General features: G+C 46.0%; 53 protein-coding genes (1 of these 53 running past the window's edge). 35 read left to right on the forward strand and 18 right to left on the reverse strand.

Annotated features, from left to right (window positions below; genetic code table 11):
- Nucleotides 1-236 precede the first annotated feature (236 nt).
- Complete coding sequence (locus FHS17_RS09185; protein WP_167278075.1) at nucleotides 237-980, forward strand: aspartate/glutamate racemase family protein; 744 nt, start codon at nucleotides 237-239, stop codon at nucleotides 978-980.
- Between the two features lie 52 nt (nucleotides 981-1,032).
- A complete protein-coding gene (locus FHS17_RS09190) occupies nucleotides 1,033-1,734 on the forward strand; it encodes a response regulator transcription factor (protein WP_167278076.1) in 702 nt (233 codons plus the stop codon).
- Nucleotides 1,735-1,897: 163 nt separating this feature from the next.
- Here the strand turns inward: FHS17_RS09190 and cuyB are convergent, their stop codons facing one another.
- Nucleotides 1,898-2,659, reverse strand: a complete 762-nt coding sequence (gene cuyB, locus FHS17_RS09195) for a cysteate racemase (RefSeq protein WP_243865249.1) — start codon at nucleotides 2,657-2,659, stop codon at nucleotides 1,898-1,900.
- A gap of 220 nt (nucleotides 2,660-2,879) precedes the next feature.
- On the opposite strand from cuyB, the gene FHS17_RS09200 reads away from it, so the two are divergent.
- Genes FHS17_RS09200 through FHS17_RS09225 form a run of 6 tightly spaced genes read left to right on the forward strand, consistent with a single transcriptional unit; the run spans nucleotide 2,880 to nucleotide 8,871 of the window.
- Nucleotides 2,880-3,806 (forward strand): transglutaminase domain-containing protein, encoded by a 927-nt coding sequence (locus tag FHS17_RS09200; protein WP_167278078.1) that lies wholly within the window; start codon nucleotides 2,880-2,882, stop codon nucleotides 3,804-3,806.
- A gap of 18 nt (nucleotides 3,807-3,824) precedes the next feature.
- Nucleotides 3,825-5,342, forward strand: a complete 1,518-nt coding sequence (locus FHS17_RS09205; protein WP_208420313.1) for an amino acid adenylation domain-containing protein — start codon at nucleotides 3,825-3,827, stop codon at nucleotides 5,340-5,342.
- Between the two features lie 4 nt (nucleotides 5,343-5,346).
- A complete protein-coding gene (locus tag FHS17_RS09210) occupies nucleotides 5,347-5,577 on the forward strand; it encodes a phosphopantetheine-binding protein (RefSeq protein ID WP_167278080.1) in 231 nt (76 codons plus the stop codon).
- A 9-nt stretch (nucleotides 5,578-5,586) separates the two neighbouring features.
- Complete coding sequence (locus tag FHS17_RS09215) at nucleotides 5,587-7,179, forward strand: MBOAT family O-acyltransferase (RefSeq protein ID WP_167278081.1); 1,593 nt, start codon at nucleotides 5,587-5,589, stop codon at nucleotides 7,177-7,179.
- Nucleotides 7,180-7,203: 24 nt separating this feature from the next.
- Nucleotides 7,204-8,274, forward strand: coding sequence for an SGNH/GDSL hydrolase family protein (locus tag FHS17_RS09220; RefSeq protein ID WP_167278082.1), 1,071 nt, complete (start codon nucleotides 7,204-7,206; stop codon nucleotides 8,272-8,274).
- A gap of 18 nt (nucleotides 8,275-8,292) precedes the next feature.
- Entirely contained in the window at nucleotides 8,293-8,871 is a 579-nt protein-coding gene (locus tag FHS17_RS09225) for a hypothetical protein (RefSeq protein ID WP_167278083.1), read from the forward strand.
- 156 nt (nucleotides 8,872-9,027) lie between these two features.
- Here the strand turns inward: FHS17_RS09225 and FHS17_RS09230 are convergent, their stop codons facing one another.
- From FHS17_RS09230 to FHS17_RS09245, 4 genes are read right to left on the reverse strand one after another with little or no spacing between them, the layout of a single operon-like run.
- Nucleotides 9,028-9,411, reverse strand: coding sequence for a hypothetical protein (locus FHS17_RS09230; RefSeq protein ID WP_167278084.1), 384 nt, complete (start codon nucleotides 9,409-9,411; stop codon nucleotides 9,028-9,030).
- On the reverse strand, nucleotides 9,411-10,835 hold the full coding sequence (locus FHS17_RS09235) for a hypothetical protein (protein WP_167278085.1): 1,425 nt from the start codon (nucleotides 10,833-10,835) through the stop codon (nucleotides 9,411-9,413). The genes FHS17_RS09230 and FHS17_RS09235 overlap by 1 nt, the downstream gene beginning before the upstream one ends.
- A gap of 4 nt (nucleotides 10,836-10,839) precedes the next feature.
- A complete protein-coding gene (locus FHS17_RS09240; protein WP_167278086.1) occupies nucleotides 10,840-11,232 on the reverse strand; it encodes a hypothetical protein in 393 nt (130 codons plus the stop codon).
- A gap of 36 nt (nucleotides 11,233-11,268) precedes the next feature.
- On the reverse strand, nucleotides 11,269-11,832 hold the full coding sequence (locus FHS17_RS09245; RefSeq protein ID WP_167278087.1) for a hypothetical protein: 564 nt from the start codon (nucleotides 11,830-11,832) through the stop codon (nucleotides 11,269-11,271).
- 389 nt (nucleotides 11,833-12,221) lie between these two features.
- Here FHS17_RS09245 and FHS17_RS09250 point away from each other — a divergent pair, with 389 nt between their 5' ends.
- The 6 genes from FHS17_RS09250 (at nucleotide 12,222) to FHS17_RS09275 (ending at nucleotide 19,442) form a co-directional block, all read left to right on the forward strand.
- Nucleotides 12,222-15,299 (forward strand): S-layer homology domain-containing protein, encoded by a 3,078-nt coding sequence (locus FHS17_RS09250; RefSeq protein ID WP_243865279.1) that lies wholly within the window; start codon nucleotides 12,222-12,224, stop codon nucleotides 15,297-15,299.
- 257 nt (nucleotides 15,300-15,556) lie between these two features.
- Nucleotides 15,557-16,708, forward strand: coding sequence for a HupE/UreJ family protein (locus FHS17_RS09255; protein WP_167278089.1), 1,152 nt, complete (start codon nucleotides 15,557-15,559; stop codon nucleotides 16,706-16,708).
- 20 nt (nucleotides 16,709-16,728) lie between these two features.
- Complete coding sequence (locus FHS17_RS09260; protein WP_167278090.1) at nucleotides 16,729-17,031, forward strand: hypothetical protein; 303 nt, start codon at nucleotides 16,729-16,731, stop codon at nucleotides 17,029-17,031.
- 122 nt (nucleotides 17,032-17,153) lie between these two features.
- The gene (locus tag FHS17_RS09265) at nucleotides 17,154-18,023 is read left to right on the forward strand and encodes a tetratricopeptide repeat protein (RefSeq protein ID WP_167278091.1); all 870 of its coding nucleotides are present in this window, start codon (nucleotides 17,154-17,156) and stop codon (nucleotides 18,021-18,023) included.
- Nucleotide 18,024: 1 nt separating this feature from the next.
- Nucleotides 18,025-18,570 carry a HupE/UreJ family protein gene (locus FHS17_RS09270; protein ID WP_341805807.1) on the forward strand — a complete coding sequence of 182 codons (546 nt, stop codon included), beginning with the start codon at nucleotides 18,025-18,027 and terminating at the stop codon, nucleotides 18,568-18,570.
- A 155-nt stretch (nucleotides 18,571-18,725) separates the two neighbouring features.
- Entirely contained in the window at nucleotides 18,726-19,442 is a 717-nt protein-coding gene (locus tag FHS17_RS09275) for a 3-ketoacyl-ACP reductase (RefSeq protein ID WP_167278092.1), read from the forward strand.
- Between the two features lie 224 nt (nucleotides 19,443-19,666).
- On the opposite strand, the gene FHS17_RS09280 is transcribed toward FHS17_RS09275, so the two are convergent.
- The gene (locus tag FHS17_RS09280) at nucleotides 19,667-20,551 is read right to left on the reverse strand and encodes a helix-turn-helix domain-containing protein (protein ID WP_341805808.1); all 885 of its coding nucleotides are present in this window, start codon (nucleotides 20,549-20,551) and stop codon (nucleotides 19,667-19,669) included.
- Nucleotides 20,552-20,731: 180 nt separating this feature from the next.
- On the opposite strand from FHS17_RS09280, the gene FHS17_RS09285 reads away from it, so the two are divergent.
- Nucleotides 20,732-22,558: a beta-L-arabinofuranosidase domain-containing protein gene (locus tag FHS17_RS09285; protein ID WP_167278094.1), complete on the forward strand. Its 1,827-nt coding sequence runs from the start codon at nucleotides 20,732-20,734 to the stop codon at nucleotides 22,556-22,558.
- A 54-nt stretch (nucleotides 22,559-22,612) separates the two neighbouring features.
- Here FHS17_RS09285 and FHS17_RS09290 read toward each other — a convergent pair whose 3' ends face one another.
- Nucleotides 22,613-23,656: a LacI family DNA-binding transcriptional regulator gene (locus FHS17_RS09290; protein WP_167278095.1), complete on the reverse strand. Its 1,044-nt coding sequence runs from the start codon at nucleotides 23,654-23,656 to the stop codon at nucleotides 22,613-22,615.
- 121 nt (nucleotides 23,657-23,777) lie between these two features.
- Here FHS17_RS09290 and FHS17_RS09295 point away from each other — a divergent pair, with 121 nt between their 5' ends.
- Nucleotides 23,778-25,148, forward strand: coding sequence for an FAD-dependent oxidoreductase (locus FHS17_RS09295; protein WP_167278096.1), 1,371 nt, complete (start codon nucleotides 23,778-23,780; stop codon nucleotides 25,146-25,148).
- 287 nt (nucleotides 25,149-25,435) lie between these two features.
- Nucleotides 25,436-28,261: a GxGYxYP domain-containing protein gene (locus FHS17_RS09300; protein ID WP_167278097.1), complete on the forward strand. Its 2,826-nt coding sequence runs from the start codon at nucleotides 25,436-25,438 to the stop codon at nucleotides 28,259-28,261.
- 120 nt (nucleotides 28,262-28,381) lie between these two features.
- Here FHS17_RS09300 and FHS17_RS09305 read toward each other — a convergent pair whose 3' ends face one another.
- Nucleotides 28,382-29,740: a vWA domain-containing protein gene (locus tag FHS17_RS09305; protein WP_167278098.1), complete on the reverse strand. Its 1,359-nt coding sequence runs from the start codon at nucleotides 29,738-29,740 to the stop codon at nucleotides 28,382-28,384.
- A gap of 447 nt (nucleotides 29,741-30,187) precedes the next feature.
- Between FHS17_RS09305 and FHS17_RS09310 the strand changes: the two genes are divergently transcribed.
- From FHS17_RS09310 to FHS17_RS09320, 3 genes are read left to right on the forward strand one after another with little or no spacing between them, the layout of a single operon-like run.
- The gene (locus FHS17_RS09310; RefSeq protein ID WP_167278099.1) at nucleotides 30,188-31,015 is read left to right on the forward strand and encodes a GDSL-type esterase/lipase family protein; all 828 of its coding nucleotides are present in this window, start codon (nucleotides 30,188-30,190) and stop codon (nucleotides 31,013-31,015) included.
- A gap of 12 nt (nucleotides 31,016-31,027) precedes the next feature.
- Entirely contained in the window at nucleotides 31,028-32,017 is a 990-nt protein-coding gene (locus FHS17_RS09315) for an ABC transporter ATP-binding protein (RefSeq protein WP_167278100.1), read from the forward strand.
- A complete protein-coding gene (locus tag FHS17_RS09320; protein ID WP_167278216.1) occupies nucleotides 32,010-32,996 on the forward strand; it encodes an ABC transporter permease in 987 nt (328 codons plus the stop codon). The genes FHS17_RS09315 and FHS17_RS09320 overlap by 8 nt, the downstream gene beginning before the upstream one ends.
- A gap of 78 nt (nucleotides 32,997-33,074) precedes the next feature.
- Here FHS17_RS09320 and FHS17_RS09325 read toward each other — a convergent pair whose 3' ends face one another.
- Entirely contained in the window at nucleotides 33,075-34,058 is a 984-nt protein-coding gene (locus tag FHS17_RS09325; protein WP_167278101.1) for a glycerophosphodiester phosphodiesterase family protein, read from the reverse strand.
- 151 nt (nucleotides 34,059-34,209) lie between these two features.
- On the reverse strand, nucleotides 34,210-35,442 hold the full coding sequence (locus FHS17_RS09330) for an MFS transporter (RefSeq protein WP_208420272.1): 1,233 nt from the start codon (nucleotides 35,440-35,442) through the stop codon (nucleotides 34,210-34,212).
- A gap of 268 nt (nucleotides 35,443-35,710) precedes the next feature.
- Between FHS17_RS09330 and FHS17_RS09335 the strand changes: the two genes are divergently transcribed.
- From FHS17_RS09335 to FHS17_RS09350, 4 genes are all read left to right on the forward strand, one after another.
- Nucleotides 35,711-36,193 (forward strand): NTTRR-F1 domain, encoded by a 483-nt coding sequence (locus FHS17_RS09335; protein ID WP_167278102.1) that lies wholly within the window; start codon nucleotides 35,711-35,713, stop codon nucleotides 36,191-36,193.
- Nucleotides 36,194-36,352: 159 nt separating this feature from the next.
- A complete protein-coding gene (locus FHS17_RS09340; protein ID WP_167278218.1) occupies nucleotides 36,353-37,291 on the forward strand; it encodes a magnesium transporter CorA family protein in 939 nt (312 codons plus the stop codon).
- A 1-nt stretch (nucleotide 37,292) separates the two neighbouring features.
- On the forward strand, nucleotides 37,293-37,526 hold the full coding sequence (locus FHS17_RS09345) for an NIPSNAP family protein (protein ID WP_167278103.1): 234 nt from the start codon (nucleotides 37,293-37,295) through the stop codon (nucleotides 37,524-37,526).
- 233 nt (nucleotides 37,527-37,759) lie between these two features.
- Nucleotides 37,760-38,740 carry an aldo/keto reductase gene (locus FHS17_RS09350; protein ID WP_167278104.1) on the forward strand — a complete coding sequence of 327 codons (981 nt, stop codon included), beginning with the start codon at nucleotides 37,760-37,762 and terminating at the stop codon, nucleotides 38,738-38,740.
- A gap of 82 nt (nucleotides 38,741-38,822) precedes the next feature.
- On the opposite strand, the gene FHS17_RS09355 is transcribed toward FHS17_RS09350, so the two are convergent.
- From FHS17_RS09355 to FHS17_RS09370, 4 genes are all read right to left on the reverse strand, one after another.
- The gene (locus tag FHS17_RS09355; RefSeq protein WP_243865250.1) at nucleotides 38,823-39,845 is read right to left on the reverse strand and encodes a Ger(x)C family spore germination protein; all 1,023 of its coding nucleotides are present in this window, start codon (nucleotides 39,843-39,845) and stop codon (nucleotides 38,823-38,825) included.
- A gap of 29 nt (nucleotides 39,846-39,874) precedes the next feature.
- A complete protein-coding gene (locus FHS17_RS09360; RefSeq protein ID WP_167278106.1) occupies nucleotides 39,875-40,966 on the reverse strand; it encodes a GerAB/ArcD/ProY family transporter in 1,092 nt (363 codons plus the stop codon).
- Between the two features lies 1 nt (nucleotide 40,967).
- On the reverse strand, nucleotides 40,968-42,287 hold the full coding sequence (locus FHS17_RS09365) for a spore germination protein (RefSeq protein ID WP_167278107.1): 1,320 nt from the start codon (nucleotides 42,285-42,287) through the stop codon (nucleotides 40,968-40,970).
- Between the two features lie 65 nt (nucleotides 42,288-42,352).
- The gene (locus tag FHS17_RS09370) at nucleotides 42,353-42,907 is read right to left on the reverse strand and encodes a C39 family peptidase (RefSeq protein ID WP_167278108.1); all 555 of its coding nucleotides are present in this window, start codon (nucleotides 42,905-42,907) and stop codon (nucleotides 42,353-42,355) included.
- Between the two features lie 360 nt (nucleotides 42,908-43,267).
- Here FHS17_RS09370 and FHS17_RS09375 point away from each other — a divergent pair, with 360 nt between their 5' ends.
- On the forward strand, nucleotides 43,268-44,293 hold the full coding sequence (locus tag FHS17_RS09375; protein ID WP_167278109.1) for a phosphodiester glycosidase family protein: 1,026 nt from the start codon (nucleotides 43,268-43,270) through the stop codon (nucleotides 44,291-44,293).
- A 62-nt stretch (nucleotides 44,294-44,355) separates the two neighbouring features.
- Here FHS17_RS09375 and FHS17_RS09380 read toward each other — a convergent pair whose 3' ends face one another.
- A complete protein-coding gene (locus FHS17_RS09380) occupies nucleotides 44,356-45,597 on the reverse strand; it encodes a mechanosensitive ion channel family protein (protein ID WP_167278110.1) in 1,242 nt (413 codons plus the stop codon).
- Nucleotides 45,598-45,997: 400 nt separating this feature from the next.
- Between FHS17_RS09380 and FHS17_RS09385 the strand changes: the two genes are divergently transcribed.
- From FHS17_RS09385 to FHS17_RS09395, 3 genes are all read left to right on the forward strand, one after another.
- Nucleotides 45,998-46,222 carry an alpha/beta-type small acid-soluble spore protein gene (locus tag FHS17_RS09385; RefSeq protein WP_167278111.1) on the forward strand — a complete coding sequence of 75 codons (225 nt, stop codon included), beginning with the start codon at nucleotides 45,998-46,000 and terminating at the stop codon, nucleotides 46,220-46,222.
- A gap of 89 nt (nucleotides 46,223-46,311) precedes the next feature.
- Nucleotides 46,312-47,202, forward strand: a complete 891-nt coding sequence (locus tag FHS17_RS09390) for an ATP-dependent DNA ligase (RefSeq protein ID WP_167278112.1) — start codon at nucleotides 46,312-46,314, stop codon at nucleotides 47,200-47,202.
- A gap of 104 nt (nucleotides 47,203-47,306) precedes the next feature.
- Nucleotides 47,307-48,059 carry a carboxymuconolactone decarboxylase family protein gene (locus FHS17_RS09395; protein ID WP_167278113.1) on the forward strand — a complete coding sequence of 251 codons (753 nt, stop codon included), beginning with the start codon at nucleotides 47,307-47,309 and terminating at the stop codon, nucleotides 48,057-48,059.
- Nucleotides 48,060-48,220: 161 nt separating this feature from the next.
- Here the strand turns inward: FHS17_RS09395 and FHS17_RS09400 are convergent, their stop codons facing one another.
- Entirely contained in the window at nucleotides 48,221-48,862 is a 642-nt protein-coding gene (locus FHS17_RS09400; RefSeq protein WP_167278114.1) for a GntR family transcriptional regulator, read from the reverse strand.
- A 12-nt stretch (nucleotides 48,863-48,874) separates the two neighbouring features.
- Complete coding sequence (locus tag FHS17_RS09405) at nucleotides 48,875-49,681, reverse strand: sugar phosphate isomerase/epimerase family protein (protein ID WP_167278115.1); 807 nt, start codon at nucleotides 49,679-49,681, stop codon at nucleotides 48,875-48,877.
- Between the two features lie 253 nt (nucleotides 49,682-49,934).
- Between FHS17_RS09405 and FHS17_RS09410 the strand changes: the two genes are divergently transcribed.
- The 7 genes from FHS17_RS09410 (at nucleotide 49,935) to FHS17_RS09440 (ending at nucleotide 56,759) form a co-directional block, all read left to right on the forward strand.
- Entirely contained in the window at nucleotides 49,935-50,795 is an 861-nt protein-coding gene (locus tag FHS17_RS09410; RefSeq protein ID WP_167278116.1) for a phosphogluconate dehydrogenase C-terminal domain-containing protein, read from the forward strand.
- Between the two features lies 1 nt (nucleotide 50,796).
- On the forward strand, nucleotides 50,797-51,861 hold the full coding sequence (locus FHS17_RS09415; RefSeq protein WP_167278117.1) for a Gfo/Idh/MocA family protein: 1,065 nt from the start codon (nucleotides 50,797-50,799) through the stop codon (nucleotides 51,859-51,861).
- Nucleotides 51,851-52,591 carry an amidohydrolase family protein gene (locus FHS17_RS09420; RefSeq protein ID WP_167278118.1) on the forward strand — a complete coding sequence of 247 codons (741 nt, stop codon included), beginning with the start codon at nucleotides 51,851-51,853 and terminating at the stop codon, nucleotides 52,589-52,591. The genes FHS17_RS09415 and FHS17_RS09420 overlap by 11 nt, the downstream gene beginning before the upstream one ends.
- A gap of 28 nt (nucleotides 52,592-52,619) precedes the next feature.
- Entirely contained in the window at nucleotides 52,620-53,924 is a 1,305-nt protein-coding gene (locus FHS17_RS09425) for an apiosidase-like domain-containing protein (protein ID WP_167278119.1), read from the forward strand.
- Between the two features lie 154 nt (nucleotides 53,925-54,078).
- A complete protein-coding gene (locus FHS17_RS09430; RefSeq protein ID WP_167278120.1) occupies nucleotides 54,079-55,101 on the forward strand; it encodes an AI-2E family transporter in 1,023 nt (340 codons plus the stop codon).
- A gap of 160 nt (nucleotides 55,102-55,261) precedes the next feature.
- Nucleotides 55,262-55,441 carry a hypothetical protein gene (locus FHS17_RS09435; RefSeq protein WP_167278121.1) on the forward strand — a complete coding sequence of 60 codons (180 nt, stop codon included), beginning with the start codon at nucleotides 55,262-55,264 and terminating at the stop codon, nucleotides 55,439-55,441.
- A gap of 100 nt (nucleotides 55,442-55,541) precedes the next feature.
- Nucleotides 55,542-56,759 (forward strand): multidrug effflux MFS transporter, encoded by a 1,218-nt coding sequence (locus FHS17_RS09440; RefSeq protein WP_167278122.1) that lies wholly within the window; start codon nucleotides 55,542-55,544, stop codon nucleotides 56,757-56,759.
- Nucleotides 56,760-56,813: 54 nt separating this feature from the next.
- On the opposite strand, the gene FHS17_RS09445 is transcribed toward FHS17_RS09440, so the two are convergent.
- A protein-coding gene (locus FHS17_RS09445; RefSeq protein ID WP_167278123.1) for an acyltransferase family protein crosses the window boundary here: on the reverse strand, nucleotides 56,814-57,671 show its 3' portion. Its footprint extends 195 nt past the window's final position; 858 of the gene's 1,053 nt are visible here — the last part of the coding sequence; its start codon lies beyond the right edge, outside the window; it ends in the stop codon at nucleotides 56,814-56,816.

Here is a 57,671-nt window from a genome sequence, read left to right on the forward strand (position 1 = left end):
AATTGGAATGGCGTAAATGAAGTGATTTTAATCAAAGAGCTATTACTACTAGAAGGAGTACAGACATGTTATTAAATGTATAGAAGCAGTTAGAAAAATTGAGGATCGACTGGATAATCGTTGATTTCGCTCATACTGATGTTGTACTGGTGATGTCATTCTAATTGCCGACATATCAAGGCCACTGCCGAAAATTTTACTTATTACTGCATATGTGACTAAGTAGGTGAACGAAGATGGAACATGGAAGCTTAGGTGTTATTGGGGGAATGGGTCCCAAAGCTACCTCGGTATTTTTTGAAAAAATAATAAACAAAACGAGTGCGGATATTGACCAGGATCACATTAATATCATTATTCTTAATCATACAAGTCTTCCTGACCGGACCGATGTTCTTCGAAAGAAGGAAGGGGATCTATTCTTAGACAAAATATCTAAAGATATGGCTCTCCTTCATAATGCCGGTGTATCCAATATTGCAATACCATGTAACACAGCACATTGCTTTTATAATGAGATGCAAGAAATGACCACAATTCCGATTATAAATATGGTTAACGAGACACTTAAGCTTGTCGTGGATAAGTTTGGATCAGGCAGTAGAATGGGGATTTTGGCGACTGATGGAACCTTGCATAACGGGATATATAGCAAAGAATGTGAAAATTTGGAACTTAAACTATATAAGCCGAATGAAGAAATACAGAAACGTATCATGAGTATCATTTATAAGAAACTGAAGAAAAATCAACATGTTGAGCCAGCAGAAATCGAGGAGATAATAGAGATGCTGCTGAGCGACTTCGGTTGTGACTGTGTCGTAATTGCTTGCACGGAATTATCAGGTATACCATTGCGGCAGAATATTAAAAGGCATTGCATTGATGCTATGGATGTACTCGTAGAGAAATCAATTCTTCGTTCAGGTAAAAGAGTTATAGCTTCTGATTTTCATAATACATGCATTACGGAAAGATAGAACTTCTTCAGTGATTTAATGGAGTCAAGAGTTTGTTCCAAAGGGGTTTATTATGATAAAAGTACTTATTGTAGAAGACGACTTCAGCATTTCTAGTGCCATAACATATGCGCTTGAGCGAGAAGGCTACACGATCAGAACCGCTGCTGACGGGGAGGAAGCTCTTGAGAAAGCAGAGGTATTTAAACCCGACGTAATTATTCTTGATATTATGATGCCTAAAATGAACGGATATGAGGTTTTCCGTAAGCTTAATCAGAAAGAACGGCCAGGAGTGCTTTTGCTGACCGTGAAAAACGATATCGTAGACAAGGTACTTGGGCTGGAATTAGGTGCGGACGATTATATGACCAAACCCTTTGATATCCGGGAAGTGGTGGCCAGAGTAAAGGCACTGTACCGGAGGGGGAATTTTGCATATTTCAATAATAGTGAACTTGAGAAAGTAAATATTGAGATGGGTGGTTTGTCGATTGAACTATATAGTCGGACGGTTAGGATGGATGGTCAAGAACTAGACTTGACGCTAAAAGAGTTTGATCTTCTTGTTGAGCTTGCATGTAATCCTGATCGGGTGTATTCCAGAAAGGTGCTGCTGAAGAAGGTATGGGATATTAATTATGCCGGGGGAACCAGAACGGTTGATATTCATATCCAAAGGCTCCGCAAGAAGCTGGGAAGATGGCAAGGGCTCATTCAAACGATTAACGGAATTGGTTATAAAATTATTCCTAAAACACTAGATAATGAATGATGGGTGCTAAGAATTTAGTTTCCGCAGGGACGCGGCGCCGCTTCCCGACCGCAAAGTCTCGTGGGCGGAAATCGCGGCGCTTCTGTACAGCGTCGGGGGCATTGGCATGGAAGCGTTGGAAAATAAAAAGGCAGCTATTTTCTCGACAGATGCGTCTTTATCTTTAGGTGTGTGATCGGTATACATGATTCTCTTTGAACAGCCGTTCGGCGCGCGCAGGCTTGACCGTACCGCCGGACACCGTAATGGACCGATGCACGAGCACGTCCAAAGCGTCGATAAAGTAAGGCCGCACGGATTCGCCTAATTCTATGCACGATAATTCCGTGCACGCGAGAACGACGCCGTCACATTTCTCCCGCTGGAGCATTTCCGTCATAATACCTTCGAGCACACGAGCATCCGAATGTCCGGTTTTTTTGATATCTTCATAGATGATGTTCATAATGCTTTGTTGCATGCTCGGGTTCGGGATGAACGGCTCAAGGCCGTATTCCCGCAGGACATCCGAATAGATGTCGGTTTGAAGGGTGGCGTCTGTCGCGAGAATGCCGATTTTACGATTCGCTTTATGTTTCGCGAGCAGTTCTTCGACCGTTTCTCTTACCATGTTGACGATCGGAATAGCCGTCATGGCTTGAATGTCGTCGAAGAAACGGTGCGCCGTATTGCAAGGCATCACGATGTTCGACACTTCCGCATGCTCGAGCAGCGCGATGTCCGCTTGGATCAGCTGCAGGAATTGCTGATCTTTCCGCTCAAGAATTGAGCTCGTTCGGTCCGGCAATGACGCATGATTCAAAATAATCATGTCGACATGGTCTTGATCCGCTTCCACTTCGGTGAATTCAATAACTCTATCGAAAAAAACGGATGTCGCCTTCGGCCCCATCCCGCCGATCACGCCTAATTGGGATCTTTTCATTATATTTACCTTATTTTGTAATGTCATCTTTTTCCTTATACTATGAGAATTCGGGTTGTGTAGCAAGATGGTTTGGAAATTACGTTAAATTTCGACTAAAATCCAACCGAAATTATTCAATTAAATGAAAATTTTTGAATCCCGAAATCCGGTTTTGGCTATAGTATAGTGAAATGAATTGAAATTATTCGTAAAGTTTATACAGGAATGGAGTTGCCGCATGCGCACTAGACGAATTAGACGCATTAGACTTAGAAGGGTTATCTTAGGAGTTGCCTTCGTTTTTATTGCCGCGTTGGTTATTTGGACTTCGATTGACAGCATATTGGCGGCGGATAACAAGCCCGCAGCCAGGCCGGCTGCCACACCGACTGCCACGTCTGCTGCCACGTCGGACACCAATGCTGATACGGAGACACCCAAAATCACGGGAGTCAAAAATGTAACTGTCTTTATCGGAGACCGCGTTTCCTACAAGACCGGAGTAACCGTTAAGGATAATCACGATACGAACATCGCTTTGGTCGTAGACACGAGCGGCGTCAACCTAAAGAAAGTCGGCGTTTACAACATTGCGTATATGGCCAAGGACGCCGCAGGCAACGTTGCCCATGCGGAGGCTACGGTAACGGTCAAGGTAAAGCCTGCGAGCCCCCTCAACGAAGACGAACTGAATCAATTGGCGGATACCGTACTCGCAAAGATCGTGACGGAAGACATGACGGAAGTCGACAAATTATGGGCAATCTTCAAATGGACGAAGTACAACATTGGCTATATCGACAGTTCCAGTCATACCGATTGGCGAAAAGGCGCGCTTCAAGGGTTTAAACAAGGTACGGGAGACTGCTTTGTCTTCTATGCCACCGCAAGGATGCTGATGGAGAGAAGCGGCTTCGAAACGCAAACCGTGATCCGGGATAAAGGCAGAAAAACGAAACATTTTTGGAGCTTAGTCAAAGTCGAAGACGTCTGGTATCACTTCGATACAACTCCCACGATCAAAAAGAATACGACTTTCCTGCTTACGGACGCAGAGCTGGCGTTATTCAATAAGCAATTTAAGAACTATTACCTTTTCGATAAGACTAAACATCCGGCAACGCCGACCAAACCGCTCAAAGAAAGAAGCAAGTATCTTAAATAAGAAGGGCTAGGTTTGCCAATGCAGTTCAACGTCATGGAGTATTTAGAGCATACGGTACGAAGAGTACCAGACAAAATAGCTTACGCGAACGACCAAATCGGCCTTTCGTTCCAAGAAGTGTACGGGCAGTCCAGAGCGATCGGCACGTTTCTGAACAGGCACAATTTGCAAAAGCAACCGATCGTCGTATTTATGAACAGGAGTCCGAAAGCGATCGCGGCTTATTACGGCGTCATCTACAGCGGCAATTTCTATGTACCGCTCGACGAAGAGATGCCCCGCACCCGCATCGAGACGATCGTTCGGAAGATAAATCCCAGCGCGATCATCTGCGACGAGTCGACGAAGGAAACCGCCGATGCCATCAACTTTCAAGGGAACGTTCATCTGTTCGACGACCTGATTCAATGTCCTGTCGACGACGAGGCATTAACCCGAATACGCCTTTCCGCCTTGGACACGGATCCTTTGTACGTCGTCTTCACGTCCGGTTCAACGGGCGTTCCGAAGGGCGTCATCGCCAACCATAGATCGGTTATCGATTATATCGAAAACTTATCCGACGTGCTCTCGCTGAGCGAAGACACGATATTCGGGAACCAGACGCCGCTGTATCTCGATGCTTGCTTTAAAGAACTATTCCCGTCCTTGAAGTTCGGAGCGACGACCTATATCATCCCGAAGAGCCTGTTTATGTTCCCGCTCAAATTGGTGGAGTTCCTGAACGAGTATCGCATAAACACCATATGCTGGGTCGTATCGGCGTTAACGATGATCTCTTCCTTCAAAGTGCTGGACAAGCTGGTTCCGCAATTTCTGCATACCGTCGCGTTCGGCAGCGAAGTATTCCCGGTGAAACAATTCAATCTGTGGAGAAGCGCGTTGCCTAATGCGAGGTTCGTTAACTTATACGGACCTACCGAAGCGACCGGCATGTCGTGTTACTACAAGGTGGAACGGGCGTTCGAGGAACACGAGATTTTACCAATCGGCAGGCCGTTTCGGAATACCGAAATCCTCTTGCTCGGTTCGGACGATCGCGAAGCCGCTCCCGGGGAAGCCGGAGAAATTTGCATTCGGGGCACTTGCCTGACACTAGGTTATTACGGGGATTTCGACAAGACGAACGAAGTCTTCGTACAAAATCCGTTGAACGCTCTGTATCCCGAACTGATCTACCGGACAGGGGATTTGGGCAGATACAACGAGCACGGCGAGCTGATGTTCGTCTCGCGCAAAGATTACCAGATCAAGCATATGGGGTATCGCATCGAGCTCGGAGAAATCGAGGCGAACGTCAGTCGGCTGGAAGGCATCAAGAGCGCTTGCTGCGTTTACGACAAAACCACGGAGAAGATCGTCTTATTTTTCGTAGGCGAAACGGACGCCAGATCGATCGTCAAGGAACTGAAGCTGCTACTGCCGAAGTATATGATTCCCAATCGGATTGAGCCGTTAGACGCAATGCCGCTCACGACGAACGGAAAAATCGATCGCGTTTACCTCAAAGAAGCTTGCGTCAAGAAGGGGAGTTAAGCACATGGATGAGTTATTGAAAATATTAGAAGAAATGCATCCTGACGTCGATTTTCGTCAATGCGATACGTTAATCAAGGATAAAGTGTTGGATTCTTTCGACATCGTCACGCTGCTTGCGGAGATCGACGGCGAATTTGGCGTGACGATTCCCGTGGAGGAAATCACGCCGGATAACTTCAATTCCGCCCAAGCGTTGTACGCATTAATCATCAGACTATCCGACGATTTATAGGGGGAGACCATGCTTTTTACCTCATACGGTTTCATTCTCTTTCTCGTTGCCTTGTTCGTCGTTTATTACATCATTCCGAGAAAATACCAGTGGGCATTGCTTCTAGGCGCCAGCTATTTGTTCTATGCGCTATCCGGGCTTCAATTTCTTGCTTATATCGTGGCGACGACGGTTTGCGTGTATTATGCCGGACGCCGAATCGGCGACTTGGTGCAGACCGAATCCGCGTATTTGCGGGAAAATAAGCAGGAATTGGCCAAGCCCCAGATCAACGAATACAAATCCAAGATGAAAGCAAGAAAGCGGATCCCGATGCTGCTCGCCTTGTTCGTCGCCTTGGGCATTCTTGCTTTCGTCAAATACATCGATTTCGCGATCGCGAACATCAATCTCATCGCCCGGGCTTTCGGAAGCGAAGGCGGCATTTCCTTCTGGACGATCGCCGTTCCGCTCGGTATTTCCTTCTATACGTTCAAGAGCGCGGCCTACCTGATCGACGTCTACAGGGGGAAATTTCCGCCGGAGCGCAATCTGTTCAAGTTCGCGTTGTTCGTTTCCTTTTTCCCCGAAGTCATACAAGGACCGATTAGCCGATTCGATCAATTGGGTAAGACGTTGTATGGCTATCACCCCTTCGACGGCCGTAACGTAAAGTTCGGCTTGCAGCGAATCGCATGGGGATTTTTCAAAAAGCTGGTCATTGCCGATCAACTGATGGTCGCCGTTCGGACGATTATCGACGATCCCGATCACTATAATGGTTCGTTCGTGTTGGTTGGCATGCTGTTATACGCGTTTCAACTGTTGGCCGACTTTTCTGGCGGTATCGATATTACGATCGGGATTGCTCAGGTGCTCGGCGTCACGGTTCAGGAAAATTTCCGCAGACCGTATTTCGCCAAGTCGATCACGGATTACTGGCGCAGATGGCATATTTCGATGGGTGCTTGGTTCCGGGATTACGTTTTCTTCCCGATGTCCGTCTCGAAGCCGATGCTTGCCCTGTCGAAGTTCTCCCGCCGGCGGTTTGGCAACGCGATTGGCAAACGCGCGCCTGTGTATCTCGCGACTTTAACGACCTGGTTCGCCACCGGCATCTGGCACGGCTCCAGTTGGAACTTCATCGCCTGGGGACTGGCCAACGGCGTCATCATCCTTATCTCGCAAGAACTGGAACCGTTCTACGATTGGTTCCATGGGAAGTTCAATGTGAAGCATACGTTCGGATTCCGCTCCTTCCAAGTCGTGCGGACGCTGCTGCTGATGAGCTCGATCCGGCTGTTCGACTGTTACATGGACGTGCCGCTGACGTTTAAGATGTTCGGGTCCATGTTCACGACCTTCAATTATCAAGTCTTATTCGACGGTTCGTTGCTTCATTTGGGCATCTCTTTTAGTCACTACGTCTTGATCCTGTCGAGCCTAACGGTCGTCGGAATCGTCAGCTTGCTGCAAAGAAGCGGAAGCGTGAGGGAGAAGATAGAGGCGCAGCCGATTGGCATAAGGTATTCGCTTTACGGCATGCTGATCCTCTCGATCCTCGTCTTCGGCGCTTACGGCGTCGGCTATGACGCGAAGCAATTTATCTATAATCAGTTCTGATTTCTACGGAGGGATGAGGGGACATTGGTACGAAAGAAGCTTATAATCGGAGCGGTCGCGATCGTTCTGCTGCTCGGCTCGTTGTATGTGCTGCAACGCTTGCTGATGCCCAAATACGTATCCGGCATCGTCGAGGGTTCGCTCATCGGCGAATATTACAAAGAAGACCGCAAGGATTTCGACGTCGTATTCCTCGGGGACTGCGAAGTGTACGAGAATTTCTCGCCGGTTAAGCTGTGGGAGAAATACGGGATTACGAGCTATATCCGCGGCAGCGCGCAACAGTTGATCTGGCAGTCGTACTATTTGCTGGAAGAGACGCTGAAATACGAAAAGCCGAAAGTCGTCGTCTTTAACGTTCTCGCCATGCAGTACAACGAACCGCAAAAAGAAGAGTATAACCGAATGACACTGGATGGGATGGAACTCTCGGCAATCAAGCTGAAGAGCATTCAAGCGTCCATGATGAAAAGCGAGCATCTCGTCGATTACCTTGCGCCCTTATTGCGTTTTCATTCCAGATGGGATCAATTAAGCGAAGACGACTTCACGAACTTGTTCGGCAAGGAGAAGTTGTTCCACAATGGGTATTATATGAGAGTAGACGTGAAGCCGGCAGGGAGAGTTCCGAGAGCGCCGAGGCTGCCCGATTACCGATTCGGTTCCAACGCCTATAGTTACCTGGATCGATTGACGGAATTGTGCAAGGAAAACGGAATCAAGCTCGTATTGGTCAAAGCGCCGACGATCTACCCGCATTGGTACGACGAGTGGGATACCCAGATGGAGCAATACGCCGCGGCCCACGATTTAACCTACATCAATTTTCTCAAGCACATGGACGACGCCGGAATCGACCTGCAGACGGATACCTATGACGCGGGCTTGCACTTGAACGTATACGGAGCGGAAAAGCTGGCTACGTACTTCGGAGCATTCCTGGCTGATACGTACCGTCTGCAAGATCATCGTACCGACGAAACATGGAGCGGGATCTGGCAAAAGAAAATCGACTTTTACGACCGGATGAAGCAGGATCAATTGGACGAGCTCGCCAAATACGGATACCTGAAACGCTATAAAGTCGAAACGTGATAACGAATGGATGAAGGAGTGTTTACGTTGAAAAAAACAATGATAGGGCTGATCGCCCTCCTATTGGTGCTATCCGGTTGCGGGAGCAAAACGACGGAGGAGGGATCCACGTCGCCTAGCGCGTTGACGCAGACGGAAGGAGCCGCTGCTTCGCCGGCTGCTTCGACCCCGGCTTCCGAGACGCCTGAACAAGCAAGCGGCGACGGCTTCGTGTTCGAGGCAAACGGCATCGCGATTCCGATGCATGCCGAAGCGGCGCCGATCTTGAAGCAATTGGGAAAACCGCAAAGTTATTTCGAATCGCAAGCATGCGCTTTCCCGGGACTCAATAAAATTTACCAGTACAGCAGCTTCGACGTGTATGCCTACGAGAAGGACGGCGTCGATTATATCGCGTCCGTCATTCTGTTCGACGATACGGTGGCCACCAAGGAAGGCGTCACCTTGTTCAACAAGAAAAGCGACGTGATCAAAGCCTACGGCGACAAGTTCACCAACAACTTGAATTTGTACGTCTATGACCAAGGCAAGTCCCAATTGCGGTTCGTCATCGAAAATGATCAAGTGACCTCGATCGAGTATTTGGCCAAAATTTGATCGGAATCATATCCATAAGTAAAGACGCCATCGGGGCGGGAGTGCTTCCCTCTATGGCGTCTTTTGTTGAAGACGTATTATTCTCCTCTGGTGTGCCGAGGGAGATTCATACATGCTGCGGTAGCCCCAAGCGCTCCGGACCTATTAATTCTAATTTTACCAACTAAGATGTCTTTTAACACCCAACGTGTCGGTAACATCAATTGTCAGATTTCGCATACTCCACCGTCCACGCTTGTAACTATTGCCTTGATCGTCAATAAATTTCGCTAACGGCACGCTGGATTTGCCTGAAGTCATCATCGCTGCTACATAGGTGTATTTGTGGTCAATCGTAATTTTTGCATCATGCCATACAAATCCGGTTTCGTTTTGGACAATCAGATGGTTATTCGTTAGGGAGATGTCGGCAAGCGGAATCGAGCTTTTTGGAGCAGAGACGCATCCAGTCATTAACAAGACAAGAGAAACAATTGCCAAGCATAATGCAACGTTACTCTTTGTTGACTTTCTGATAGAACTGTACAGAACGGTCCGCATTATCTGGACACCTCCCCAATGGATTCGACAGACAGGCCGAGGTCAAACAATAAATTAGGCGCTCCGGGGTGGCCGCGGTGCACTTCAACTGCAATGACATTCGTTCCCTCGACAAGCTTGTTCAAATGGGCCTTTAGATCGACTCTTCGATAGGAGGTGAATTCGTTCGGGAACGCGAGCGAGGAGTCGGTTAAAACCCCCGATATAATGGCGTCTCTCGAGACTTCCTGGCCGTTCAAATAAACTACGTAACCGTCCTCGTAGGCGATATGCAAAAATAAGCCGGTCAACTTCTTCGGATCGCCATTCAAGTCAAACATCCTGCGGAAATAATAGGTTGGAGACGAGCCGGACTCCAATTTGGTCTGAATATAACTCTGCAGCTCTTTACTGGACGTATACCCTAAAGGAGATCTGCCGGTCTTCCAGCCGGAATCATCGTATTCCGGACTACGCCAATCGGATGACGGCAGGGGAACCGGCTCCGTGTGGGAGGTTTCGATAATCGGACCTTCCCCCACCGGGTCCACCCCTTCCGGTATAGTCGATTGAATAGAATCGTCACCCAGATGATATTGCCATAAGGATTGAATGCCCACGAGGGAGATGTCTTGTTTTTCCCGCAATGTGGTCAAGTCCCACGAAGCAAGGTTATCCGCATTAAGCTCCAATTGATCCAGGACCTTCCCTGGTTCCTTTTCGGCCATCATGGTCAGCGCGTTACCGTGCGCCTCCAGTATAGTAATTAATGGCTTTTCATCAAGCTCGGACAAGTCCCATATTTTCCAGTGCTCATATCCGGTAGATTGATATTTGGACGGCTCTTGTGAAACCCCCAAATCAAGCACGTACACGGAATTGCGGATGAATACCGCGCTTATTCCGGCTTGTCTGAGCGCGGTCCAAACCTCGGGAAGCTTCGGATCTTCGCTTAGCCAAGCGAGGGCAAACGTTTGCTTATTTCCATTAATCGTCTTGCGGATCCATTCCAATTGTCCGTCTCCGGCAGCTTGCAGCCGATCGGCATTGAGGAAGAAGAGTCTTGCGGTTCCTTGCGTAATCGAGTAGACCGATTTCCCATAGCCCGAAAGAGCTTCGGTGGGTACATGAGGGTAAGACTGGTTAAAGCTCTTTTCCGTTGCGGAACCGTCATAGATAGGGTAAAGCCGGAACGACTGCTCTTCCGGATGCTGCTGCAGCAATTTGTTGGATGCGGCAAAATACGAAACGTCCCGGAATTGCTTGACCCAATCCCCGATTTCTCCTTCCTGCTGGCTGAAATAGCCAAACCGAAACGATGCCGCGGCCGCGGCGGCTGACTTGGAACCCTCCATGGGTACCCTTGTCCAATAGAACGAGCAAAACAGAATCCCAATCAGCACGAGAATCGATAATGAAAGCTTGAATTTATATAAGGACGCCATAAGCCTAACCCTCTCCTCCCGGTAATGTGTTCGGCAGGGCTGGCCACCACAATATAGTGTGGTAGACTGCAGGCCAGAGAATGATCAGATTGGCAATAAAAGCAATCGTAAATCCGATTGTCCACGGCTTCAGATTGACTTCTTTTCGTCCGAGCGTCCAATGGAGTATCGCCCAAGTGCAGAGCCAAACGACGAGCCCCGCCGTTTCTTTTCCGGTGTAGGGACCGATGGCCCACCAAGAGGGGATCCAGGAACCCATCTTCAGCAAAATAGGATTAGCCTGCAGCGGATTGTAATAACTCCATAAATGAGTGACCGTTGTCGCCACGATGCCAAGCCATACGGACATCAGAATGGCGGCGACTTCGCCTGTTTTTCGTTGATTTGATTCTTTCACATTTTTCTCTCCTATCGCCTAACGACTATATTGAAATCACACCATTTTCAGTTTGGTCATGCCGATTCCGCACGCAAATCCGATTAATAAACAAATCCAGAATAGCGTGACCAGCAAAGCGATGATTCCGGATAGCGTCGAGCCTGCCTCTAGATTATGCCGGAACCGGCGCAATAAAAAGGCCGCCGCGATTCCCAAGGGAAGCGGGTACAACGAGACGAATTCCTTGTATTCCATCACGATTAAATGCACCTCGGGGCTATGGTACATCAGCCACTGCTGGGGACCGTCCGGTCCGCGGTAAGGAATGTAAAGCCAATTGCCAAGCGCGATGGTTACCAGAACCAATAGGCTAGTGAGCCAGAGCACCCATTCCAGATTGGCCGCGGCCCCTTTCTTGCCCCGCAGCATGGGGTAGGTCAGGTGAAGCGCTTGGCAGCTCATGATCACGGTGACGGTTGCGCCTAATCCGTGCAGGACGGCTTCCAGCTTATGATTGCTGAGCCCGATGACATTAAACATAGGGATCGATAAAAAAAGCAGTGCGGCTACGCTCGCTTGCGTAACCGCCAAATCTCTTGCAGTGAACATTGATTTCATCGGCTGTCCATCTCTTTTCTCTTGGGATGTGATGTCGATTATTGTAGAAAAGTATTATCAGAGGAATGTTAATGATAGATTACGAAATTGTAAATGTAGAGTCATGGATCGGAGAGTTATATGTAGCGTTATTTTTGTCATTGCTATGTTTTTATTGCAGGCTTGATGAATTAAATGGTTAAAATTGGGTTTCTTGAAAATTTACATTATCTTAAATTTAAAAACAATACTTTACTAGTATAATGATTTTGGCAGTTGGACAACAGGATTATCTGTGAATTCCGCAATCCTTTCGTGTTACACAGGGAGAGTGAGCATTACAACAGATTTGGTGGTGTGTCGGAAGTCAGCGGGGTAAGGAGGAAGATGATATTGGTTTTGGATTGAGCATGGAAGAAACCGAGCAGGGTTCCATCGTTCTGACTGCTAATGACAGAGAAGGGGATGACAAAGTGAAGGTTAAGTTAAAAGCCAAGTGGAAAGGTTTAACATTGGCTCTATTTGTATGTACGGTTGTGTTTACTATAGGTGCTTACAACGTGTCGGCTGACAGCACGATTATCAAGGGACCTTATTTGCTGTTTGAAGGACAGAACAGCTCGATGAGCGTCATGTGGCAGACAAGCGATAATCAATCGAATACGATCAAGTGGGGGACGGATACCTCTTATTCATTAGGGGAACAGTCCGTCGAAACCTATGGTACGGACAACCAGCACAAGTACACAATCACCGGGCTGCAGCCTGGTACGAAGTATTACTATGAGGTGGAAGGTCAAGCAGGCTCATTCGTCGCCGCTCCCGCGGATGACGCTACTTCCGTGAAGTTTCTCTCTTACGGCGACAGCCGTACCCAACCGGCTTATCAGGATCAGGTAGCCGACCTGGCTCGGAAGGCTTATGCCGAAGACCCAGCCTATCAATCGATTCTCCTGAACAGCGGAGATATTGCTTCAAGCGACTCCGAAAGCAACTGGACCGCTCAATATTTTGTACCTGAATCCGGCTACCCGCAGATGCACGCTCTCCAAACAGAGGTGCCAATGATGGGGGCAAGGGGCAATCATGAGGGCGTTGGCTCCGTTTATGAGAAGTACTACCCGTATCCATATGTGAATGACTTCTACTGGTCCTTCGATTATGGTCCGGTCCATGTTTCGGTAATCGACGAATATGCGGACTTTAAGGAAGGCTCGGCGCAGTATAACTGGCTTGAAAACGATCTTGCCACTACGGACAAGCCATGGAAAATCGTAATGGGCCATCAGCCTGCCTGGGGTGCCGGTACGCACGAGAACAATACCGATGTCCAAAAATACATTCACCCTCTCCTGAAGAAGTTCGGGGTGCCGTTGTATCTTAACGGACACAATCATAACTATGCCCGAGCTGAGGTTGATGGGATTGAGTACCTTACTTCCGGCGGCGGCGGCGCTCCATCGTACGATGTAGACCCAAGCTGGCCGAATATCGTCAAGGCCGATAAGTCTTACTTCTTGACCTTGTTCGATGTTCAAGGGGATACCATGAAAGTGACCTCCAAACGGATTGATGGTACGGAAATCGAGACGATCACGGTTCACAACACACCGCAGGCAGCGCTGGATATTGCCAAGGCAACTCTTGCCGCGGATAAAGATACGCTGCAAACGGACGTTTCTGAAAGCAGCGTTAAGCTTGGTTTGACGGCTGTTGACAGTAAGGATGCCAATGTGGATCTGTCAAATGTCAATCTGAGCTACAAAACGGATAAACCGGATTTGGTTTCCATTACTTCAGACGGAACAGTGACCGTTAAGAAGAAACCTGTTTTTAATGAATCGGTTCAGGTTTGGGCTGAGATCTATAACGCAGGCGAGATTGTGAAATCCAATACGGTAACGATCAATGTCAAAAATCCGGACGGGCTGGCTGAAGTAACGCTAGCATCGGATCATGATACGTTGACTGGCGACGCGAATTCTTCAGCTAAGCTGAGCTTAACGGCGAAGGACAATTTGGGAGCGGCCATGGATCTTTCTTCGGCCGAGGTCAAATACACTTCCAGCGCCGATGATATCGTAGCTATCTCTGCTGACGGCATTGTTACGGTGAAAAATAAACCTCTTCGCGCTATGTCCGTATCGATTGAGGCGGAAGTAACCGTGCAAGGAAAAACCGTTAATAGTAATAAGGTATCCATCCTTGTCGGTTCGTTGCCGAATGGTGATTCCCATTTGCTCGTATCGCCAATCAAAAGCCCATATGACGATATGGAAGAACGTGCAGACGGTTCGCTCGATATGGATAGTTCCGACTTGGAAATTGTAGTGGAAGACAGCGTGCAACAGATCGGACTTCGTTTTGCCGGCCTGAATCTTCCTAAAGGGGCAAAGATTACTGATGCCTATGTTCAGTTTTCCGTTGACGAGCCAGGTAAAAACAGCGATCCGTTTGACGTGAACATTTATGCGGAGGCAGTTGCCAATTCGCTTTCGGATAAACCAGGCAATATTTCATCGCGTGTGAAGTCGGACAATTTTGTAAGCTGGAAGGATATCCCGCAGTGGACAGTGGAGCATGAATCCGGTCCAAATCAACAAACTCCTAACTTGGCATCCTTGGTTCAGCAAATCGTAAATATGGATGACTGGAAGGAAGGGAATGCCATGACATTCCTTCTCACCGGTAAAGGTACAAGAACCGCTGAGTCTTTTGAAGGCGCAGGCAGTAACGCGGATCAAGTAGCGCATCTGTATGTTGTTTATACAAATGCGGATACGACAACTCCGGGTGACGGAGGCACACCAGGCAACGGCGGAACACCGGGCAACGGTGGTACACCAGGTAACGGAGGAACACCGGGCAATGGTGGTACACCAGGTAACGGAAGCGGTACTCCGGGCAACGGCGGAACGCCTGTCATTCCGGCTAACCCGTTCAAAGACGTCGACTCGCATTACGAATGGGCGAAAGACGCAATTGCAGTGCTTGCCGATAAAGGCATTATTAACGGCACGACGTCCACAACCTTCGCCCCGGGCAAGCAAATTACGCGAGCCGATTTCATGGAAATGCTCGTCCGCATGCTGGACTTGAAGGCTGACGTGACGTCCAACTTCAGCGACGTGAAATCGAGCGACTATTATTATCATGCGCTTGGTGTCGTTAAGGCACTCGGCATCGCGAACGGAACAGGAGACAACGAGTTCAATCCGCGCGAATACATCTCGCGTCAGGATATGATGGTTCTCATGAGCCGCGCGATGGAAGTGACCGGCAAGCTGACATTAAACGGTACGTCGGCAGAGCTTAACGGCTTCAAGGACAAGTCGAAGATTGCGCCTTACGCGCTCGATGCGGCTGCCGATATGGTGGAAGCAGGCATCGTACAGGGCAACGCTTCGGCGCTCAATCCGACCGGTCAGGCAACACGGGCGGAAACCGCGCAAATGATCTATCGTCTCTATCTGCTGCTGCAGAAGTAAGGCAGCCTGAATAATTAAACCAGAAGCATAATTAATCTAAATGGCGGCGTTAGGGTGTCTATCCTTTCGCCGCCATTGTATGTTTTGAATTTGCTGCCTTAGAATTTACGAGACCTTAATATGAAATTAACGTTCGGCACACATATATTTAATAGTATTAATAAGTAGGTACAAAGATATTGGTTTTAGCCTGAATTGCCTATTGGCAAGTGGTTATGGGCCGCATCCTAACATAATGAAGAAATGAGTGCATCGTGATGTTTACTAAAGGATTCAGAAAACTAGCGGCATTGATCCTGGGAATCGCCTTATTACTTGTCGGAGGTGCTCCCGTTTTTGCTCACGACATGTACCTTGGAGCATCAAAATGGGCCTTTGGCAAGGATCGAATCTTGTCCACGATAGAGCTCGACCCCGCTATATTCCAACAATTGAAGGGGATTAAGGAGCTTGGATATGACCTTGAGAATCTGAACGATGACCAGCTTGGCGTTATAACCAACGACATTCTTCAACCTTATATCGATGAGAGGCTGTCTGTTTCCATCAATGACCGAGAATATCCGATAAAGGTGGACCATTTAAAGAGAGAAGGAACATTTTGGGTTATTTGGCTGAGAATCAATGATGTCCATTTTGATTGGACAAATAACAATGTAAAAATTAAGTACCATCTATTAAATGAAGAAACCAAAGGTATGCATGTGAATATTAGCTATATCTATTATACCGATGCGGATGACGATTCGGTTCAGGGGGTCTTCGATAAGACCCAGCCGGATTTGCAGTATATATTCGATTCCAACCATACCGTATGGGAATTCTCCGACAAATCCGCCGCATTTTTATCTGAGATCTCTACCTATTTCATGCTTGGAATCAAGCATATCTTAACCGGGTATGATCATATCGCATTTTTGCTTGCTTTGATTGTGATCGGACTGTCCGCCAAAGAGGCCTTGAAAATTATTACGGCATTTACCGTGGCGCACAGTATTACTTTACTGCTGGCTGCCTTGCATATTGTCAATCTAAACGCGAAGTTTGTGGAAAGCGTCATTGCTCTATCCATCTGTTATATCGCGGTGGAAAACCTGTTCCTAAAGCAGATCAATTATCGATGGCTGGTCACTTTTATGTTCGGATTGGTGCATGGCTTCGGTTTTGCCAGCGTTCTTCAGGAATATGTCGCGGATAAATCGAATCTTGTTCGATCTGTCGTTTCGTTTAATGTCGGCGTAGAAATTGGACAACTGATGATTCTATTAATCACGCTTCCTCTTCTCTATGTGATAAAGAAAAAGTTCTCTCTTAGAAAAATAACCGCTGTATCTTCCGCAGCCATTTTTATTATGGGTTTCCTTTGGTTCGTTGATCGGATGTTCAATTTGCATCTTGTACCATTCTAAGCACAGGAAGAGAGAACTTCATGAATAAGAAAAGAGCGCATTACGTACTTGCTTCAATGGTGATGACGATTATAGCCTTCATTACGATGTCCGGCACCAGCATGGCTCAAGGCAGCTCCGATGAACTCGTAAAGGAATACAGCAATAAAGCAAACCAATTTTTTGCTGCCAAGGACTATGAGCAGGCGGCGATGACGCTGGAAGAGCTGCTCGCTAGGGAACCGGATTTGAATAATGAAATGGTGTACAAGCAATTAACCCATATTTACGACGATTACTTATTTGATTTTGAGAAGGCGTTGTTTTTTATACAGCGTATCTGAACCACTTCCCCCAAGGTGTTTTTTCGGATGAATTTCAGGACAGAATAGCCTATCTCAATGAAAGACGTTCCGATTGGCCGATCTTGCAACGTTTTAGTCGCATTCAGTTGGAAGAAAATCATATGACCATGCAAGCAAAATTGGAGGAAGTGGAAACCATACTTTCGCAGCATAAGGACTCAGAGATTGCGCCCGACCTGCAGCTCTACTTGGCTAACAAGTATTATGAAACGGCCGGCTACCAAGAGGCGAGAGAGCATGTGGAGCAATACATGGATAGCTTCGGCAAGGGCGTCATATCAAGTGAGGACAGGGCCTCAGCCTTGCAGTTGTATGCCGACATTCTCGTTAAGCAGCATCGTTTCGGCAAGGCCATTCGGGCTGTGGATCAGGCAATTGCGCTGAATGTCCCGGGGGAAGACTTTAATAACGCGTTAAAAAAAAGCGGGATTATTAAGCAGCGGAACATGCTGTATGGATTTATTGGTACTCTTGTGTATGCTTTCTTGGTGGTTGTATCGTTATTTTCGCTTCGATTTTGGCGGCATTTTCATTTATGCAGCTATGCAAGGCAGCTTGCCAGGCCGTTGCAGCTGCTTGCCCTCATTACGCTTGGTCCTATTTTCACCTTGATCATGACGCGAGAACCGGAAACGCACATTCGGTTTTTCTGCTGGCTATTTGGCTTATCTGTCTTTTTTATGATCCTTACAAGACTGTTCGCCCCGTTCTTCTTGAAATCAGGCCGAGTAGCTTATGTTAGCATGAGTGGCTTGCATATGGCGGCCGCTTCGTTTATGGCTTATTACGTGACGATTTACAGTGGAAGGCAGACAAGTATTAACGCGTTAATAGAAATTTATGCAGATCCACTGACAACGCTATCCCTATGGCTAATGTGGGGTTCTGTCATTGCGGTTTTACTTATCAATGCCGTTACTAGTTTTGTCTTCTCCAGAATAAAACTACTAGCTCATCAGGGGGGCTCATAAGGTGATTTCGGCTTTCACTTCGTTTTTAAGACTAGGCATGGAACATATATTAACCGGTTACGATCATTTGTTATTTATCTTTTCTCTGTTAATTGCAAGGCAAACGATTAAACAATATGCGGCGGTTATTACGGCATTTACAATCGCGCACTGCTTAACCTTGACCTTAACGGTACTTGACATTATTGATGTCCCATCAATTATTGTCGAACCAGCGATTGCTCTTAGTATTTGCTATGTTGCTATTGAGAATATTTTCAAAAAAGATGTAAAGAATCGTTGGATGATTACTTTTGTATTTGGTTTAATTCACGGAATGGGGTTTGCCGATTTATTAAAAGGAATGCATCTGGCAAAAAACTATTTAGCTTTTAATATATTTAGTTTCAATTTAGGAATAGAGGTGGCTCAGCTAGGAATCCTTGCCATCTTGTTGCCGCTTCTTCTCTTGATTCAGAAATGGAGATATTCATTGAGAGTAGTCAATGTATGTTCAGCAATAGCTTTTTTATTAGGTGGCTTGTGGTTAACCGAAAGAATACTTTAACCAAACGACAGCCTTTCGGCTGGCGTTGTTATTGGTGGTCTAGTAGTATCCGTTATTTCATTCAAAGTCGAATATCGATTCTAGTCTAATTCTTGTTTGCGCTAAAACATTGTTGTATCATGCTATACATAGCGAGATTAAAGGAGTGGAAAATTATGCAATCAGTAGTAGGGAAAGTAGCATTAATTACTGGAGCGGGACGCGGTATCGGGCGTGCAACAGCCATTGCGCTTGCTCAAGAGGGCATTCACGTCGGTCTTGTGGGACGTTCGCTTGAAAACTTGCAGAAGGTAGCGGAAGAAATCAAGCCGTATGACGTGAAGGTAGCCATTTCAACAGCCGACGTGGCGGATCTTGCTTCCATTACAGCAGCGGTCGAATCCATTCGGGGGGAACTGGGTGCTATTGACATTCTCGTCAACAATGCCGGAATTAGCAAATTTGGCGGCTTTATGGAGTTAACGCCCGAAGAGTGGACGAATATTATCGACGTCAACGTTAAAGGTGTGTATTACACTACCCGCGCGGTATTGCCGGAAATGATGGAGCGCAACGCGGGCGATATTATTAATATTGCGTCCACGGCTGGTCAAAGAGGGGCTCCCCTCACGAGCGCGTATACCGCATCCAAAGCCGCTGTTATCGGGTTAAGCGAGTCCTTAATGCTTGAGGTTCGAAAGAAAAACATTCGAGTAACCACGTTGACTCCGAGCACGGTCGCAACCGATATGGCATTGGAACTCAAGCTGACGGACGGCAACCCTGAGAAGGTCATGCAGCCGGAAGACTTGGCGGACTTAATCGTAATGCAGTTGAAACTTCATCCTCGAGTTGTATTGAAGCATGCCGGACTTTGGTCGACGAACCCGTAATCGTTCTCTAAAAGTGAACAGAAAGTGCAATTTAAAAATGACCTTGCGAGGAAAACGCACGGTCATTTTTTTATTCTTACATTATTGTCTTGAACATTCGGGAACAATGATTGAATCTCGCGTGTAGGATAACGTCTCGTTCAAGCTGTGCAAGTCCGCCAGTTGCACTAATCTTAGTAGTTTTGTGGTGGAGGAGCGACATTTGCTTAACTTAGTTCACTTCTTTATTTTCTATAAATCCTGCTCATGTATTCCGATGGAGAACAACCCATAATCTTGCTAAATACCCTACTGAAATAAAAGGGGTTTTTAAACCCAAGCAGTTCGCTGATTTCCGATACATTGCGATGTGAGTCCTTCATCAGTTCGATAGCTTTATTCATGAATAGACGGGCGTTGTACTGTTGAATCGTGTTTCCGGTTTTCAGTTTGAAGATTTCGCATAAGTAGCTGTAATTCATATCAAGACTAGCCGCAAGCTCCTTTGAATCTAATTCATAGTTGTTCTTATGCTCAAGGTAATCGATTATCCGCAGTACCGTACGGTCGGATTTGGTTGGCTGGTGTTCTTGCATAGAATCTTTGTATAGATTCACATACATCTCCATTGATTGCAAGCTTAGGGCGATTGTCCGAAAGGGGTCGCTCGAATGGAATAATTGAACGAGAGCATCCAGTCTATTTTCCATAATTTTAGGCTGAGATAGCGTTCCATATTTGGGCAGAGTGATAAACTTCTGATAACCTTCTTGCGAATCCGAGACGGCAGGGGAGGCGTACAGATTGATATTCAATTCATGCAAGGCTTCTATATTCGAATGACCGGTAAAATGAATCCAATACCAGGATGTGCCTGCAGGAGTTTTTGGCTCTCCCCAGTGAGAAAGTCCGCTTTTCAAAAACAGGAATTGCCCTTTTTTGATGACATACTCAATGTCGTCTTCCCATACTTCCATTTGGCCTTCAGCGATGTAGAGAAAGACATCCCAGTCAAGATTTCGACTCGGATGTGTGTACAGACTGTTTGTCGTGTGAAATCCAAATTCTTGTATTTTTAGAATTTGATCAAAGCGTAACATTACTGTCTGCACAGTCGAAATTCCCTTCATTTTTAAGTGATATGGCTAATTGTAAGCTGTCTATATTGGATATGTCCATAAGTTTAAAAAACCAAAAATAATATATGCAATCCAAAGTGAGTGAATTCAAAAAGCGGAGTATCCGCTTTAAAATAGAGATATTGCTTACATCAGTGACGAAAGATAACGAAAGAAAAGGGGTGGCCAGATGTGTTTGAAAACTTTAACTTGAATGAAGTCAAGCTGACTGACAAAGTGTTTGCTCGCCGCAGAGAACTCGTGAAAAATTATATATCCGAATTTGACGTGGATCGCCTCATGCATACCTTTAAGATCAATGCAGGTATTCCGTCGAACGCCGAGCCCTTGGGTGGCTGGGAAGACATCGAGTGCGGACTGAGAGGGCATTTTGCAGGCCATTTTCTTTCAACTTGTGCGAAATTCGCCAACGCTGATGGGGACAAACTGTTGGCGAATAAAGCATTTGAGATAATCGATATTATGGAATTATGCGCACAACCAAACGGTTATCTAAGCGCGTTCGAAGAGGGAAAACTGGATATATTGGAATTCGAAGAAAATCGAAATGTATGGGCTCCTTATTATACTCTGCACAAAATTATGCAAGGTCTGGTTGATGGTTATCTCTATTTGGGCAGCTCCAAGTCGTTGACTCTTGCCTTAAATCTAGCCCTTTATATTCACCATCGATTCGAAAAGCTTTCCTACTGGAAAATCGACGGGATCCTCCGATGCACGAAGGTGAATCCAGTGAACGAGTTCGGGGGTATTGGCGATACGGTCTACACCTTGTATGAGTTGACGGGGGATTCTCGACTGTTTGAGCTGGCGAGCAGGTTTGACAGGGCCTATTTTGTCGATCAGCTTGGTGCTGGACACGACGTGCTTGAAAATCTGCACGCCAACACACACCTTCCCATGGTTATTGCCGCTATGCACCGGTATTCGATCAGTGGAGAGGCGAAATATAAGGAAATGGCCTTGAATTTCTATCCGTTTTTACAGGGAAGGACCTTTGCCAACGGTAATAATAGCTCAAAGGCTACAGCGTATATTAAAGGCGGTGTTTCTGAGAAGTCGGAGCATTGGGGAGGCCACGGTAAGCTAGGGGATGCGTTAACTGGCGGAGAAAGCGAAAGCTGTTGTGCTCACAATACGGAGAGGATTCTGGAGCGATTGCTTGGTTGGTCTGGAGCGATTGAATATCTGGATCATCTGGAGACGCTGAAGTATAACGCCATTTTGAATAGCGCGAGCTCGAAAACAGGACTCTCTCAGTACCATCAACCTATGGGCAGCTGTGTGGTTAAGAAATTCAGTGAGCCCTATGATTCTTTCTGGTGCTGCACCGCTTCCGGAATCGAAGCGATGAGCGAACTTCAGAAAAACATCTGGTTTAAAAGCGAAGGTACAATCATTCTTAATGCTTTTATTTCTTCAACAGTTACTTGGAGAGAGAAGAATGTGATCATCTCACAAACAAGTGAATTCCCCGACAGACCGACAACAAGGCTCGACTTCAAAGTTGCCAGTCCTACAGGATTAAGACTATTACTGAAGAAAAAAGCCATTAAAGCTGTGAAAATCAATTCCGTACCTATCGATTTAATGGAAGACAACGGATATATCGTCATTGATCGTATTTTTAAGGATTGCGATATCATTGATATTGATATCAATGTCGACTTGTATCTGGTTCCTCTTCAAGGCTCCGAAGGCGTTTCGGCGGTCATGTACGGTAATATTTTGCTCGCTCAGGTTGGGCGGCATTGTCTACCGGAGGGCATAGTCGAGCGTATTCTCCTCGAGAAACTCATTAAGCTTCCTACGAAAGAGTTGGAATTTGTCGTTGGTGATGATCGAGGCAGCCAAGTGAAATTCATCCCGTTGTATCGAGTGGAGGAAGAAGAATACACAGTCTATTTGGATTGGAAGGGGAAAGGATATCCGCAAAGCAGTTTTTCATGCGCAAAGGACGGCAGTTCGGCCTATGCTCAACCAACGGCAATAGGATGACATCGGCAGTAATGAACTCACAGGGGTTCGTTACTGCCAATTTCCATGTATTTCTCATTCAACAGGTATAGTTAATACCGTTCCACCTTCACAAAAGCTACCTTGAAGCCGGATATGTTCAAAGGGAAGATTGGGATTGGCCAGTCTCCATAACATACGATCCGCTCCCCGTAAGCCTACTTCTTTAATTGGCAGGATAGGACGGGATAAATCCGGAATATGCGTATTAGGGGAGTGCTCCAAGCCGACGATCGAATAATCTGCTGGGATTTTTCGTCCAAGCAGGCTGCATCCGTAATACACCCAGCTCAGATCATGATCGATACCGGCGATAATCGCTGTAGGCTTATTTCGCTCTAGAATACTCGTTAACATCAGGGTATAGGTGTCTGGTGAGCCGGTGTCAGTCAAGTGATGTTCTTCTTCCGCCGTTAAACCGGCCGTTGCCATCGCTTCCTGAAAAGCCTGCCATCGTAATCGAAAACCGCGGTGCATGCGAATGTCGCCGATGTATAGGATTCTCCGGTGCCCTCTGCTTAGAAGGTATTGTACGGATTGATGGACAGCGGAAGAGACGTCCCACATGACGCTGTCAACCTGTGCCGCCGGAGGAGGATAATTAAGCAATACTTTTGGAAGCGGAAGACGGAGCAGCTTCTCCTCAATCCTTGCCGTGATCATCGGGGTTAGGAACAGGCCGTCAGTAAAATGTAAACTGTGCTTGTCCGCCCATTCTTTAAACTCTTCATCGGAAGCCGTATCGCATGGTGCGAACAGCATCTCGAGTTTGTGCCCGAATTCCGCAAGCCTTGACTGGATTCCTTCATAGAGGGACTGGTGAATATAGACCATGCCTGTATTCGGTACAATAAAGGTGAATCTCCGCGATTTCGAAGTATAGATGGGGATATGCTCCACTGCCATACCTTGCTCTTGACTCTTCGTCCTGTATCCCAGCTGCAAAGCCAATTCAATGACTTCTTTGCGGGTCAGCTCTGACATCCCCGGTAAACCTCGTAAAGCTTTGGACACCGTATGAACCGTCAACCCCAATTGATTAGCGATGGTTTGTAAGGTAATTTTTTTTTTATTCGGCATGAGACCCACCTCAACTAACTTTCAATAGCTTTCATTATAGGAAAAATGCAATAAAAATGAAACTAAAAATAAAGCTTCATAAACGATACAATGAAGGCAAATCCATTGGAGGTGGTCTTAAATGAGCAATACAGGTTTAACGATTCGAGTGCCTGAGAAAGAAATTCCGGTCTGTGCGGAAGTTGATGTTATGGTAGCCGGTGGTGGTCCGGCAGGCATAGGAGCAGCGCTTGCTGCAGCAAGAAATGGCGCATCTGTGCTCCTAATTGAACAAAGAGGTTATCTGGGCGGCATGGCGACTGTCTCGCAGGTTCCCGCATTTTGTCCTTATACCGATCATATCAAGCCGGTCATTCGCGGCATCGGGCTGGAGATTCTGAATGATATGAAGAGCGCCATGGAGAGAACGTTCCAGGAGGAATGGCAGGAGAAGCTCGATTGGGTACCGATCGATGCCGAGGTATTAAAGAGACTACTGGACGAGAAGATAGCAGAGGCTGGCGTGAAGGTTCTCTATCATACGTTCGTTGGAAATGTGCTTGAGCAGGATGGTGTCATCGAAGCGGCAATCATTCACAATAAGACAGGGACTCAGGCTGTGAAGGCCAGCCTTTTTATTGACGCTACGAGTGATGCAGATCTGACGTATCTTGCCGGAGGTCAACTCAAGAAGGGTGGAAATGATGGCGAGCTGCAGCCGGGTACGATGTGCTTCGTATTAAACAATCTGGATCGGCAAAAATTTCTCTCTAGTACGGATATTCACGGAAGGGACTTGAAGCATGCGATCAATAAAGCCAAAAGTGAAGGGAGATTAAAGGTTGCTCGTGATTGGGCAGGAATCTCATGGCTTAACGATCATACGGCTGGCTTTAACTTTGGTCATGTCTTTGGCATCGATGGCTCGAATACGGATGATTTGACCCGAGGAGCGATTGAAGGACGTGCACTGGTTGCGCATATTACGGAGTGGCTGAAGGAGACGATCCCTGGATTTGAGAACGCTTACCTCTCTTTAACAGGAGAACAGGTTGGCATACGTGAAACCCGCCGAATTGTCGGCGATTATGTCATTACGGCGGATGATTTTTTGAAGTGTCGTTCCTTCCCCGACGATATCGCACGCAATGCTTATTTTATTGATATTCATATGGCTAATGCAGCGAGCAGGATGACTATGGTACATCTTCCGCCTGGAGAGTCACACGGCATCCCGTACCGGTCGCTGCTTCCGATTGGAATTCAGAATGTGATCGTAGCCGGAAGAGCCATCTCGACCGACAGAGCAACCCAAGGCTCTACCCGGGTAATGCCAAATTGCTTTGCAATGGGTGAAGCTGCGGGAACGGCTGCTGCGATCCTAGCCGAGCAAGGCTCGCGTGAAACGCGCGGCATTGATATTGCCGCTCTGCAGCAGAGGCTTGTCCGTCATGGGGCTTGGTTAGGCGAAGAGATCAATACGCTGTACGGGGAAATGAATGCAAGCAAATAAAGGCAAGCCAATAAGTGAGAGATTATAAGAGGGAACAAACACAAAAGGCGTCGTTATAGCAATGTCATTGTTTAAATGAATGACATGTGCTAATAGCGGCGCCTTTTCTAATTTCAAACATGCATCTGCCATGTCGAAAAGAAGAGGAAAAATTAGTAAATTAGATATATTGAATATATATAATATGAACGATATAATCTTCAATGAAATAAACGCTTACATCTTTATGCTCATTTGCCATGATATGTGGGTGCTTGTTTAAATGATAAGAGAAAAGGAGATTTAAAATGAAATGGAATAAGAAAATGGGTGCAGCATTGCTTGCGGCAGTTGTTATTGCTGCTTCCTCACCATTCGCAGGGCTTCCTAAAGCAGAGGCATCCGGTGCCGGAGTAAGCTGGCCGGCAGAGCAAATCCTGCCTTCATTCTCGGAGCCTGCTTCTACGCTTGACGTTATGAATTTGGTGGCAGAGTATCGCTATGATGCCGAAGGAAAACAGGTCGCACATGAAACCGGACGTTTAGAAGGTAACGGCTGGTTGGCGCAAACATCGATCGATGCTTCAAATAAGTACATGGTGACCGGGCCTTATGCTAAGGATATCCCAGCAGGAGCAAATCAGGCGTATTTTGATTTGACCACCGACAATAATACGGCTAACAATGATCTCATTGTTACGGTTGATGTCCGAGACAATACAACGGGGGAGGTATTGGCAAGCCGCGACATTACCCGGAAGCAATGGACGAAGGTGGGTTCTTACGAACGATTTACGCTTGATTACAATAATCCGACCACCGGTCATGAGTTAGAATTCAGAGTCTACTGGTACGGACGGGCATACACCAAAATAGACGCTGTTGGCTCTATTCAGCAAGGCAAATCGGATGAAAATGTTTTATTTACTACACTCAAAGGGCTCGTTAACAAAACGCAGCCAAGAATCTACACGTATGATGATAACGTCAGAAACGAAGACGGCAAAGATAAATGGCTGAATGACCTGGGAATGGGACATGTGGATGTGGCGGACAACTGGTCGCTGCTTACCAAATATGCCAGCGAGATTAACGGTATTGTCGTTTATGACGATGCCTTACAGGATACGGTCAACCTGGCTACAACAATTGCTGCCCAATCCGGCGCAATAGTTGCACCGCCAAGTCTGGTCAGCAAACTGACTTCCGCGCCGTACAATCTGCCGATTCTGGATGATTTGCGCGGGGATTTCAGCACGAAGCTTGAAGTGTATCAATATTTGCATGATCATTATTGGTCCTCGCTCTCTCATAACCTCATTATTGGTTTGAGTCCTGGAATCAAAGGCGCTCTTCGCGATTATGCTACGGCAACCGGCGCGGCAGTCATCTGGCTTAATCCGTCTGTCCCGGCAGAGAAAACCCTGCTGCAAAGCTTCTTCTCGGATATGCCTGCTGGCAACGGTGTATACATGGGCTGGTGGCCGGATGAGGCGATCGGCGTTCAAGCCGCTTCCGAATATGGTATCTCTACGATTGCGAGCGACTGGTCCTCCAACTTGACGGTATTCGGAGGTGCTTCCAGGGAGGTTAATGTAAAGCCGGTGCCGGATAAACCGCCGCTTCAGAACAAAATTTACGTCTCGCTCATCTTGAGCGATGGCGATAACCTGCAGTATATGGAACACCGCTTCAAGAAAATTTGGGACTCGCCTAACCGCGGAACAGTACCGCTTGGCTGGACAGTGTCGCCGGCTATGCTTGATGCGATGCCTGGCGTGTTGAACTATTTGTATGAGACCGCTACGCCTAATGATGCGCTTATTGCGGGGCCTTCCGGGTTTGGTTATACTTATCCGAATGCATGGGCGAATCAAGCCTATCTAGATAAATTTGTTTCTATATCGAATGATTATATGGATCGTGCAGGCTTAAAGGTCGCTACGATCTGGAATACCATTACCGGCGGCATTAATCCAAACGTAGGTGAAAGCTTTGCGCAATATGCGCCGTCTTTATTAGGCTTAACGGGTCAAAACGCAGGCAGCCCAATTAAAGTCTACGGCAACTCGCTGCCAACGCAGGGATTAAGCGCAACGTATTGTTATTCCGAGGCTACGATTATTTCCGAAATTAATCACGCGATTGCTGGCTGGGATGGAGCTGCTCCTCGTTTTGTGAGCATTCAATCTAATCCGTGGGATGTTAACTATCAAATGATCGAAAATGCGGTCAATAACTTCAGCAGCAACAGCGATATCGTGTTTGTTAGACCGGATACTTATTTCCAATTAATGCGCGAAAATAACCAACTTCCTATCGATCCGTCTACAGTCGTACAGCAATATGAAGCGGAAACGGCTTTCTCGCATGAAACAGGTGCCGCGAGCGGCAGCGACTGGTCGGCAAACGTAAGCGATAACGCTGCTGGCAGCATGCTGTCCGGCAATTTAGACAATACCATTCCGGCTGGCAGCAATACGGTCACCTTCAAGATGAAGATTGATTCCAATACAGGTATTAACGATAATGTTGTTACGCTTTCTGTTCGGGATCATGTGTCTAATAAGACCCTTGCTTCGGTTGATGTGTACCGCAACCAGTTCAAAGCAAATAATACGTATCAGAACTTCAGCTTGTCCTTTAACAATCCTTCCGGAAGCAGCCTGGAGTTCAAGGCTGATTACCTGGATAAAGCAACAATTAGTATTGATAATGTGACGGTAACAAAAAGGGTTGGCAAGTATGAGGCCGAAGGTTCTATCGTGGGACATGAACAGGGACATGCGAGCGGGGACGGCTGGCAGGCAGCGCCATCGCTTGATGGTACAGGGTATATGCTGATCAGTCCTAATGATGCGAATATTTCGATTGGGAAGCATATGATTACTTATCGAATGAAGATCGATAACAACACATCCGACAAAGACGTAGTGGCCGTTATTGATGTTTGGGATCCAGCTTCTAAATCCGTTGTGAAACAGGAGAAGATTACAAGGAAGCAGTTCGCATCAGTGAACCAATACCAAGATTTCAGCTTGTCCTTTGACCATACTCAAAACAAGAATCTTGAGTTTAGAGTATGGTATGCGGATAAGGCGACGTTAACGGTGGATAACGTAACGGTTAACTAGGTGAATCAAAATGTAAGCAGCTACTCAACCTTTCTGGTGGGTAGTTGCTTTTTTTGCAATATAAGCAACAAAAAAGAAGCATACACACTTAGAAATCTAAGTGCGGATGCTTACTCGCATTCATTTTGTTTTCTTAGTTGTCAGGTCTTCGATTTGTTTATCTCCTTCATCCTTAATATCGTCATATACGTTAGTTCCGTTTTTCGTAACTTCATTATACAGGCGTTTCCCGGTGTCGCGAGCATAGTTCATGGCGAAATTTTTACGCTCGGTAATCATTTGTAAGAGCTCGCTATGGGGGACGTTTATGTCATTTTTGGTCTCTAGATATCTCAAAGCTGCAAGCAGATTCGTATTTTCTGTAACGATCAAACCTTGCATTGTTTCTTGGGCTACATTGATTTCCCCTTGTTTCTGCTCCTTTTGTATGTTTGCCTGGCCTTCTCCTTGTTCTTTCCATCTGATCCACTCGCCGCGTAATTTATCATAGGCTTTATCTAGATAATTTTTGAGTGATTCGTCGTTATCGACGAAAGTAAATTCGCCGCCGCCGGCTGCAGCAACTTGCTTAAGTAGTTTCTGTCCTTCGGTATCCACGTCAAAACCAATAATATTCACGACGGTCTTCACTTTAGCTTGATTGAGTTCTTTGGCAATTTGCGCCGGATTGCCTCCGCAGGTTTCAATACCGTCGCTTACCACATAGACAAGGGAATTAGTTGTTTCCGGATTAATATCTTGTTTGACGGATTTTAGGGCATTGGCAATCGGTGTCCATCCGGCTGGTTTTATTGGTTCAAGAGCCTTGCCGATTTGATCCGCCTGGTCGCCTTGACCATGGAAAATTTCTTCCGTACTGTTGCATGATACTTCTTTATCTTTTTCACTTGCCGTGCCTTTATTTCCATAAACTCGTAGAGATACTTCCGCATTATCGGGCATTTTTTCTGCAAAGCTCTGAATTGCTTCTTTTGCGGAATCCATTTTCGAAATTCCGTTGATCTTTGCCTGCATGCTGCCACTGGCATCAAGCAAGATTGAAATGTGCAGCTTCTTGCTTTCGGGTAATGTCATATTGCCATTTGGTCGTTCATTATTAACTCTAATTTCAGTTTCAAAATTGATGAACGTGGTCACATAAGGGCGATAGTCTTCGGCTAAAAGGAGCAGCAGTTCTTCTGCGTATTGATCAGCTGTCAAATCGCTTGGCAATTGATCCAAGGCCGCTTGGACGTTCTGTTCGTTGTAGTTCGCACCGGCAAACTTTCCTGGAGCTTTCATTAATTGCTCTTCCGCTGTTAAGGACGTCTGTGGTTCGCTCTGGTTGGCATCCACTGGGGCTAGGGTGTCTGAGCTCGGTTCATCTTGATCTGCATTTGATGAACTCTGGTTTATCGGGACATTCTTTGCCGGTTCATTGCTGCAGCCAGCAAGGAAAACGATTAAGGTAACAACGATTAAGATCGACCATCGATTCATCTCTACCTCCGAGAAATTTTTTTGTACGCCTCAACAAGACTTCAGGTTAGATTATATTTCCTAATTTCTCCAGTATCAACTGTTAATCAAAATCCTGAGCAAATATTAAGAATAGGAAGGAACAAAGATGGGGTAGCTAATGGACAGATTACTATAATGCAAAAGCCTATCATTTGGGCGCTTGCCAACTCTTCCAAAACGAAAGTGGCTAAGATCGGTTCGATCTTGTCCATCGGGCACCGTTTGATTTTATCCGAGCATTCATGATTCGACCGTATCCCGGAATTCCCGGGTGATCAGCCGCTGGCGTGCACGGATTTTTATTCGCCGTTCAATTATTTCTATAGATGGGCGAAATTTGCAAATTAATCTAGAAAGCATTACTTTAAAAAGACTAAGCATTTGTGAAAGCCATTGATTTCAAACAATCGAGGAGAGACCACCCAGATGAGACCGTTATCCTCTGAAAACTTATGGAGAATCATCGGCATTTCCGCCGTTTTGTCGACCCTGTTGCTGCTCGCGGGGTTTGGATTCGCAGTCAAGGACATGCTTTATCCGAAAGGTGAGGTGTTCGAGGGAAGAGCGAACGTGCCGGCGCTGCCGGCGGGAGGAAAGCTGAGCGAAGGCAAGGACATTGCGATCACGGCCATCGGCGACTCACTGACGAAAGGAACCGGTGACGCGTCTGGCGAGGGTTACGTCAAGCAGGTCGTCGCGCTGCTGAAGCAGAAATATCCGGACACGTCCGTGCGGCTCAATAACAATTTGGCCGTCAACGGTTTGAAAGCCGATCGGCTGGAGCAACTGCTGGAAACCGATAAGGGCTACAGCTTCGCGCTCAGGCAGGCGAATGTAATCGTCTTCACCATCGGCGGGAATGATCTGTTCCAGATCGCCTCGGGCACTAGTCCGGTCAAGGCAGCGGGCGAATTAAACCTGAATAAGCTGAAGGCCGAGCTGCCAAAGGATCTAAAACGGCTGGCGCATGTCTTGAAGCGGCTGCATGCGATCAATCCCAATGTGCAGGTCGTGTACGTCGGCTTGTACAATCCGTTCTACGATATCCCGGAATATCGTGGCGGCTCGCTTCAGATCCAGCAGTGGAACGAACGGGCGTACGCGCTGCTTCACCAATACCCCAACATGACGATGGTCCCGACGTTCGATCTGTTCGAGAACGCGATCGGACGGTACCTGTCGTCGGATCATTTTCATCCCAATCACGACGGGTACGCACAAATCGCCGCCCGTATCGTGCAGTCATTGGAATAGGAGGGAACGCGCATGCAATACGAAAGACAGGAGGCAGGGCAGTCAGCCCATCAGGACGTCGTGCTGTTCGTGCGCAATATTAAGAAGCAAATCAGCGGCAAGACGATCATCAACGACATCACGTTCGAGGTCCGTGCCGGCGAAATCTTCGGGTTTCTCGGGCCGAACGGAGCCGGAAAAACGACAACGATTCGCATGCTCGTCGATTTGATTAAGCCGTCTTCGGGCGAGATTCTGATCTGTGGCGAAGATATCGGCCGACATCCCGAAGCCGCGCTGCGTCACGTCGGGTGCATCGTCGAAAATCCTGAAGCCTATTCCTACCTAACGGGCTGGGAAAATCTCGAGCATTTCGCGCGCATGCAGCGCGGCATCGATAATGCACGCATTCGCGAAGTTGCAGCCATCGTTGGCCTCGACGCGCGCATCCACGATAAAGTAAGAACCTATTCGCTCGGCATGCGTCAGCGGCTCGGCATCGCGCAGGCGCTGCTCGGTCAGCCGAAGCTGCTCATTCTGGACGAACCTACGAATGGGCTCGATCCGAAAGGCATCAAGGAACTGCGGGAATTCGTCCGCATGCTGGCAGATCAGGGTATGAGTCTGTTCATCTCGAGCCACCTGCTGAGCGAGATCCAGATGATGTGCGACCGCGTTGCGATCATTAGCCGCGGCAAGGTACTGGCCGTCGGTACGGTGGATGAGCTGATCCATGGCGCGGACAATTACGTCGTCTGGCAATTCGAGCAGCCGGAGGCGGGGCGTCGCTTGCTCGCCGGCGAGGGCGACGTTGAACTCGTGCTGGAGCACGAGCACCGGATCGACGAGAGCTTGCTCGCTGGGATGAAGGAGGCGCTCATAACGGCGATGAACCCGGATCGGATCTCGGCTCTGGTCGAGAAAGCGGTGCGCGCCGGCATCGGCATCGTGTCGGTGCACAGCATCGCGCCTACGCTGGAGCAGTTATTTTTACGGATGACAGAAGGTGAAAGCATTGAATAGACTGCTCCCGCTCATACAAAACGAGACGCTCAAGATCTGGAAGAAGAAGCGGTTTTTCGTCATCGTGCTCGTGCTGCTGACCCTCATTCCGATCTTTACGTATGCGCAGCTTCGCATCACCGAAACGAACAAGAAGAATTTCAAGGATTGGCGCAATCAGCTCGTGCAGCAAATCAGCGAATACCAAAACACGCTCTCGAGCGACAGGATCCCGGACGAATGGAAGCGTTCGCGGCAGATCGCTGTGCAGCAGCTTCAGTATTACCTGGATCACGATGTCAATCCGAACTCACCGGACGGCGTCACGTTCACTCGAATCTTCCTATCGAACGCGGTGACGCTGTTCTTCCCGCTACTCGTCCTTGCCCTCGCTTCCGACCTTGTATCGGGTGAACGCACGTCGGGCACGATTAAGATGCTGCTGACGCGGCCCGTGCGTCGATGGAAGATCCTGTTCAGCAAACTCGTGGCGCTAAGCCTCTACGTGTCATTGACTGTAGTGGTCAGCGCCGTTCTCTGTTATCTAATATCAGGCGCGCTATTGGGCTACAATGGGTGGGGAATGCCCGTATTTACAGGTTTTTTCATCAATGGTTCGTCAGTCGAAAGTGGTCTCGTGCACGCGATTCCGCAATGGCTTTATCTGCTGATGGAAGCCGGGTTGATCTGGGTGTCGGCCATGACGGTGGCCTTGCTCGCGCTGATGGTGTCCGTGCTCGTGCGCAGCACGGCCGGGAGCATCGTGACGATGATGGCGGCCGTCATTTCCGGAACGATCTTATCGAGCATGGCTTCTTCTTGGCACAGTGCGAAATTCATCTTCTCTGTCAATCTGCAGCTGACGGATTATTTGGCAGGATCGCCGCCGCCGATCACGGGCATGTCGCTCGGTTTCTCGTTAGTCATTTTGGCCTGCTGGGGGATTATTTCCCTGGTCGTTTCGTTCTCCGTCTTTACGAGACAGGATATCTTGAATTAGAACAGCTTAAAAAACATCAAGTAGCCGATTAATTGATTGGCTGCTTTTTTGTGAAGTGAGTAGTTGATAAATTGGCAACTACCGATTATAGGCTGGAGCAATCCGGTCGATCCGATTGGTCCAGATGACGCCCGAATAGCCGTCAGGCAAGCGTCTCAGATCTTCCATGGTATCAAAGCCGCTGGAAAAATCACTGCCATCCCCACCTAAAATCACAACCCGCGTATCTGCTTTTTTCATCCGATCTAGAAATTTGTCTGGCCATCCCCACAGGAACGGAGCAATCTTCTCGGGAATATGTAATTCCGTATGTTTGCATGCGGCAGGTATATAACCCGTTGATCCGACGGCTAGATAAGGAATCAAGCATTTCTTCATTGTAGCTTTTGACATCACCCGCATATCGGGAAGCTTCTCTTTTAAGGCTGCAATTGGTTCATTTCCTCCATAAACGGCAAGCTTGCTTCTTTGATCTTCCGGTAAATCAGTCAAATATTGAGCCAGGAGCCTGCCTTCTTGAGGATCATTGCTTTTTACATCAATAAGCAAGGATTTATCCGGAAAATGAGTTAATACCTCTGTTAACGAAGGCATTAGACCAATTCCTTTGCCTCGGAAAGGATAACTTTTGCCTCCGTCAGCCGTATACCCATAGCCAATATCAAACTGCTTCAATTCATCCATCGTATAATCCCGGGTCACGCCTTTAGCGTTTGTCCGGCAGTCCAACGTCCAGTCGTGAAAAACAGCAAATTGATCATCTTTTGTAATATGAACATCAAATTCAACGATATCTGCGCCTGCAGCAAAAGCCGCCTCCATTGAGGCAATCGTATTTTCTAAGTATGGGTACTCTGGCTTATAGATTCGCTCAGCTGTGCAGGTATCGTTCTGAATGTCTTCCATTGTAAAAGTTTGCGCCAGTCCGCGATGGGCAAGTAAAACCGGGCTGCCGCCTGACGGTTGGCTAAACAAGGAGGTATTATTCAAAAAAATTAATACAACGAGTAATGCAATAATGATAAATGGTTTACTTTTAATCATCTTCCTAAATCGATTCATGGGCTGCTCCTTCCAAGCTGAACTGCATTTCAGCAGTTGCTCTAATTCTATCCATGCGATCAATCGGTTTCAATGATTACTTAGTTACGTTTGACTGATACGACAAAAGAAAACCGCACTGCCATAAACGGCAAATGCGGTTAAAAAATCATTATTCTTTCCCATCTTTGACCGAGTACGTCTTCTGTGTCCTTAGAATAGGGAATAGCCCATACATCCAGATGATAGCGACGGCTAGGGTGCCAACGCCGCCGATGACGGTCGCAGGCACGGCGCCAACTAATCCAGCCATCGTGCCGGACTCGAATTCGCCGAGCTGGTTCGATGTGCCAATGAACAGCGAATTGACGGCATTGACGCGGCCCTGCATCTCTTGTGGCGTGTTAACCTGTACGAGCGTCGAACGGATGACAACGCTGACGACGTCTGAAGCGCCCGTGAGGAACAACGCGAAGAGCGATAGCCAGAGGTTACGGGAGACGCCAAACAGGATTGTTGCTAACGCGAAAATCACGAGCGAGGCAAATAGCGTCTTCCCGATGGCCTTCTCAACCGAATACCGCGTTAGGATCAGCGAAACGACGATCGCGCCGACTGCCGGCGCGGAGCGAAGCAGGCCTAGACCAAGCGAACCGGTCTTCAGGATATCCTCGGCAAAGATCGGCAGCAAAGCAGTAGCGCCGCCAAGCAGAACGGCGAACAGGTCGAGCGAGATGGTGCCCAGAATGATTTTGCGAGCAAATACGAACCGTAGTCCGCTGAAGAAGGTGTCCATGCTGATGGTTTCCAGCTTCTTCACGAAATGGACGGTCTTGACGAAGAAAATCAGCAAGGCGGATACCAGGAGTGCGACCAGGGTTGTCATGTAAGCAAAAGAAATGCCCCAGATGACGAGGACACCTCCAAGCGATGGGCCGACGATCATTGCCGTTTGCATCGCCGAGGCGGACCAGGCTGCTGCCTTAGGCAACTGCTCGCGTTCCACGATGTCCGGCACGAGCGCGGCCGAAGCCGGGCCTTCAAAGGTACGGCAAGCGCCGAGAATAGCGGCGGCGATCAATAAATGGATAGGATCGAGCCAGCCCTGCATGCTTCCGATGACGAGCAAGACGACGACGGCGCTCTCCATTAGTTGACAAAGAAAGACGATAGTACGGCGATCGTAGCGATCCGCTGTCTGCCCCGCCGGCAGAGTCAGCAGCAGCATGGGCAAGAACTGAGCCAGGCCAACGAGGCCAAGTTTAAAGGCGCTGCCCGTCAGATCGTACATCTGCCAACCAATAGTGACGGACAAAATTTGAAAAGCACTAGCTGAGAAAATCCGTGCGATCCATAAACGCAAGAACGAGCGGTTATGGAGGACGGACGAACTTTTTACACTCAAGACAAGCCATCCTTTCTTGTTGTGCGAATGAGAGATAGAAAAATTAGGCCGAGTACATGGTTTCAACTTACCGAAACTTGTCTAGGTTTATTTAGTGTAATTATTTTAAATGAAAATGGAAGAAGAAGAAAGGGAAGTCCAGCCTATCCTATGATTCTCTTTACTCTATGAAATAGGCTTCGAGCAAGGCCATTGGAAGAACCAAGCCGTACAAGCCTTCATAGAATGAGTTAGCTTCACAATTCATCTATGAGAGGGGGAAACATGCATGAGCATCATAAATTATGTCACAAATAGCGGATTCGAAGCGGGACTGACAGGGTGGGTGACCTCCGGGACAGTTGGCCTCAATTCAACCTACAGCCATACCGGCTCGAACTCCGCCCAGGTTGCAGGAGGGACGTCCGGTTCTTATATCTATAAGCTCGTTAGTGTACCTGACAGCAACAGCTTCGAGCTGATGGTTGCGTTATCGAAGAACGGCTCTGGTCTCGGACCATCCGTCACTATTGGTGTCTTTTACTTCACAACCGGACTCGCTTTTCAGAATACGGGACTTATAGCCACAGTGCCTTCCCGACTGCCGGACGGCACAGCGAATAACTGGAAGACTGCTTACTTCAACGTGGCACCTGCCTTCTCGGGAGGGACCATTGCTCAAATTTTCATCATGAACAGTTCGCTGGCCAATTCGGTAGACTTGTTTGTCGATGATGTACAGCTGCTGAACAGCGCTTTGGACCTTGGCTAAGCAAATGAAAAGGGAAGAAACAGGTGCGTCCTGTTCTTTCCTCTTTAAGCGAAATTCGACATCAAATATGTAACGTTTTCACTTAAAGTTGGAGATACTGTGTTTAAGGTAACTTATGAGTTTCAGCAATCATTTTCTAAATGTGAGGGAGTGTATATGATGTTGATTACTTATAAGTCTTCTCCTGATGGCATTCTGGAAACAATAGCAAACTTTGAAAAGAATAGCTGGATACATATTACTGCGCCGTCAAAGGAAGAACTTAAAGAGGTGGCTCAGCTTTGTAATATCCCCATGGAATTTTTAGAAGATCCGTTAGATTTAGAAGAAAGTGCACGGATTGAATATGATGAAGAGACGAATTGTACATTAATTATTAATGATTTTCCCATTATTGATGGTAGTAATCTTCAATTTGATTCTTATATTACGATTCCTATTGGAATCATCTTAGGAACGGATTACATTGTTACGGTATGTAACCAATCCACTAACTCTTTAGATCATTTAATTAAGAAAAATGTGAACACCGCGATGAAGAATCGTGTTGCATTAGAGATGCTATTATTATTTTCAACTCAGTATATAGAGAAATTAAAGCTTCTCAACAAGCAGCGTCTTAAAATCGAGAGTCATTTGCGTGATTCCTTAACGAATAAACAGCTCTATGACCTCATGGAGATTGAAAAAAGTTTAGTTTATTTTCTCACCTCTTTAAAGGCTAATGCGGATGTGATAACCAAGCTTTTTCGCACCAGTTCCATGAAATTATATGACGAAGACAAAGATCTTCTAGAAGATCTAAAAATTGAAAATAATCAAGGGATTGAAACGACAGAATTATATACAAGAATTTTGAACAGCATAACAGGTTCGTATTCTTCACTCATATCCAATGAATTAAATAAAACAATGAAAACTCTTACGTTATTTACCGTTTTTCTAACTTTGCCTACACTTGTGTTTAGTTTCTTTGGTATGAATGTGGCCTTGCCTATTGCGGATAAAGACCCCTTCTCTTGGATTCTAACACTGATCATAGCATTCATTTTTGTTGCTTGGATCGGGTTGGTACTATGGAAGAGGAGGATGTTCTAATTTGTTACGACTCCTGTTCGCGAATGAGACGGCTCAAGATTTATACATGATGAAATACGAAAGCATGGAAGAACGGATAAGACAGTGGGAAACTTTTGCTCAGGACATGGAATGGAATGACGTAAAACAAAAATCCGAACAGAACGGAAAAATTGTCGAACGTGTCGATCAGTTCTTTTTTCTTCCGGTGATTCAATGCAGCAGTTCTCGGATGCACGAGAGTATTGCTAGTTAACTTGAAGTAACTATATATAAAATATTTCACTTCTTCTCATGTCAAGTTGGATTCTCTATAATCAAGGTTGTCAAAATAATCAGATTTATTTAATGAATAGTTGAGCCTTAGAAGGCGTGGGATTTCTAGCAGGATCTATACACACCCTAGCATAACGGATGAGGCGAGGTTAAGCGTTCACTCCAGACAAGTAAACGAATGGATTAAAATGAGGGAATCGGGAGGAATAGTACATGGAATACACATACCTGGGTAAATCCGGCTTGAAGGTTAGCAAATTATGTTTGGGCACGATGAATTTCGGTCCTGAAACGGATGAGAAGGAATCGTTCCGGATCATGGACGCCGCGGTGGACGCGGGAGTCAACTTTTTCGATACCGCGAACGTTTACGGCGGACAAGGAAACAAGGGTAGGACCGAGGAAATCATCGGGCGATGGTTTGCGCAGGGAGGTGGCCGCAGGGAAAAGGTGGTTCTGGCAACCAAAGTATATGGCGACATGGAAAACGGTTTGGACGGACCCAATCGACCAGGCGGATTGTCCGCTTACAAAATTCGCCGCCACTTGGAGGAGTCGCTTCGCCGCTTAAACACGGATTATATTGAACTGTATCAAATGCACCATGTAGACCGCAACGTAAGCTGGGACGAGCTTTGGGAAGCGTTTCAAGTGCAAGTGAATCAGGGGAAGATCGGGTATGTAGGATCCAGCAATTTTGCCGGGAGAGACTTGGTGAAAGCCCAATATGAAGCAAAAGAAAGACATATGCTGGGACTCGTTTCTGAACAACATAAATATAGTCTGTTGTGCAGGCTGCCCGAGTTGGAAGTGCTTCCTGCTGCTTTAGAGCACGGGATTGGCGTCATTGCTTGGAGTCCGCTCGACGGCGGTTTGCTCGGTGGAAATGCGTTGAAGGCGTCGGGCGGCGCGAGAAGCACGCGCTCCCAGGAACGGGTGGAAGCTAACCGGGAGAAGCTGGAGCGGTTTACCGACCTATGCCGGGAAATCGGCGAGAGTGAAGCGAATGTCGCACTGGCTTGGACCCTGATGCATCCAGCCATGACGGCGCCAATTATTGGGCCAAGGACAATGGAGCAATTCCAAAATACGCTGCGTGCGGTCGATATCAAGCTTACGGAAGAAACGATGAAACATCTGGATGAAATATTCCCAGGACCAGGCGGAGACGCTCCGCAAGCTTACGCGTGGTAATGGCAACCGCAGGATAGGCTCCGCGCCTTATACAGAACCCCGTAGCCATAGGGCTTACGGGGTTTTGACACTTTTCAAGCAATCAAGGCAGCTTCAGATTGCCCGTATTACGGATCGTGGTTATTACTTTAAGATTAATTTTGACGTGAGGGTAATACTCCGTACGCCAATTTGCCAGTTCTGTCCTCGTAAGATCATTACGGAAATGCTGGCCAATGCCAAAGATATCTGCTTGGGTACGCTGGACTTTTTGGAGAAGCTGCTCTAACCTGCGCTGCAGAAGAGTCTGTAGCTCCAATTTGATCTCTTTTGTAGATGGGTGTCCTGTTGCATCCAGAATAATGACATTTAGATGGAGCGTACAATACATCTCGGGGTTTTTATTATCTAACTTAGTTTGATGTCGGATATGGCTGTTAACAAGTTGAAGGGTAGCTTTACCTGTAACCTCGATTTTTCCATCCAAACTAATCCCGTTAAATACGTTATACAATAAGGTTTGTTCATTACTTAAACGCCCCACCATCTTACCGTTCTTGAGAATTCCGGACCCATTACTTTGGATTGCCGTTGTCTCGCCAGATTGAATGACAGGGAGGACAACATCATGAGTATAAGAATGGATGCTTCTGAACACTTTCCACACGGGCGTATAGGCAATTTCAGGATTCCATCCGGAGTTTTTTTGGAAAAAATCGTAGATTTCATTACCATCTCCGTTAGATGGATTGTTAATTCGTTTAAAAAATTGGTCAAGCGGTTCATCGCAAATAACAAACATAGTTTTTGGTGAAACGTGACGAGAACGGATTATGCTGTCTACTATTTCATCCAATCCTCGGTGTGCAAAAGTTTTATCCACGATAATAACCTTCAAATGAAGCAAATCCAGCTGACTCTCCATATTCATGCTGATATTATCGACGGCTGAACTAACGGAATCTCCTGTGGCTGTAATAACCTGAATCCCTGCATTCCTTTCGCTTACCTTTGGAATATCCAGATATATCTTATATTTTCCATTCTGATAAGAAATTCCCATAGCAATTGGTAAGGCGCGGTGGTTAATATCTTTGTTGTCCCAGCATCCGCTAAGCATAGTCATGAATGTAAGTCCTATTAAGATTCGCAGTATCATGTGCTGTTCAACTCGCGTTTTAGTTTCCTTGCGTGTAACCATCCTATTACTAGTACAACGACAGGAGTTACGCAGGCTACATATAGTCGTAAGGGTGTATTCCATTGGAAGAGAAGATCCACGGTTTTCCAATCCGGAATAAACAGGCATATGATTAAAGAGTAAGTGATAAGGATTGGCACCAGAAAGTTAGGGCTAATGTCCTTTATACCAAGCCGAACGATTTCAAGAATCTGAAACATGGTTGCAGCTATGAAAAACATGCAGAAAGCAACCAGACTGAGTAATAAGAACACATTGATCCGGTCAAACATGAGCCAGTTGATTGAGATTGTGTCTACAATAAAGAGATAAGGGAATTGAAGCTGGCGCGCGCTTTCTTCGCCTAGAGTCAGAACCGGTACATATACAGCAATCAAATAGGAAGGGAGAATCACTAAGCTTCCCCAGAAAACGGCCTTTGGCTTGTAAACCGTATAGGACGGAAGAAATCCAAGCAGTAAAAATCCGCCCGAATAAGCAAACAAGCTTTTGTAAAAGGAAGGATGCGTCAGAAAATGAAGCGCTCTAGGACCAGGCCATAACGGAAACAAGTAATGCCAATCGACATTCTGGAATGAAGTTGCAAGTACAAAAACAATGGGTATAACGAACAAGCAGCTAAACATGATCGACAATCTGAGCAAGCCTCCGATCTTCCCGTGCAAAGTCATAAAGCCTGGGACAAGGAGAAGGAGCAATATTAGAATCCATATCGGAGTGTTGGATAAAAAGGCGATAGAAATGACTTCTGAAAATGAACGAACCGCTATTATCATAATCCATGACAAATAAAGCAGCATAGGTAATAAAACAGCCCAGGCCACTATTTTATTTTTTCTCAAAAGAATGTTCACGATACTCTCACCTTGAAAATAACGTAACCCCTTGAGATAAACGAATATGATTAAAAGATGAAACACGAACCCAGTAAGTACGGGCAGCCATTGTGCTTCGTTCGTACTATCGATTACATCGCTGGGGTATAAGAAAAAAATTAACCCCAGATGGGTCAAAATGTAAGTTGTGGAAACTTGAAGGTTTGACATTTCAATCTCCTTTAGCCCGGATCAATTGCAAATATGGAATACCAAGTGTTCGGACACCAGCCAAGTAAGCACATAGAATGACAAGTCCTGACAATAGGCCAAGCACCCCTAGGAACGCCGACAGAATCAAAAGCAAATACTTAGATAATCGGAGTGTATAGGAGTTTTGAAACCCTACAACGGTGGCGTTAGCAATAGTAGCAGCGGCAAGCACTATAATGAGAAGATTGCTTACTAATTTGGCATCGACCACGGCTTGTCCAAGTACTATACCGCCAACCATGGTAACGGTAGGCCCGATACTGGTAGGGAGCCGAATAATAGCTTCCATAATTAACTCCATGATACCGAGCAGAAGAAGGGCTTCAATGATTGCCGGATACGGCACATCAAGGCGGCTTCTTGCAATGGAATGAGCCAGCTCAAAGCGTAATACATCGGGGTTAACCGAGACCAGAGCAACATATAGGCCGGGAAAAATTAACGTTGTTAGTGATCCGATTATGCGCAGGATTTTGAGCATCCAGCTAAATACAGGCGGATGGTTCAAATCATCTTCCGTAATGAACATATCGGATACAAGGCTTGGCAAAATAATGGCAAACGGCAGTCTTTCAATGAAAAGAACAGCTCTTCCGTTTTTGATGGCTCGAACGGCATTCTGTGGAAGCTCGTGGGTCATATAATGGGTAACCAGAGAAAATTTCGAAAACTGAAAGACCGAGGAAAGCTCCTTTAGATTTGAAATTTCCGTATTTAGATTAGCCTCAAGCTTCTGTGTCAATGTGTCCAGTAGGGTTGGATCAATGGTTTGTTCCGAAAAACACAGCATCACTGTGTTTTTCTTGTCATTGCCAAACGAATAAGTCTTTATTCTGAGGTCATTGTCATTCAAATGGCTGCGAAGCAGAACAAGATTGGAATTTAGGTCCTCGTTAAACGCACTATTAGAACCACCTACATTATTCTCCATTGTGGGCAAAGAGATAGACCTGCTGTTTGGCTGAGGTACAGGATAAATACTGATAACCTTACCTGTAGCATCATGAACAGCGATAAGCATACCGTCACTGATTTCAGAGATGATTGTATTCGTATCCAATGCGATTGCTTGGCCAAGTCCAGTGAAGATATCAAGAAGCTCCAGCCTGTTAATGGCAGCTGAGAGCAGTGGATCTCTAACCATATACATCGTTTGAGGGAAATTAATTAACGATTTTAGACCGGCGATCGTAAAAGTCTCAGAAGCAATTTGCAATTTCTGATGCACGAAATCCGGGTAGGAAGAGAAGTAGACGTTTACTTCATCTATTGCTGCCATATCGGTTGTTCTCCTCGCAGGAATAAATTTCAAATTTATTATGTCCTTAATTTACATTGCTACTCTTATCCAAGCATTTTTGTAATGATCCAATATTGCCGAGCTTCTTTTTGTAACACGGAGAGATGTACGGAAATCTTGCCATTATTCTTTACAATTTGTTTAATCAGACCATCATTCCCGTATTTCTTGTTGTTATGGTTAGGATCAAAAACATGAACCCACTTGCCCGAAACACCTACCATAAGTATGAAATGACCTACACTTGTCAAGTGTCCTGGCCCCATCGTTGCAATGACAAGGGCCCCGCCTGAGAGCGCTTTTTGTACGGTTCTCCATGCATCGGTTTGAATACAACCCAATTTATAATACTTCGAAGCCGCCACAATGAATTCCCACTCTGTACCCTTCTTTGGTGTGCGGTATCCCTTGTCTAATGCGAACTTTGCCACTTCTGTCGGCAGAACAGCCCGCCTTAGAAAATAGCTTGCCGCCATAGCAAAGGCTGTAGGTCCACAGGCGCTTGTCCCGATTGTCTGCTTCTTGTTGCCGGTAATGGTAAATGAAAGATTCGACCAACGTTTATCTTTTTGACTGTAGTAGACCAGTTTATTTGCCACTGTTATCCCCCTGCACATTGATAGAATGATAGAATTTCCTCATTCATCGTATGCACTTCTTGAATAAAAGTAGCCCCGGCAGATACCATGTATAAAATAAAAAACCCGCAGTCATAAAGGCTAACGGGGATTTGATACCAATATGGAAAACTTTTAATTATAAAAAATTGCGTTCACCTGCACTTATTTTTCATTTTGTTACGTCTATTAAGAAGTAGCTGATAATATTTGCTTCTATCATTTGCGTAGCTGCTACATTTATAATGGGCTTTCATCCTAAGGGTGAAAGAGAGATTTTCATCAATACTCAACTTCGATCGCTAGATGAAAACTCAATACCGCACAGAAAGGATGTAATAAGTGAAGAAATTTATAGGGATTGTTGGCGTCTTTATTATCGTTTGGGCAGTTATATCGGGTATCTTTATGTTCTTTACTGATCACGGTTATCGGCTTCGAGCGATGGCGGCTGAGAGTATATTATCATCTCAACATCGGCAGTGGGCGAAATACACCTTTTTGCCTCAAAGTGAATTGGATGCAATGTTAGAAAATATAAACAATCCGAATTATATAAATAGTGCATCAGGCAAAGATGACTTAGATAGCTTGGTGGACGTAAAGTCAGAGAAGGATCTGTACGTACATGTTGAGTCCATTGAGAGTTATACAAATCCTACGCATTATTACAAAGGGAAAATCATTACGATCTCAAATCCGAATCGGGTAAAGCTGGTAAGTTCGCAGCTTAGTGATCATGGTGAGCAGATCTTTACGATCGCGAAGCGTGCGAAAGCTCTTGCTGCAATCAATGCGAGTGGTTTTGTGGACTTGAACGGTCATGGCAATGGTGGAGCCTCTACTGGTGTAGTTATTGAGAATGGCGAGATTAAAAGCGGGAATAAAAATAAACAAGAGTTTGTAGCTGGTATTACAAAAGATGGTGTTATGATAACCGGTAAATACAGTGCAAATGAATTAGTTAAGCTTGGTGTCCAATCTGCAGCAGGCTTTAAACCGCAGCTCATCGTAAATGGTCAGAAGATGGTCGAAGGCGATGGCGGCTGGGGATGGGGTCCACGTACGGCTATTGGCCAGAAAGCAGACGGCAGTATCATATTTGTTGTTATTGACGGCCGTCAAACCCGTTCCGTTGGAGCAAGTATCAAAGAAGTACAGGACTTACTGTATGAGCGTGGAGCTATAAATGCGATGTGTATGGATGGCGGCTCTTCCTCTTCGATGTATTTTAACGGTGATAATATTACGATTCCTTCTTCCAAAAATAATATCCCTCGTTACCTGCCTAATATTTGGGCTTTGGTTCCGGAAAGCGGCGATGACCTTCACGTAGATGTGGACGGGAAAGAGGTAACTGGTCTTTAATAGTAAAGAGCGTTCGAAGGATTCCCTTCGAACGCTCTTTGTTTTGAATGGCTAATATGATGCTAATAAGTACCGGTGCTTGGCATGTTCTTAAAATCATTACCGGAAGGACTCTGGAAGACATGCAGGTTAAATTCCTTGGCAACAGCTAGAATATGATCGAATAAGTCCGATTGTACACCTTCATAAGTTGCCCAATTAATGTCATTTATGAAGCAATAGATCTCAATGGGGAGACCAGTCTCTCCCGGGGGGAGCTGTCTGACGATTCGCGTCATACTGCTGTGGATTTTCGGATGCTGCTCAATATACCGTGTGATATATGCGCGGAACACGCCGATATTCGTCATCGCTCTGCCGTTTACCTGAACGGTGTGGTCGATTTCATTGTCCTGATTATAGCGGGTAATTTCTTTCTCTTTATCGAGGATATAGTCGCTCAAAAGATGGACTTTCTTGAATTTCTCAATCATATCCGGTGTGCAAAAACCGATGCTGTTCATATCGATGTAGACTGAGCGTTTGATGCGCCGGCCACCAGATTCCTGCATGCCCCGCCAGTTCTTAAATGAATCCGAAATAAGGGCGTAGGAAGGGATGCTGGTAATGGTTTTATCAAAGTTCTGCACGCTGACCGTATTCAGGGAAATATCGATAATGTCCCCGTCTGCACCGTACTTCGGCATTTCGATCCAATCGCCAACCCTCACCATGTCGTTAGCTGTTAACTGCACGCCTGCAACCAGACCAAGCAGCGAATCCTTGAAAATTAACATCATGACAGCAGATAAGGCGCCGATACCGCTTATAAGAATAACTGGGCTCTGGCCAATAAGGTTCGAGATCGCCAGAATCCCGCCAATGATAAACAGAAAGATCTTGACCACCTGAATATACCCTTTAATGGGACGGCTTCTAGAAATGTCAAAGGTTCTGTAAATATCATTGATCGCGTTAAGGAACGCATCCAGAACAAGAAGGGCAACGACAATGAGATAGATCGCAATCCCTTTTGCAATCAAGTGCTGGTAAGCTGGAAAGTTGAATGAAAAATAATAAATAATGACAGCAGGTACGATATGGGACAGCTTATGGAACACCTTGCGGTCCAGCAAGTAGTTATCCCATTGGAACCGGTTGTTCCGAATGTAGTGGGTTACAACGCGAAGGACAACTCTTTTGGTTATAAAGTTGGCGGCCATCCCTAATAACCCAATAATGATGACAAGAATGATGTTGGCCAGATAGACGGACAGATCGGGGTTTATTCCCATTTCGTTAAGTAGATCTTTGATGTAGTTCATTGCTCCTCCTAAAAAGAATTGTCGCCTTAAAGGCCGTTATCGGCCTTTTGTGACAATTCTTACTTCGTAAGCATAAAATTGTCATCCTAAAGGACTTAGTAAGCCGTTTGTGACAATTCTTACTTCGTAAGCGTAAATTTGTCATCCTAAAGGACTTAGTAGGCCGTTTGTGACAATTCTTACTTCGTAAGCATAAAATTGTCATCCTAAAGGACTTGGTAGGCCGTTTGTGACAATTCTTACTTTGTAAACATGGTTGTAGCCACACTTTCTAATGATGGTACTGAAAGTCTCCTGTTCCGTCAACCTTAGAGCAATTATTCAAATTCATTTTTATACAACGAATAAATTTCCAACAACTCCACAAAATAACCTCACATCCAAGAAGGAGTTGACTATTATGGCTAACCAATCCAACAATTTAGTAGTACCGCAAGCTCAGGCAGCTTTGAATCGCATGAAATATGAAGTGGCTACAGAACACGGTATCCAGCTCTCCGAGGGGTATAATGGAGATCTTACAACTCGTGACGCAGGCACAATTGGTGGTAATATCACCAAACGTCTTGTTCAAATGGCTGAACAATCCTTAAGTGGAGCAACATTCTCCAATTCAAGAAGATAATAAGCACATAACAATTCCCCTCCATCTCACACATCACTTACCATCGGATAACACTTTAAACGATGTTATAATGTTGGGATGAGAGGGGAATGCTTATGTTCATCTCACCTATGCTACTTGAGAAAGTTGAAGAACCCTTCGACTCCGATGAATACTTATTTGAACCTAAATTTGAAGGCCATCGTCTTATTGTTTCCTTTATAAATGGACAAGTTAATATGTTTACTCGATATCATAATGAAGTAACCAGACAATACCCTGAGTTATTTAATGTTCCAGTAGGCAATAATATGGATGTGGTGTTTGACGGTGAAGTAGTAAGGGTTAGAGAAGATGGTACAAATGATTTTGATGGACTTATGCAGAGATTCCAAATGGGTAAGCTTACGAAAATTAAAGAAGCTTCAAGAATACAGCCCGTACAATATTTTGTGTTCGATATCCTATACCTTAATGGCAAGAGTTTAACTCATTTACCACTCGAAGAGCGTAAAGAAATACTTGCACAAATACTTATACCCAACGCCTATTACCATTCAACATTATTTATAGGGCAGCAGGGTAAGGCATTATATAAAATGATCGAAGATAATGGCTTAGCAGGTATTGTGGCCAAAAAGAGGGACTCTCAATATGTTAGTAAACGTTCTGTGGACTGGCTTAAAATAATCAACTATCAGCATGCTGAAGTTGCCATAAGCGGCTATAGACGGAATGAGTTCGGATGGCTTATTGAACATGAAGGCAGACCTGTTGGATGTGTAGAATTAGCAATTCCCCAAGAGGCCAAGAAAGCTTTCTATAAATCAGCTTCATCTATTATCACGGGTCAAGATAGACATTTTGTATATATAAAGCCCATTCTAAAAGTGAAAGTAAAGTTCCGTAACTGGACATCCAATAACATGCTTCGAGCCCCTGAATTTGTGGGATTCGCTGGAGAAATAGAAGAAAGCCTCTTAATTATTCGTAGTGGATAATCGAGGGGCTTTTATCGTTAATTTAATTTGTACTTTCGCATGCTTGACTTGGAGTTAACTCCAGAATATACACTTAGGTTGTTCAATTGAAAGGAGAATATTCGATGAGAATTACGGAAGCAGCAAAGCAATATTATGAAAAAATGTTTCCAGGTTACGAATCCAAGTTCTTGGAAACAGACCCTGAGTTTATAGAGAGGTTCGATAACTTCGCGTTTGATGTAGTTGTGAATCAGGATGATTTGGATGACAGAACCCGTTTGATGGCCATTTTGTCTGTATTAATCGGATGTCAAGGTATCGATGAGTTTAGAGCCATGCTTCCAGCAGCCCTCAACTTTGGTGTGACTCCAGTAGAAGCAAAAGAAATTGTTTATCAGTCCGTACCTTATCTGGGTATTGGAAGGGTATTTCCTTTTTTGCATGCCGTGAATGAGATTCTGACAGCACGAGGGGTTGAGCTGCCTTTACCAGGACAAGCAACTACAACTATGGAAACTCGGTTGGAAGCAGGGATTCAAGCACAGGTAGATATATTCGGAGAAAGCATGCAGGAATTCTGGAAATCAGGACCGGAAGAGAGTAAGCATATCAATCACTGGCTCGCAGCAAACTGTTTTGGGGATTACTATACAAGGCAAGGACTCGACTACAAACAAAGAGAGATGATAACATTCTGCTTTCTTTTAGCTCAGGGTGGATGTGAACCACAATTGATCAGCCATGCTGCCGCTAATATAAGGCTAGGTAATGATAAAAGTTTTCTTATCAAAGTTATTTCTCAATGTTTGCCTTTCATTGGTTATCCGCGCAGCTTGAATGCTCTCCGATGCGTAAATGAAGCAACAGTAAAATAGAGATAAGGAAGAAGATAAGATGTACTTGGCTAATTACAGGTGTAAGCAGCTGCTTTGGCTTTGAAATGATTAATAAGTTGCTTAAGGAGGGCGATAAAGTAATCGGAAATTAGCAATCCCCTTTATTATCCGCAGTGGATAATGAAGGGGATTTATTTGCATCACATAATCAAAATCCGCTTACCGAATTCCAGATGCTCCTCCATGGCTTGACTAGCTTTGTCTGCCTCTCCTGCCTGAATAAACTGGAAAATCCGAAGATGATCGTCATAGGAAACGCTGATCCTTGTCCGATCCTTACGAAGAACGCCCATAGCAATTCGATACAGCTGATCCTGAAGACGCTCCATCGCTTGAGAGATTTCCGAATTTGCGTAAATTTCGACAAGCTTGCGGTGATACTGTGTGTCTGCTTCTGTAAAAAGGGCGTAATCGCTTTTTTCGACATGGGTTTGCTGCTGCCGCAAATTCTGCTCGAACCATTTTAGATCACTTTTTTCGAGCTCCATGGAAGCGAGCTTACGGACGACAAAACATTCCATCGCAACCCGGTAATCATATAAATCTATGGCCTTGCGAAGAGACAGCTCGGCTACGACTAATCCTTTATTAGGCGTATAGTTAGCTAATCCTTCGGCATCAAGCCGCTCCAGAGCAGCTCTGATGGGAGTCCGGCTCATCTCCATCATTTCCACAAGCATTCGTTCCGTTAATACTTCTCCAGGTTTAAGTTCACCATTCAAAATCAGTTTGCGAAGATGAATAAATGCCTTTTCTTTCAATGTGATTGTTGTACCTGACATTATAAAATTCTCCTATTCAGAAAAATAGTTCGTTTGCAAATGATGAAGACTTTGTTCCAGCCATTGGCGCTCCAATGCGATGGTCTTTTCAACCGTATCGGTAAAAGGGGTCCAGAGTTCGAGAATAACATTTGAGTCTCTTTGACTATTACGAAATGTCTGCAATAGTCCGTCTATATCCAATTTACCATACCCTGCCGGTTTACCCAAAACCATAAAGCCCATTTGATGATCTACTCTTGTAATGTCGAAATCTTTCAAATGGAGATTGATGACATAAGAAGAGAGATCCTGAATAACGGTTTTTGGACAGTCAAGCGCACTAAAAGAATTGACGGTATCCAGACAGCAGCCGATAAAGGGATGATTACAGGCATCAAATAGGGAAGCGAGCTGTTTCGTAGTATGCAGACCATGATTTTCAACAGCGATTCGAACTCCTGCTTGTTCAAAGAGAGGCAAAACCTCTTGAAGTTCGCGTAAAGGATTGGTTAGATTCTCCTCTACAATCAGTGTGCGGCAAAGAGTAGAGCCAAGTAAATTGGCAATACGCAAATAGAGAAGGAGATGTTCCGGGTTAGTTCCCCTGGTACCGATTTCGATCTCGATTCCTAGAGAATCCGCGTATTCCTTCATGAATAACAGCTCAGCTTCACTCATCTGATGAAGTGGAAGATTATCTGCAATTTGTACAAGCTTAATATGATTGCTGTGTGCGATGTCGAACAGATCAATGACGCCTATCGGATGGTGGGGAGCGGGATAACCCGGTATTCCTATTGACCATGTCAAAGAATAAGTACTGATTCCAAGCTTCATATACCCCTCCTGAAAGAATTGCCACACGCTCTTGGTGGCAATTCTACTTCGAAAGCTTAAGCTAATGCTCATGTGTATATAGAAAAGTATAAGCGTCTAGAAAGGTGTTGTAAACAACATTGTATACAAAATATATTCTTAAAATTTTTTATTGTATACATATTGTGTGCTGATAAGTTGTGTGTTAGTCTGACCCTAGAACGAAGTCATTTCATTCCAAATACGAAGTAAACGTCTTCAGGAGGTGCTTGCTTTGGTTCAAATCGCACTCATTGGTGCAGGTGGTAAAATGGGATGCCGAATTACAGACAACTTAAAAAAAGGGAGTCACAACGTTTCTTACGTTGAGATTGGCAGTAGAGGAATAGAACGATTAACTGAACGTGGAATTGTACCGGTCAAGCAGGAAGAAGCAATAGCGGATGCGGATGTGATTATTCTCGCCGTACCTGATGTCGCAATCGGACAGATTTCTAAAGAGGTCGTTCCTCTTATGAAGACGGGAGCACTGCTTATGCTACTAGATCCGGCAGCGGCTTATCTGGGAGAACTTCCTGCTAGGGATGATGTTTCTTACTTTGTTGCTCATCCTTGTCATCCCCCAGTGTTTAACGATGAGATTACCCTGGAAGCAAAGAGAGATTTCTTTGGCGGGGTTGCGGCCAAACAAGCGATTGTGTGTGCATTAATGCAAGGCCCTGAGGAGCACTACACTCTTGGGGAGCAGATGGCAAAGGAAATGTTCGCTCCTGTTATGAGATCTCACCGGATTACGGTGGAGCAAATGGCTATCCTTGAGCCTACGATGGCGGAGACCATCAGCTCGATGATGGTTACGGTATTAGGAGAGGCAATGGAGGAAGCCGTAAAGCAGGGTGTTCCCTATGAAGCTGCCAAAGACTTTCTGCTTGGACATATCAACATCCAGCTGGGGATCGTGTTTGAAAAAGTGAATCCGTTTTCAGACGCTTGTCTGGTCGCCATCGAATATGGCCGCAAGGCTATGATTAAAGAGGGATGGAAAGAGTTGTTCCGGCCAGAAAGGGTATATGAGCAAGTGGATGTCATGCTTCATCCCGAGAAACTGCACACCCTCCAATTCAAGGAAACCTGACATGCCAGTCTGGAAAATTGGATTGGTCGGGGCAGGCTGGTGGTCGGAGAAACATTTAAAGGCATGGAGCCATATTCCTGGTGCTGAGATCAAGGCTCTATGTGACACCAATGAGGAGCGGCTGCAAGCAAGAGCAGCTGAATTCGGTGTATCCAGCAATCATTTGTACCGTGGCATATCGGAAATGCTTGAGAAAGCGGACATCGATATTGTAGATATCGTAACGGGGCCGGACACGCATCTTGAGCTTGTACGATGTGCGGCCGCAAGCGGGAAGCATATTTTATGCCAGAAACCATTCGCTGCTTCCATGCGGGAAGCCGAAGAGATGGTACGGATCGCCAAAGAGGCCGGCGTCAGGCTGATGGTAACGGAAAACTGGAGATGGCTTCAGCCATTTCAAATCATAAAAAGGCTAATTGAGGCAGGCACACTCGGAACTCTGCATGCTGCGAGATACATACACACCGATTACTATACACCGAGGATGGAACCAGGTACGATACTGCCTCAGCCATTTTTCAGAGAAATGCCGAAGCTTCTGTTTCTCGAAATGGGACCTCACTGGTTTGATACCTGGCGGTTTCTCTTCGGAACACCAGAACGGCTTTATGCAGAAATTCAGCGTGTCAGCCCACATATAGCAGGCGAAGATTCCGGAATTGTCGTGATGGGCTATGATCATTTCTGTGGCTATCTCGATGCCAGTTGGGCCACCAGGCAGAAATTAGACCGCCCGCTTGGTACAGAAGTTGGACCTGTACATTTGGAGCAGCTGGTTATTGATGGTTCCGAGGCAACGCTCAAAATGTATACGTCGGGCAGAATTGTAGTGGTCAGTAAGGATGGAGTGGGTGAGCAAATTTTCGCAGATAGGATGGAACTCGATCATGAGGAAAGCCATATTCGGCTGCAAGCTCACTTTTTGGAATGCTTGCAAAGCGGCGAAGTATTCGCAACCGAGGGAAGCGATAACTTAATCACCTTGAGCATGGTGTTTGGGGTATATGAGAGCGCTGCCAAACACGAGCCAATCAAAATAGGAGGAAGAACCCGTGATTATTGACGTCCATGCTCATTTAGGATGGGACTATGTATTTGATGAAGATTTTTCATGGGAAGAGCAGCTTGAGAAGCATGAAACATACAGCATTGCAAAGACCATTCTGCAGCCTGCTTCCTGCCACGATATCGAGACGGTACGAGAGCAGCACGACCGGATTGCTCAAGTGACGGAGGCTTTTCCCGGTCAGTTCTACGGGATGGCCAATCCGAACCCTCATTTAAAAGACGCGGTTTATGAAGCGGAAATCAGACGATGTGTAGAGGAACTTGGTTTTGTTGGGATTAAGATTCATACATTCGCTCATGCCGTTCATCCGGGAGGACGTGACGGAAGGAAAGTATTTGCGCTTGCAAGGAAGCTGGACGTACCCGTAATGGTGCATACGGGAGCAGGTATTCCGTTTGCCAACCCGACCAATTTGATCGCACCTGCACTTGAGTTCCCGGATGTAAAGATCGTGATGGCCCACTGCGGCATGATGATCATGGCAGGTGAAACAGCGATTGCACTGAAGGCAGCCCCCAATCTTTATGCCGACATCACCTGGACCGCCGGGTTTAATTTGCGGCATTGGTCGCAGGAATTTGGAGCGAACCGGTTTATGTTTGGAACCGATCATGCGGATAACACAGGCACGGAATTGGCGAAGGTCAAGACATGTGGTTTGACGGAAGAAGAACAGGAATGGATTTTATATAGAAGTGCGCAATCAGTATACAGGCTGACATAATCCAAATACGAAGGAGTGTGCTGTAATCGTGACCTATCGCATTCAACGTTTGAAAGTTAGTGAGAATAAGAGGTTTCTTGTACAGGAAGATGAAACTCCTTTTTTCTGGCTGGCGGACACGGCTTGGGAGCTGTTTCATAGACTCAACCGCGAGGATGCCGAGCTGTATCTTCGCAATCGCGCAGAGCGCAGGTTTTCCGTTATTCAGGCCGTAGGACTTGCCGAGCATGAGGGTCTTACAACAGGCAACGCCTACGGACGGTTCCCGCTGAAGAAGAACGAACAAGGCCAATATGATCCGCTTCTTCCTGATATCGACGGAGATTACAGCTACTGGGATCATGTGGACTATATTGTCGATCAAGCAGCAGCACTAGGCCTTTATATTGCATTCTTACCGACTTGGGGAGACAAATACAATCTGATGTGGGGCAAGGGACCGGAGATTTTTAACTCGGATAATGCTAGGCCATACGGACAGTGGCTCGGGGAAAGGTACAAGGACAGAGACAATGTAATCTGGGTACTGGGCGGTGATCGTCCTCAGCATACGCGTGAGCACTTCGATATTATTTGCTCCATGGCAAAGGGTCTCCGTGAAGGAGACGGAGGAGCTAATCTGATGACCTTCCACCCTCCGGGCGGTCAATCTTCCTCCCTGCACATGCATAACGAGCCGTGGCTGGCATTTAATATGATTCAATCCGGTCATCACGAGTGGGTTCGCACGAACTTTGAGAAAGTTGCTGCCGATTATAATCGCGAGCCGATCAAACCGGTAGTAGATGGGGAGCCGTGTTATGAGGATCATCCGATAAACTTTAAGGCGGAGAATGGTTATTTTGATGCCGCTGATGTGCGAAAAGCCGCCTACAACGCCGTATTCGCGGGAGCATTTGGTCACACCTACGGCCATCACTCTATCTGGTCGATGACGACTGAACCGGATACCTATTTTATCATGACATGGAAGGATGCCATTCTCCGGCCAGGAGCAGAGCAAATGTCCCACTTGCGCAGCTTGATAGAATCGCGGCCATTTCTAACAAGAATACCCGACCAAAGCTTGATCGCGGACAATTACAGCGGTGCCAACCGTATGACCGCTACACGAGGAGAGAATTATGCCATGATCTATTCCCCGAACGGCATTCCGTTCCGAGTCGTAATGGGTAAGATTCGCGGCACTTCCGTTAAGGCTTCCTGGTATGATCCGCGTAACGGAGCATGGGCAGATGCCGGTGTATATGCGAATGATGGAGAAGTGGAGTACCAACCGCCAACAAGCGGCAGAGATGGTGACTGGATCCTCGTGCTTGATGGGATCGAATAGGGATAAAGAGGTACAAAAGGAAATTATGCAATTCGTATAGGGCTGTCCCAAAGTCAATTTGGGGCAGCCCTTTCATCTGTTGGGCAATGAAAGGTGCGTTTCTAGGTAAAACAAGGTATTATTATTTATAACTTTAATTTTGCGGGGGACATTTGTGGAAACGCTCAAAACTTTTTTTGCCCATTCGATTGTCAAAAGGGTTGTGTTTGTTTTACTGGTTTTTGCTTTGCTCTATAGTCTCAGAGACATGTTGAATTTGCTTCTTCTTCTTTTTATGGTCACTTTTGTAATGATCCGGCTTCAAAGCTTTATTACTAAGCAAATTCGCCGGGTGATTCCAATTTCGCCGGTTGTCGTCACCACGGTCTTATATGTCGCGCTTATTATTGGTCTCGTATACGGTCTGGTCAATTACGTGCCCAAGCTGATCAATGAGATCGTGGATATCGTAAATAATGTGCAAAAGTTTTTAGGCTCTTCACAAAACGATCAGATCGCCCAGGTCGTCGCCGATACACTCGACAAGATCGAATACAAGACCTTCTTGAACAGTGCACTAACTTATGCCAAGACAATTGGCAGCTGGCTCGAAATTATTTTGCTCGTTATATTACTTAGCTATTTCTTCCAGCTGGAGAGACGTAAGATCGTTGAGTTTACGGAAAAATTCAGCAATAGCACAATAGGATGGCTGTATATGGAATTCCGCTATTTTGGCGGAAAGTTTATTGCATCCTTCGGCAAGGTGCTTGAAGTCCAGCTCATGATCGCCGTCATTAATACGGTGCTCACCATTGCCGGCTTATGGATTATGGGTTTCCCGTACCTGTTTGCGCTAACCATTATGGTATTTATGCTAAGCCTTGTTCCAGTTGCTGGCGTGGTGGTATCCTTTATCCCGATTGCCATAATCGGCTACCAGATTGGTGGTAATACAACTGTCATTTGGGTAATCGTACTTGTGCTTGTCATCCATGCCTTGGAAACGTATTTCTTGAACCCAAGGCTGTATGCGAACAAAACAAATTTACCGATGTTCTATTCGTTCTTCATTCTCATTTTGTCAGAGCATTATATGGGCATCTGGGGGCTATTGATTGGCATTCCAATCTTTATGTTTATGCTGGACGTGCTCAAGGTGGAGCAAGTTAGTTCATCATCTGATTCTCACAAATGAACATAAACATCAAATAATCCCCCTCTGTACGTAAGAGGGGGATTATTTTTTGCTTGACTTGGAGTTCACTCTAGGTTGTAAGATCTAATAGTGGTGATCTGTAGCTGCCGATAAAGAGAACCACTTCTACTATATTAATCAAAGGGAGAATCAAATAGATATGACTAATAGACGTGCCTGGTGTATGGCAAATGTTTGTTCATCACAACCAGCAGCGGAAGAGCAAAGAATTCGAACACGTCAAGACGAAACAGGATGTAAGATGAGCCAAAATGCTGTTGTACAGGAGAACGGTGTCACCGTTATAAACGGGAATAAATTTTATATCATTCAGGATTAACAAAGAAAAAATATTTAGGTACTAGGTCAATGGTTTACGATCACAGAATAACATCGTACAATTAGAGCTTACATTAGACGAATAGGAGATTCTCATCATAATGACCTCAAAGAAAACTCAGAAAGTGTTTGGACTAGCTTTGCTGCTTGGTTTATTTTCGACCCTTGGCCCTTTTACAATTGATATGTATTTACCAGCGTTTCCGGAGATTGTGAAGCAATACGACACAACGGCTTCGCTTGTACAGCTCAGCCTGACTGCTTGCTTACTTGGACTTGGCATCGGACAGCTCGTCATGGGATCACTCAGTGACGCTCACGGAAGACGTATTCCTTTACTTATCTCCATGGCAGCTTATCTGATTGCCTCATTAGCATGTGCATTCTCGCCCAATATCGGTCTATTGATCGCATTCCGATTCATACAGGGGTTTGCTGCTTCGGCGGGTATTGTCATTTCACGGGCAATCGCTCGCGATCTATATAGTGGGCATGAGCTCACGAAATTTTTCTCGCTGCTCTTGCTAGTTGGTAACTTGGGGCCGCTAGTAGCACCGGTCTCGGGTAGCGGCGTTCTTGCTTTCTCGAATTGGAAAGGCGTATTTATAGCGCTGTCCCTGCTCGGAATTTATCTCACAGTGATGACAAAATGGGGGATGAAAGAGACTCTGCCGGCTGAGCGCCGGAGTTCCGCTAATTTCGTGCAGCAGCTGCAGAACTACGGATCACTCTTGCGAGACCGCCAGTTTGTTGGCTATATGCTGGCACAAGGTATTATGATTGCTGGTGTCTTCGCGTATGTTTCCGGAACACCGTTTATTTATCAAGATATATATGGAGTTTCACCAACGGGATTTGCTCTGTTATTCGGATCCAATGGTATTAGTCTGATCATTGGTTCCCAAATTGTCGGTCGAATGTCGCACCGTGTATCTGAACAGACTTTCTTGGTAATCGGCTTATTGCTTGCCTTATTGGCAAGCGTTGTTGTTTTGGTGGTCGCATTCCTGCATGGACCGTTGTTCGCATTGGTGATTCCGCTGTTTATCTTCGTAGCGTCAATCGGTATTACATCAACGGCAGCATTCCCGCTGGCAATGGAGAGCCAAAGTCATATGGCGGGAAGTGCAGCTGCACTTCTTGGTGTCATTCCATTCTTGCTAGGAGCGGTTGTTTCACCTCTAGTTGGTATCGCAGGTGAAGACACAGCCGTTCCACTTGGCGTCATCATTCTAATGACAAGTGTTGCAGCGATGCTGTCTTACTTACTTCTGGGTAAGAAGAAGTCTATGATGATCACTAACGCTACAAGCATGTAATATCAATAAGTTAATCAAAACCCGATCAGCAATGATCGGGTTTTTTTGTGTGTACTAGCTATTTACAAACAATCTTCTGAAACGGGAAGGCTGGATTTTACGGCTGATCGCTATTAGCCATACTATAGCTGCGGCCATGCCAATCGCCACCAGGCAGACAGCTACAAAATGGAGTAGACTATTCGAGATAAATAGCTGTTCGGAATGGGTCACTTTCGCTGCTCCGCGAACGAGTACGATAGCGAGAGGGTGAAGAATATAAACCCATACTCGCCACTCGCGGAACGTTTTATTTGATTGGACCTTCCACTGCAATGACCATTGGAATAGAAAATAGGTGGTGGGAAGCGCGAAAATATACATGCTGTCATGCCTCGGAATTCCCGCCGAGTGCAGGAGTGCGCCTTCGACAAACATCATTCCAAGCGAGACAGCAAACAAGGCTGCATGAACAAAAGGCTTACGGTCAGGAAGCTGTCTCTTTGCTGCCCAAGCCCCGATTGCCAAATAAATAGGGGCATAGAACAGTCCATTACGCGTGTAATCAAACACAGTGAACATGCCCTCATAGACATGGATGATCCCACTGCTGCTTTGCATGATTCCATAGTAGCTATCCCCAAGAAGCCCTAGGATATACAAAAGGCTGGCAGAAACCAGCATGGCTTTCATTGTCATTTTGTGATACATGTAGAAAGTTATAAACAAGCCCAGTATTAACGCTGGCAAATACCACAAATGATAAAAGGTACCGTCAAACATGATGTCTTTGATTAAGGAATAAGCCGTGAATGACTCGGAAAAATAACCTGTATATATATTCAACGGCAAATAGATAAGTATGGCAGTTATATATAATTTCAAGGTTTTCAGCATGTAGCCGCGCAATGCACTTCGGTCCGTCAATAGATC

Source organism: Paenibacillus lupini, from assembly GCF_011761355.1.
In the GTDB taxonomy this organism is placed as follows: Bacteria; Bacillota; Bacilli; order Paenibacillales; family Paenibacillaceae; genus Pristimantibacillus; species Pristimantibacillus lupini.

Coding starts and splice junctions, on each gene's coding strand:
- FHS17_RS09185 (WP_167278075.1), top strand. CDS start 237: ATGGAACATGGAAGCTTAGGTGTTATTGGGGGAATGGGTCCCAAAGCT.
- FHS17_RS09190 (WP_167278076.1), top strand. CDS start 1,033: ATGATAAAAGTACTTATTGTAGAAGACGACTTCAGCATTTCTAGTGCC.
- cuyB (WP_243865249.1), bottom strand. CDS start 2,659: ATGAAAAGATCCCAATTAGGCGTGATCGGCGGGATGGGGCCGAAGGCG.
- FHS17_RS09200 (WP_167278078.1), top strand. CDS start 2,880: ATGCGCACTAGACGAATTAGACGCATTAGACTTAGAAGGGTTATCTTA.
- FHS17_RS09205 (WP_208420313.1), top strand. CDS start 3,825: ATGCAGTTCAACGTCATGGAGTATTTAGAGCATACGGTACGAAGAGTA.
- FHS17_RS09210 (WP_167278080.1), top strand. CDS start 5,347: ATGGATGAGTTATTGAAAATATTAGAAGAAATGCATCCTGACGTCGAT.
- FHS17_RS09215 (WP_167278081.1), top strand. CDS start 5,587: ATGCTTTTTACCTCATACGGTTTCATTCTCTTTCTCGTTGCCTTGTTC.
- FHS17_RS09230 (WP_167278084.1), bottom strand. CDS start 9,411: ATGCGGACCGTTCTGTACAGTTCTATCAGAAAGTCAACAAAGAGTAAC.
- FHS17_RS09235 (WP_167278085.1), bottom strand. CDS start 10,835: ATGGCGTCCTTATATAAATTCAAGCTTTCATTATCGATTCTCGTGCTG.
- FHS17_RS09245 (WP_167278087.1), bottom strand. CDS start 11,832: ATGAAATCAATGTTCACTGCAAGAGATTTGGCGGTTACGCAAGCGAGC.
- FHS17_RS09250 (WP_243865279.1), top strand. CDS start 12,222: ATGGAAGAAACCGAGCAGGGTTCCATCGTTCTGACTGCTAATGACAGA.
- FHS17_RS09255 (WP_167278089.1), top strand. CDS start 15,557: ATGTTTACTAAAGGATTCAGAAAACTAGCGGCATTGATCCTGGGAATC.
- FHS17_RS09260 (WP_167278090.1), top strand. CDS start 16,729: ATGAATAAGAAAAGAGCGCATTACGTACTTGCTTCAATGGTGATGACG.
- FHS17_RS09265 (WP_167278091.1), top strand. CDS start 17,154: ATGACCATGCAAGCAAAATTGGAGGAAGTGGAAACCATACTTTCGCAG.
- FHS17_RS09275 (WP_167278092.1), top strand. CDS start 18,726: ATGCAATCAGTAGTAGGGAAAGTAGCATTAATTACTGGAGCGGGACGC.
- FHS17_RS09280 (WP_341805808.1), bottom strand. CDS start 20,551: ATGAAGGGAATTTCGACTGTGCAGACAGTAATGTTACGCTTTGATCAA.
- FHS17_RS09290 (WP_167278095.1), bottom strand. CDS start 23,656: ATGCCGAATAAAAAAAAAATTACCTTACAAACCATCGCTAATCAATTG.
- FHS17_RS09295 (WP_167278096.1), top strand. CDS start 23,778: ATGAGCAATACAGGTTTAACGATTCGAGTGCCTGAGAAAGAAATTCCG.
- FHS17_RS09300 (WP_167278097.1), top strand. CDS start 25,436: ATGAAATGGAATAAGAAAATGGGTGCAGCATTGCTTGCGGCAGTTGTT.
- FHS17_RS09305 (WP_167278098.1), bottom strand. CDS start 29,740: ATGAATCGATGGTCGATCTTAATCGTTGTTACCTTAATCGTTTTCCTT.
- FHS17_RS09310 (WP_167278099.1), top strand. CDS start 30,188: ATGAGACCGTTATCCTCTGAAAACTTATGGAGAATCATCGGCATTTCC.
- FHS17_RS09315 (WP_167278100.1), top strand. CDS start 31,028: ATGCAATACGAAAGACAGGAGGCAGGGCAGTCAGCCCATCAGGACGTC.
- FHS17_RS09325 (WP_167278101.1), bottom strand. CDS start 34,058: ATGAATCGATTTAGGAAGATGATTAAAAGTAAACCATTTATCATTATT.
- FHS17_RS09335 (WP_167278102.1), top strand. CDS start 35,711: ATGAGCATCATAAATTATGTCACAAATAGCGGATTCGAAGCGGGACTG.
- FHS17_RS09340 (WP_167278218.1), top strand. CDS start 36,353: ATGTTGATTACTTATAAGTCTTCTCCTGATGGCATTCTGGAAACAATA.
- FHS17_RS09350 (WP_167278104.1), top strand. CDS start 37,760: ATGGAATACACATACCTGGGTAAATCCGGCTTGAAGGTTAGCAAATTA.
- FHS17_RS09355 (WP_243865250.1), bottom strand. CDS start 39,845: ATGACTATGCTTAGCGGATGCTGGGACAACAAAGATATTAACCACCGC.
- FHS17_RS09360 (WP_167278106.1), bottom strand. CDS start 40,966: ATGTCAAACCTTCAAGTTTCCACAACTTACATTTTGACCCATCTGGGG.
- FHS17_RS09365 (WP_167278107.1), bottom strand. CDS start 42,287: ATGGCAGCAATAGATGAAGTAAACGTCTACTTCTCTTCCTACCCGGAT.
- FHS17_RS09380 (WP_167278110.1), bottom strand. CDS start 45,597: ATGAACTACATCAAAGATCTACTTAACGAAATGGGAATAAACCCCGAT.
- FHS17_RS09385 (WP_167278111.1), top strand. CDS start 45,998: ATGGCTAACCAATCCAACAATTTAGTAGTACCGCAAGCTCAGGCAGCT.
- FHS17_RS09390 (WP_167278112.1), top strand. CDS start 46,312: ATGCTTATGTTCATCTCACCTATGCTACTTGAGAAAGTTGAAGAACCC.
- FHS17_RS09395 (WP_167278113.1), top strand. CDS start 47,307: ATGAGAATTACGGAAGCAGCAAAGCAATATTATGAAAAAATGTTTCCA.
- FHS17_RS09400 (WP_167278114.1), bottom strand. CDS start 48,862: ATGTCAGGTACAACAATCACATTGAAAGAAAAGGCATTTATTCATCTT.
- FHS17_RS09405 (WP_167278115.1), bottom strand. CDS start 49,681: ATGAAGCTTGGAATCAGTACTTATTCTTTGACATGGTCAATAGGAATA.
- FHS17_RS09415 (WP_167278117.1), top strand. CDS start 50,797: ATGCCAGTCTGGAAAATTGGATTGGTCGGGGCAGGCTGGTGGTCGGAG.
- FHS17_RS09435 (WP_167278121.1), top strand. CDS start 55,262: ATGACTAATAGACGTGCCTGGTGTATGGCAAATGTTTGTTCATCACAA.
- FHS17_RS09440 (WP_167278122.1), top strand. CDS start 55,542: ATGACCTCAAAGAAAACTCAGAAAGTGTTTGGACTAGCTTTGCTGCTT.